Raw genomic sequence first — 57,671 nt, forward strand, 5'->3', positions numbered from 1 at the left:
GCTCGTGGGAATCCTTGCCAGCCTCGTGGCACCCTGGCTGCCGCTCGCGCTGGCAGCCGCCCTGACCATCACGCTGGTTCCCGCGTTTGCTGCCCACCACACGCACGCAACGGTGCCGGCTCGCCGTGCAGTTCCGGCAGCGGAACGCCGTGCGAAAGGCAGGATGCCTGCCGCTGTTGCCCTGCCAGTGGTTGCGATGGTGTGCATGGGCACGTTCTTCGGCTCAACCCAGGCAGCGCTGAGCCCGTTCGCGGCCAGCCATGCCACGTCGGAGATTGCCGGGTTGCTGTATGCAGCGATGGGGCTCAGCTCCGCCGCCTCTGCCCTCTCAGTGGCCTATTGGCCACAGCGGTTCAGCCTCTCTTGGCGATGGGTGGTGTCCGCGGCGTTGATGGCCGGACTCGCCGTGCTCCTGCTGGCGCCGTCGTCGCTGGGTGGAATGGTGGCGGTGCTGCTTATCCTGGGTATCCCGGTGGGCCCGGTCATGGTTACCGTCTTCGCTGTCGGAGGGGTGCTGGCCCCTGGTAGACGCTTGGGAACGGTGATGACCGCGTTGGCCAGCGGTATTGTGGCCGGCACCGCCATTGGCTCATCACTGGGCGGCCGGCTGGCGCAGGACCACGGCTACGGTGCTGCCTTCCTGGTTCCCGCCTGCGCGGCAACGGCGCTCGCACTCCTGGGAGCCGGGGCCGCCGTCGTACTTCACCGCAGGAGCGCGCACCGCTGACCAAGGCATCGCATACCGACGCACTTCTCAGGCCAGCTGCCGTTCGATCCTGGCGGCGCTCTCCACCAGCGCCGCACCCACTACCGAAGGGTCGTGGGCAGAGCGGATGTAGACGACGGCGAGTGCTGCCGGGCGCCCTGCCGGGACGCGGATGGGCGCGGCCAGGGAGGAGACTCCGGCAATGACCTCGTCATGGCTCGCGGAGTATCCGGTCCGCCGGGCATCGGCAGCTTCCGGCCGGTAGGGGACGCCCGTCTCCAGCCGGTCCCATTCAGCTTCCGTAAGCGCCGACTGGATGGCAATCCCGGGCGCCCCGGCATTGATGGGGTGCCGGGTGCCGGGATGCTGGGCGACGGTCGCGCCCGAATGCCGCGGCTCCACGGTGACCAGCGTGATGCAGTCGTGGTGGTCCCACAATGCCACGAACGCCGTCATGTCCAAGGTGTTGGCGAGGTGCGTCAGTTCGGGAAGCGCAGCCCCCTGGAGGTTCCGGGAAACGCTTCGGGCCAGCACGGCAAGTCCTGGCCCGGGCTGGACCCGTCCGCCGTCGTCGCGCACCAGGAGCGAGTGGTCCTCGAGCGTTCGCAGGATGCGGTAGGCCACGGAACGGTGCACTCCCATGGCATCGGCGAGTTCGGCGATGCTCATCGGGCCCGGCGCCGCCGCAAGGATCTCGAGGGCCCGGATGCCGCGCGAAAGCGTCTGGGAAGGCGAAGCCTGCGCTGGCGCTGCTCCGGCAGTGACTGCGGCGGTGGGGGTCATGGTGTCCATCCTAGGTCGCTCTGGTACCGCTGCGGCGGCTCTTACCGGCGGCAGGACCTCTGGCCTCATCCGCATAACGAATTGCCGGTTCAAATATAGAACCAGCGAACAAGGCGGTCCAACTGACCTGTGGCACGAAGCCCCGGACGCAACCAACCTTAATTGTGCTGATGCGTGTCGCACCTCACACTTTCGTAGTACTCTTTCAACTAACTGACCGTTCTGTCGGTAATCCTGAAGGCGTCCCGGCAGCCCGCTGCCAATAAAACAATGGAGTTTCAATGACCACACCTTCCAAGGTGGATACGCTCGCCGGTCCCAGCACCCGGCGGGAGGAGCGTAAAGTCCTTGCCGGCACCCTGGTCGGCACCACCATCGAGTGGTACGACTTCTTCATCTTCGCCCAATTGACCGCAACGCTGCTGTCACCCCTGTTCCTGGCGCCCCTGAACGCGTCGAACCCCGGCCTGGCGCAAATCCTCTCCTTTGCCCTGATCGGCATCAGCTTCCTCTTCCGCCCCCTGGGCGCAGTAGTGGCCGGCCACCTCGGCGACCGCCTGGGCCGCAAGGCCATGCTCGTCTTCACCCTGGTGATGATGGGCGCGGCCACCGCCCTGATCGGCATGCTGCCCACCTACGCACAGATAGGCGCCTGGGCACCCATCCTCCTGATCACCCTGCGCATCATTCAGGGCTTCTCGGCCGGAGGCGAATGGGGCGGCGCGGCGCTGATGGCCGTGGAGCACGCGCCCCTGAACAAACGCGGCCTGTTTGGCGCCTACCCGCAAATCGGTGTGCCCATCGGCATGATCCTGGCTACCGGCCTCCTGTTCTTCCTGAACAGCAACATGTCCCGGGAGGACTTTGCGGCCTGGGGCTGGCGGGTTCCGTTCCTGCTCTCCATCGTCCTTATCGTGGTGGGCTACCTGATCCGCCGCGCGGTCGCTGAAAGCCCGGTCTTCCAGGAAATGGCGGCCCGGAAGCAGGAAAGCAAGGCACCACTGGGGGTCCTGGTCCGCAACCACAAGAGGCCGGTCCTGTACTCCACCCTGATTTTCATCGGTAACAACGCAGCCGGCTACCTGCTGATCGCCTTCTTCATCGCGTACGCCACCAGGACGCTGCAGATGCCCACGCCCCAGGTGCTGCTGGCCACCACCCTGGCATCGTTCGGCTGGCTGATCTTCACGCTGGCCGGCGGTTGGCTCTCGGACCGCATCGGCCGGGTCAAGACCTTCCTCGCCGGTTACGCGATCATCTTCGCCTGGATGATTCCCATGTTCGCCCTCATCGACACCAGGAACATCTGGCTCTACGGCATAGCGCTGTTTGTCCTCACCATCGGCCTCGGCCTGTCGTACGGGCCCATGTCCGCCATGTACGCCGAGATGTTCCCGGCCAACGTCCGGTACTCCGGCATCTCCATCGGCTACGCGTTCGGGGCCATCCTCGGCGGCGCCTTCGCCGCCACCATCGCCGAAACCCTGCTGCAGACCACCAAGTGGGCCGGGTCCATCGGTATCTACATCATGGTCCTCTGCGTCATCTCGGCCATCGGTGTGCTGCTGGCCAAGGAGACCAAGGGCCGTCCGCTGGGCGTCAGCCACCACTGACCCCAACCGTCCCCCTGGCCTCGCTACGCTCGGCGGGGGAACCCTGACGGCGTGGGCCAACCCACTGTTCAAAGCAACGGCGGGCCCGGACCAACCGGTCCGGGCCCGCCGTCGTATCAGCGGCCGGACCAGGAAGCGCTGTTACTGCTTCAGGAAACTGATGGCGTCACTGTCCGTGAGCTGTTCGAAGTGCCGGTAGAAGCTGCCGACGGCCCGGAATTTGCCCGGCAGGTGCAGGCACAGGACGGCGTCGCATACCCGCTCCACAGAGGCCTCGGCTTCGATTGAACCCACAGGGGCGGCGGCCACAACCGTTGCCGCTCCACCCTCGCGGACAGCCTCGACGGCGGCGCGCATGGTGGCCCCGGTCGCCAGGCCGTCGTCGATCAGCAGGACAGTTTTCCCGGAGAGGTCGTGGTCTATCCCCGGATAGAGGTGGACGCGGCGGGCCAGTTCAGCGCGTTCCCGCTGTTCCACCTCGTCCAGCAGTTCCTGGCGCACTCCATGCTCCAGTACCCGGTCCACCAGCGGCTTGTTGAGCAGGCGGACGGTCCGTCCCCGTGCCCACGCCAAAGCCCCGTAGGCAGTCTCCTGGTGTCCCGGGATGCCCAGCTTGCGCACCAGGACAGCTCCCAGCGGGAGGTAGAGGGCCTTGGCGGCCGAAGCCGCTACCGGGATGCCGCCCCGGGCAAGGCCCAGGACCACGGTGCCGGGCTGCTCACGGAACTGTGCGAGTACGGCGGCCAGCTTCTCGCCGGCCTCGGTGCGGTCTTCAAAGCGCGTCAGCATATTTCCCTCCCGGCTCATGCCAGCCCTTCCTTCAGCCTACCGCCGGGGAGGGCAGGAGCCGGCGGCCGCCGGGGCCAGGGCGGATTAGACCGCGAGGAAAGCGATGGCTGCCTGCTTGAAGGCCCGGCTGGTGATGGCGTTGGTGTGATTCCGGCCCGGCAGCAAAACCACTTCCACCATCGCCCCGGCGTGGCGGGCGAGTCCGGCCAACTGCGGCAGGCTGGGGGCGCGTTCGTCCTTGTCGCCGGCCACCAGGAGCATGGGCACGTGCGGCACTGCCTCGGCAGGGTCATAGGGTTCGGCTTTGATGGCTTCCACCAAAGACAGCAGCGCAAAAATGTTGTTGCTGGGCAGCAGCAGCGCCATTTTCAGCAGCCGCGCGGTGGATTCGTCACTGATGGGAGTCCCGTCCGCGAGGTAGTCCTGGGCTGCCACGAGGTCGAAGGCCGCGAGGGGATCCGCAATGTTAGGCCCGCCCAGCACCAGCCGATGCACGAGCTCCGGCTGCGTGGCTCCGAACTCCCAGGCGAGTCGGGAGCCGAGGGAGTAACCCACGATGTCCAGTCCGCTGGAAGGGTCACCGTCCTGCACGGGGCGCGCGCCGGCGTCGAACGCTACCTGGAGCAGGTCCGCCCGGATCCTGCTGGGGGAGTAGGAATCCCGGTCCTCCGGGGCTCCGCTGCGGCCGTGGCCCGGCAGGTCCACGGTGATGACCCGGCGGCCGGCATCGAGCAGGGCAGCCACCCAGCCGGTGTCCTCCCAATTGAGCTTGCTGGAAGACGAGAAGCCGTGCAGCAGCAGGACGGGCCGTAGCCCGGCATCCGCGGCAGGATCATGCACCTTCACGTACAACTGGGGGTCCGTACCCTCCACTGTGTGCGCGTGCTGCTCGCCGGTGTGCCTGCCGCTCATGGTGTCAGTCCTCATCAACTACGGCGCGGGGCGGACCCGGCGCGTCGGAAGCTCGTATTTCGGGACTACTCTACCTGCCTGCCGGACCGGTAAATCTACGCTGGCGGTGCACGCACCCCGGCGCAGTCGAGCAGCGCCAGGTGCCTTTCGGGAAGGTCATTCCGGCACCTGAAGCGAACTAGTTGGGACGGTTTCTGGTGGTGAAGCGGGCGGCTGCAGCACAGGCAACAGCGATTCCCGCAATGAGGCCGATGGTGCTGAAGAGCTGGATGCGGCTGCTCTCGGCGCTGAAGCCTACGGCGAAGATCAGGCCCAGCAGGATGAGCCCCACGATGGTCAGGGCCGGGAAACCCTTCATCCGCAGGGGCAGTGCCGTGCCTTCCCGGTCTGCACGGCGCCGCAGGACCAGCTGCGAGACCAGTGCGCTGCCCCACACCACCAGGCAGGTGGATCCCACCAGCTGGAACAGGGCAGGAAGGATCCGCTCCGGGAACAGCAGTTCCAGGACCGTGGCCACGAAGCCGAACGCCACGGACACCCCGACAGCCAGCATGGGAACGCTGGCGCCGCTCAGGCGGGTGAGGAACCGCGGGGCTTCGGCCCGCTCGGCCAGGGAATAGACCATCCGTGAGGCACCGTAAAGGTTGGCGTTCAGCGCTGAAAGAAGCGCGACGACGGCCACCAGGGTGATGGCCGTTGCGGCACCCGGGATCCGGGCTGCGTCCAGGACGCCGGCGAACGGTGACGCCAGGCTCTCCGAGGTTGCCGGCAGGACAGCGGCGATCACAAAGACTGAGCCGATGTAGAAAACCAGGATGCGCCACACCACGGTCCTGATGGCCTTGCCCACGCTGTGCTCCGGATCTTCGGTCTCTGCCGCCGCCACGGACACGATTTCGGTGCCGCCGAAGGCGAAGATCACCACAAAGAGGGCGGAAGCAATTCCGCCAAGTCCGGCGGGGGCAAAATCTGCCGTCAGGTTGGCCAGCCCGGGGGACGCCACCGCGGGCAGCAGGCCCAGCAGCAGGGCTGCGCCCACCACCAGGAACAATACGATTGCGGCGACCTTGAGGATGGCGAACCAAAACTCGAACTCGCCGAAGTTCCGTACGCCCGTGAGGTTAATGGCCGTGAAGACGACCATAAAGATCAGTGCCAGCGCCCACACCGGAAGCACCGGCCACACCGTAAAGAGAAGCCCGGCGGCTCCCAATGCCTCGGCTGCGATCACCACCACCAGCTGCAGCCACCAGAGCCAGCCGATGGTGGCGCCCGCCGTCTTTCCCAGTGCCCGCTCGGCATACACGGAGAAGGCCCCGCTGTTCGGACTGGCCGCGGCCATTTCACCCAGCGCCCACATGACCAGGATGATCAGCGTGCCCGCCACCAGGTAGGAGATGAGCACTGCGGGGCCGGCCGCCTGCACGCCGGCCCCCGATCCGAGGAACAGGCCGGCGCCGATGGCGCTGCCCAGTCCCATCATGGTGAGCTGGCGCGGTTTCATGGCATGGCCCAGATGGCCTTGCTGATGAACTTCTGCGGACTTCATCGTCATTTTGATGCTGGACCTTCTTGGGGTGTGGATGATGGCTCCTCGTGGGACCTATCGAATTTACCGCCTTCGGCTCCGCAGGGCGTAGTCGGGGCTAGTCCCTGAACAGGTGAACCAAGGGGAGCTCATTGAAACATTCGCATCTGAACCACTCTTGCCCCTAGAATTAGTTTTGGTCAGAGTGACCATAACTAGGCGGGGCTTACGGAAAGCGACCGCAGGCGAAAAGGGCGGTGGCACATGTATTCGAGCTCTGCGAACGTCTCCGAGCGCCGGGCAGCCCCTCCATCACTGGCCATCTCCACCGTCATCTTCGCGCTGCGACCCAGCGAAGCGTCGGGACGGCCCACGTTGTGGCTGCCCCTGGTCCGCCGGATCCGTGAGCCGTTCAAGGGATTGTGGGCGCTGCCGGGCGGGCCCCTGAGCCACTCCGAGTCCCTGCAGGACGCCGCCTCCCGGAACCTGGTGGAGACCACTGGCCTCGCTCCGAGCTATCTCGAGCAGCTGTACGCCTTTGGCGGACTGCACCGCTCACCCACCCAGCGGGTGGTTTCGATCGTCTACTGGGCCCTGGTCCAGCCCACCGAAGCCGCGCTCGCGGACGAGTCGGAAAACGTCCGGTGGTTCCGGGCGGACCGGCTGGGTGAACTCGCCTTCGACCACAACGCAATCGTGGACTACGCGCTCTGGCGGCTGCGCAACAAGCTGGCCTACGGTTCCGTGGCATACCACCTGCTGGGGGAGTACTTCACCCTCGCCCAGGTCCGGCAGGTTTACGAAGCAGTGCTGGACAGGCAGCTGGACCCTGCCAACTTCCGCAGGCAACTGAAATCAACTCCGGACATAGAAGAAACCGGCGAGTACCTCCAGGGCGGCAAGCACCGCCCGCCCCGCCTCTACCGCTTCACCGGCCGTCCCGGCCTTGACCCAGACAACAGGAGCACACCATGAGCAGCGTCAACACAGCAATCCAGCTGATCACGCGCGAACAGGCCGAAAAGGGCACAACCGCGCAGGGCGGCACGTGCAGCCCCGCCCTCGCCAAGGGGCCGTGGGACTACGACCTCGCCGAGGCGCTGACCGGCATTCCCGCCTATGGCCCCGGCGCCTCCAGCGCGGACATTGCCCCTGCTGCCACCCCGCGCCAGGGTCAGTTGCCCGAAGAGTACAAGCTCGCCGGCGACGCCGAACTGGGCGAAAGGATCCTGGCAGCCAAGGCCGCGCTGGGGAACAGGGCCGTCATCCTGGGGCACTTCTACCAGCGTGATGAAGTCATTCAGTACGCCGACTTCGTAGGTGACTCCTTCCAGCTGGCCAACGCGGCCCTCACCCGGCCTGACGCGGAGGCAATTGTGTTCTGCGGCGTCCACTTCATGGCCGAAACCGCCGACATCCTCTCCGCGCCGGAACAGGCCGTCATCCTGCCCAACCTCGCAGCCGGCTGCTCCATGGCGGACATGGCCGACGCAGACTCCGTGGCCGAGTGCTGGGAGCAGCTCGAAGAGATTTACGGCACCGAGCCCGACGCCGAAGGAAGGGTCCCGGTCATACCGGTCACCTACATGAACTCCTCCGCAGCCCTGAAGGCCTTCTGCGGTGAGCGCGGCGGCATCGTCTGCACCTCCTCCAACGCCAGGACGGTCCTCGAATGGGCGTTCCAGCGGGCCCAGCGCGTGCTCTTCTTTCCGGACCAGCACCTGGGCCGCAACACCGCCAAGGCACTGGGCGTGCCCCTGGAGCAGATGCCCATGTGGAGCCCGCGCAAGGACCTGGGCGGCAACGACGAACAGGCCCTGCTCGATGCCAGGGTCATCCTGTGGCACGGGTTCTGCTCTGTCCACAAGCGCTTCAGCGTAGGCCAGATCGAGAAGGCCCGGGCCGACTTTCCCGGAGTCCAGGTGATCGTTCACCCCGAGTGCCCCATGGAGGTAGTGGACGCCGCCGATTCCGCAGGTTCCACCGACTTCATCCAAAAGGCCATTGCCGCGGCCACGGAGCCCACCACCTTCGCGATCGGCACCGAAATCAACATGGTGTACCGGCTTGCAGCCGAGTACCCGCAGCACACCATCTTCTGCCTTGACCCCGTCATCTGCCCCTGCTCCACCATGTACCGGATCCACCCCGGCTATCTTGCGTGGGTCCTTGAAGAACTTGTCGCCGGGCGCGTGATCAACAGGATCACCGTGGCGGACTCGGTGCAGGATCACGCCAGGACGGCACTCGAACGCATGCTCGCGGCCAGGCCCTCATGACCCGGCTTCCCACCCAGGCCCCTCCAGGGGACCGAATGCTGTCCGGACCTGACGGGGTGCCCGGCCGCAGCACGCAGGCGCGTCCGCGGCTGATCGTCGTCGGCAGTGGCATCACCGGGCTGTACGCTGCCCTGCTGGCAGCGGATTCCGGTGCGGAAGCCGTGCTTCTGAGCAAGGGGCAGCTGCGCGCAAGCAACACCTGGTATGCCCAGGGCGGCATTTCCGCCGTGCTGGACGTGCCAGCTACTGGGGACACCGTGGAAGACCACATCGCCGATACCCTCCGTGCCGGGGCCGGGCATTGTAATGAAGAGGCCGTCCGGCTGATGTGTACTGAAGCGCGCCGCGACATCGCCGGACTGCAGCGTTTCGGCGTCCAGTTCGACGCAGAGGCCGACGGCGGCCCGGCCCTGGGGCTCGAAGCAGCCCATTCCGCGCCCCGCATCCTGCACGCCGGCGGCGACGCCACAGGAGCGAAAGTTGCCGCGGCGCTGATCGAGGCAGTGCTGAGCCGACAAGCTGCCGGGATCCTGACGGTTGTACCTTTTGCCCATGCAACACGGCTCCTGCAAGATAACGGCACAGTCACCGGGGTGGAGTTCCTTCAGGACGGCCCCACGGCCGCGGTGTACGGTGACGCGGTCCTGCTGGCAACCGGGGGAGCAGGCCAGCTTTTCGGCAGCACCACAAATCCCGGCGTGGCCACTGCAGACGGCCTGGCGCTCGCCGTCCGGGCCGGCGCTGCAGTGGCCGACCTTGAGTTTTTCCAGTTCCACCCCACCTGCCTCGTTTCCGGCGCCCAGGGTCCCAACACCCAGTCCCCCAATACCCCGGCCACAGCCAGCTTTGACCACGATCCGCTGCTCATTTCCGAAGCAGTCCGTGGCGAAGGGGCCGTACTCGTCGACGGCAACGGGAAGCGCTTCCTGCGTCTGTACCATCCGGACGCCGAACTTGCCCCACGGGATGTGGTGTCCCGCAGCATCGCCCTGCACCTGGCCAAGCTCGGGGACCCCGCCGGCCACGTCTACCTCGATGCCCGCGTCATTGAGTCCGGAAAAGGCAAGGGATTCCTGGCAAAGCGCTTCCCCACCCTCACGCAGCGGACACTCGACGCCGGCATCGACTGGACACGGGAGCTGGTCCCCGTCGCTCCTGCGGCGCATTACTGGATGGGCGGAGTGGCCACCGACCTGCACGCCAGGACCAGTGTCCCTGGTCTTTACGCGGCGGGGGAAGTCGCCTGCACAGGTGTACAAGGGGCTAACAGGCTGGCCAGCAACTCCCTCCTTGAGGGCCTCGTTTTCGGCCGCCGCGCCGTTGATGCCTTCCTCTCCGGTGGCTCCGGCCGGGTGTGGCCTCAGGCTGTCCCTCCGGAGGCCGGCGCGGCGGAAACGTGCGCCACGCCCGAGGCCGCGGGCATCCCGTTTTCGCGGGATGCCCTTCGCCGGCTGATGACTGCCAAAGCCGGGGTACTTCGTCAGGGCGTGTTGCTGCAGGAGGCGGCGGAGGCCCTTAACGGGTGGGCCGCCGTCGTCCGTCCCGAATCCGTTCCTGCCGGCGCGGACGTTGAAGAACATGAGGACCGGAACCTGCTGCTCGCCGCGCAGTTCCTGGTGGCCGCCGCGCAGAAGCGCCTGGACTCACTGGGGGCGCACTACCGCAGCGACAGCCCAACTGATGCTGCCGGCATCCCAGACGATATTGAAGGAACCTCCCCGACACGCCCGAAAGCGAGCCTTGTCCATGACTGAAAACTCCTTGATGACAGCGGCGGCTGCCAACGGCCGGCGCCTGGACCTGACGCTGCCGCCGGCGCCCGTACGGGGAATCCTGGAGCGCGCCTTCGCCGAAGACGCCCCGGCGGGTGACATCACCTCCCAGCTCCTGATCCCCGCCGAAGCCCATGCCACCGCAGTGCTGAGCGCGCGCGTTCCCGGGGTCCTCAGCGGCGCCACGGTGTTCCGCGACGCCATGCTGCTGGTGGATCCCGGCACCGAAGTTCAGCTGCTGGTCGGGGACGGGGAAACGTTCGATGCCGGCAGCAGCCTTGCGCGGGTCAGCGGCCGTGCCAGGTCCGTACTGCTCGCCGAACGCGTGGCCCTCAACCTGGTGCAGCGCATGTCAGCCATCGCCACGAGGACGGCCGAGTTTGTCCAGCTGACCGAAGGTACGTCCGCCCGGATCACCGACACCCGCAAGACCACGCCGGGCCTGCGGATCCTGGAGCGGTACGCTGTGCGGTGCGGGGGCGGCGCCAACCACCGGTACAGCCTCTCGGACGCCGTCCTGGCCAAGGACAACCACCTCGCCGTGATGACCGGGGGCGACCCCGCCCGGCTCACCGGGCTCCTCACGGCCGCCAAAGCGCAGTTGGGGCACACCACGCACTTTGAGGTGGAAGTGGACCGCATGGACCAGATTGAGCCCGTCCTGGCCGCCGGCGTGGACACCATCATGCTGGACAACTTCACTGTGGAGGAGCTGAGGGCCGGTGTGGCTCTGGTAGCGGGGCGTGCGCAGGTGGAGGCCAGCGGGAACGTGAACCTGGGCACCGTGGCAGGGATTGCAGCTGCGGGAGTCGACGTTATTTCCGTTGGTGCCCTGACCCACACCGTGGCGGCCCTTGACCTTGGGCTGGACGTCGAACTGGTCCTCAGGTGACTGCCCATGATCTTCCTTGACGCCGCCGCCACCACCCCGGTCCGCCGCGAGGTGCTGGACGCGATGTGGCCGTACCTGACCGGTGAGTTCGGCAATCCCTCAAGCCATCACACCCTGGGTGAGGCTGCTGCAGGTGCGCTCGCGGGTGCCCGGCGGTCCGTGGCGGCGGTCCTGGGTTGCCGGCCCGGCGAAGTGACCTTCACTTCCGGGGGAACCGAAGCTGACAACCTTGCTGTCAAAGGCATCGCCCTGGCCCGGCAGGCGGCGGACCCGCAGCTGAACCGGGTGGTGGTCAGCGCCGTCGAACATCCCGCAGTGGAGGAGTCGGCCCGGTACCTGGAGCGCTTCCACGGCTTCGTGGTTGATGTGGTTCCCGTTGACGGGCAGGGCCGGGTTACGCCGGCGGCGTTCAGGGCCGCGCTTCGGCCGGAAACTGCCCTCGCCAGCGTCATGTACGCCAACAATGAGATGGGAACGGTACAGCCCGTCGCTGAACTGGGCGCCTTGGCCCGCGCCCTCGGCATACCGTTCCACACAGATGCCGTGCAGGCGGCCGGATGGCTGCCGCTGAACACCAAGGCGCTCGGGGTTGATGCGATGAGTATTTCCGGCCACAAGCTCGGCGCACCCAAAGGCTGCGGCGTGCTGTATGTCCGCGGACGCACCAGGATGGAGCCGCTAATTCACGGCGGCGGGCAGGAACGCGGCCGGAGATCCGGGACCGAAAACGTGGCCGGGGCGGTGGGCCTGGCCACCGCCCTCACCCTGGCACAGGCCAGCCAGGCGGAAGAACGACGCCGGGTGGCGGCCTTGCGGGACAGGTTCATCAGCGCTGTGCTCACCGGTGTTCCGGGGTCCATCCTCACCGGGCATCCCGTCGAGCGGCTGCCCTCTGTGGCGTCCTTCTGCTTTCCCGGAACCAGCGGGGAATCGGTGCTGCTTGAACTCGAACGCCGGGGCGTTGTCTGCTCCAGCGGGTCAGCCTGCGCGGCGGGTTCCGATGCGCCGTCGCCCGTGCTCACGGCATTGGGACTTCCCCCGGAAGTTGCCCAGACGGCCGTCCGGTTCAGTTTCGGTGCAGCGGTGACGGAAGCGGACCTGGAAGCGGCGGCCGGTGCGGTGCTTGACGCCGTCGGCCGGGTCAGGGCACTGGGGGCCTAGCGCCGGAGCTCACAGGGTGCTCCTCTTAGTAGAGTTCGCCTACCGGTATCTCCACGGCCAACCGGTTGGACGGTCCAGCCAGCGGGCAGGCCCAAACCTCGTTGTAGGCGCAGGACGGGTTGTAGGCAAAGTTGAAATCGAGCACGAACGGGGCGTCCCGGCCGGTGCCGTAGACCCCGTGGTACGCACCCTTGATGGTGTCCAGCAAATACCGTCCCGCCCCGTAGCTGCCGCCCGGCTGGCCTGCAGTGGCGTCCCGGAACGGCACAAAGATACCGCCGCCGTATCCTTGCAGCTTCCAGACCGCCAGCTGGCCTACTTCCGGCAGGTCGAAGGTGCCCAGGCGAACGAAGCGGACAGCGCCGTCGGTACCCGTCTCCACGCTAATCTCCCTGCCCGCGCCCTCCGGGGTCAGCGGAACGTGGAACCGGTAAATCGGATCATAGTCCGCCGTCTTCAGCCCGGAGAAGTGCGCCTTATCCGCCGTGGTCAAGGGAGAGGCCGGGTGCGTGGCGAACATCAGGTCGCGCTGGTGGCGCCAGTAGGAATGCGCTTCCGCCGGACTCTCGATGGCAAGCTTGCGGACGTTGTGGTACATGGCAAACGTCCTCAGCCGCCAGTCAGCGGTCTCGACGGCGGAAATATCAGTCCGGTTTTCCTCGGCTTCGCCCTGGTGCTCTTCCATATGCCCAGCCTAGCCCCCGGCCGCAGCATACCGTCCGAGGGCGGCAGCCGGACGGGCGCGCAGGCAGTGATTTCGGCAGAAACGCCGCCGGAATCACCGCCGGGCCGGCAGGCGCCGTTACGCTGGCTGCATGAAAGGCAAGGCATCCATGGCCGTCCTGCTGGCATCGGCCATCCTCCTGGCAGGGTGTTCAACTCCGCCAGGCAGCGGTCCGGGCTGGACAGCGCAGCCGGGCCCTTCAGAAGCCGGAAGCACTGCTCCTGCATCAGCAGATGCCTCCGCAGCAGCAACGCCGGGCGCCGGCGCGACCCCCACCGCAGGCCCAGAGGCTGTTGCCACTGCGGCAGCCTGGAAGACCTTCTCGGATGCCGGCAAGACCGTCAGCTTCGATCTCCCGCAGGACTGGATCGCACAGTCCGTCCAGCCGGACGAGGGAACCCTGCCCGGAGCGCTCAAAGTCGAGGTGAAAAAGCCGGACGGAACTTTCCTGGCAGCGCTGCGGACAGGACTGCCGCCGTCGTCCGCCGAATGCGCTGACGCCTCGAAGCGGCCCTATTCGGTGATCAGCAGCCTCCCGCTGGAGTTGCCCGCCGCCGGCGGGGAAGGAACCATACCGCCGAGGGTGGTTTTCCGGGTGATCCAGGGGTACCGATACTTCGGTTCCTATGGCATCACCAACGTTATGGGCGGCGGTGGCGGGCAGGCGTGCGAGCTCCGCAACGTCGTCCGTGGTCCGGCCGGGAAGGGTGACTTGTCCTTTGGTGATGTGGTCTCCGTGAAGGCCTTCACCCCGGATGAGAAGGTTGCCCCCGCCAAGGCCTTCGACACCCTGGACCAGGCTGCGCGGTACGCCTCGGAGGGAACTGAATTCGCGAACGTCCAACGGATGCTAATGTCGCTGAAGATCAAAAACTAGTCCCGTTCCCGGCCCCACGATGCGCCAGGCAGAGCGGAGACTTTTCTTCCGCCGCCGACACCCCCGGAGAGCAATGGAACGCAGTGTTTCCGCACGACTGGTCTTCAAGACCGTAGCCAACACCAAGGTGGCCATGGCCATCGCCGCAGCGCGGAACAGCGGCTATTCCTCCTTCGAGGAGTCCCTGTCCGTGACGGCCGGGGGACAGCAGGTTCCCCTGACCGAAGTATTGGACCACCACGGGGGCAGGTTCCACTACATGGAGTTTGCCGAGCCGGCCGAGGTAACGGTGGAATATGCTGCCACCGTGGGCGGAAAGGCGGAGCCTGAGGAATCGGAACTCGCCGACAGGATCCGGTACGTCCGGCCCAGCCGCTACGCTGAATCGGACCGGCTCCTGCCTACGGCCTACGCGGAGTTCGAAGGGGTCCACGGCGGCGGATTGCTGCACGCTGTCAGGAACTGGGTCAACGGTGAGCTGCGCTACCTCAGCGGATCCTCCCGGGGCACTGACGGTGCAGTTGAAACACTTCTCAGCCGGCGTGGAGTGTGCCGGGATTTTGCCCACCTGGCCATCGCGCTGCTCAGGTCCAGGGACATTCCGGCGAGGCTCGCCGCGGTCTACGCCCCGGGACTGAGCCCGATGGATTTCCATGCAGTGGCTGAGGCCTATGTGGAAGGGGCCTGGCACGTCATTGATCCCACCGGTCTGGCGCCGCGGGAATCGATGCTGCGCATCACGGCCGGCCGCGATTCTGCCGACACAGCTTTCCTGTCCACCGTCGGAGGAAGCCTTATCCTCAACCAGCTCCAGGTCACCGCTGTTGTCAACGGTGACCTGCCCGTGGAGGACCCAGCCCGGCTGGTGGAACTGGCCTAGCCGGGCCCTGCCCGGCCAGGCTCCTGACCGGTGCAGGACTTGCGCCGGCTGTTTCCGGCGACGGCGGCCGGATGGCTAGCGGAGCGGCCGGGGACCGAGTGAGCTGCGGAGCTTTTCCGTGAGCCGCCGCAGTTCCTTCTGTTCAGCCGGCGTCAGGGCCGGGCCCATCAGGGTGGAAATGTCCCGGACGTGCTCGCGCCCAATTTCCTTTTGCAGTTCCCGGCCCGCGTCCGTCAGCTGCAGGAGCACGCCCCGGCCGTCCTCGGGGGCCGGCATCCGGGCTACAAGCCCGCGTTTTTCCAGCCGCTCCACCAACCTGCTGAGGCTCGATTGGCTCAGCAGCACGTTGTCGTTGAGCTCGTTGAGCCGCAGCCACCCCGTCGGGCAGCGCGAGAGCGTGAAGAGTACGTCGTACTCGTTCACGGCGAGCCTCCGGAAGGCCGGCCCTGACTGCAGCTTACGCATCACCGCCACCTGGGCCCGGAACAGCGACTCCCACGTTTCCGCGGCGAGGCGGACCGGGGACTCGGTATCCTTGCCGGCCATCACGCGTCCGCGGCGGACTTTTCAGCGGACTGGGCTGCGAGCAGCGCAGCGACCCGGCCGGCGTGGGTGGGCGGTTCGGGAACGTGGGCCGGCTTGCGGGCCGCGTATTCCTTGCGCAGGACGGGCAGGACTTCTTCGCCGAACAAGTCCAGCTGCTCGAGTACGGTTTTCAGCGGCAGGCCCGCGTGGTCGATCAGGAACAGCTGCCGCTGGTAGTCGCCGAAGTACTCCCGGAAGGTCAGCGTTTTCTCGATGACTTCCTGCGGGCTGCCGACGGTCAGCGGCGTCTGCGAGGTGAAGTCCTCCAAAGAAGGCCCGTGCCCGTACACGGGAGCGTTGTCGAAGTAGGGGCGGAACTCTTTGACGGCGTCCTGGGAATTCCTGCGCATGAAGAACTGGCCGCCCAGGCCCACAATCGCCTGGTCTGCCGTGCCGTGGCCGTAGTGCTCGTAGCGCTCACGGTAGAGGCCGATCAGCTGCTGGTAGTGCTCCTTGGGCCAAAAGATGTTGTTGGCGAAGAAGCCGTCGCCGAAGTAGGCGGCCACTTCGGCGATCTGCGGCGTGCGGATGGAGCCGTGCCACACGAAGGGGGCGACGCCGTCGAGAGGGCGGGGGGTGGACGTGAAGTTCTGCAGCGGGGTGCGGAACTTGCCTGACCAGTTCACGGTGTCCTCGTCCCACAGCTTGCGCAACAGGCTGTAGTTCTCGATGGCAAGCTCGACGCCGTCCTGGATGTTCTTGCCAAACCATGGGTAGACGGGAGCCGTGTTGCCGCGGCCGAGGACCAGATCGACCCGGCCGTCGGCGAGGTGCTGGAGCATCGCAAAGTCCTCGGCGATCTTCACCGGATCATTGGTGGTGATCAACGTGGTGGCCGTGGAAAGGGTGATGCGCTCAGTTTGCGCCGCGATGTAGGCGAGGGTGGTGGTGGGGGAGGAGGAGAAGAAGGGCCGGTTGTGGTGCTCGCCGAGGGCGTAGACATCCATCCCGATTTCCTCAACCTTTTTGGCGATGGCGACGGAGGCCTTGATGCGCTCGTTCTCGGTGGGGATCCGGCCCGTGGTGGGGTCCGGAGTGATGTCGCTGACGCTGAAAACACCGATCTGCATGATGTGCCTTTCCGTTGCTGAGGCTTGCTGGCTTGCTTCCAGTATAGGCCAATGTAGATGCATTTGCATCTATCGCCGGATACAACGCTCCCGGCCGGAGAATATTCCGCTGCTGCCTTACCGGGGCTGCTTGGGGCTACTCGGGGCTTTCGGGGGCAGCGCGGCGTCCGCTGACCTTGGGGACGATGCCGGTGGTCCAGTCACGGAACTCTTCGTCCACGTCAGCAGCGGGGCCAAACTCCGGGCGTTCCTGCAGTTCCCGGAGCAGTGCCTTCCTTTCCCGGCGGCCCTCCACGAGGCGGTACAGCACAGGTACCAGGACCAGGGTCAGGGCGGTCGAGGACGTAAGGCCGCCTATGACCACCACTGCCAGGGGCTGCGAGATGAAGCCCCCGCCGCCGGTGAGGCCCAGCGCCATGGGGGTGAGGGCAAAAACGGTGGCCAGAGCGGTCATCAGGATAGGGCGAAGCCGCTGGCGGGCGCCGTGCGTGATGGCGTCTGCCACGTTCATGCCCGGGCGCCCGTCGCGGGGCTGCCGGTACTGGTTGATGAGGTCGATCAGCACAATGGCGTTGGTGACCACGATCCCCACCAGCATCAGCATGCCGATCAGGGAGGGCAGCCCCAGCGGAACCCCCGTTACCAGGAGCAGGGCCACGGCGCCCGTGGCCGCGAACGGCACCGAGACCAGCAGGATCAACGGCTGGATCAGTGACTTGAAGGTGGCCACCATGATCACATAGACGATAGCGATCGCGGCCAGCAGGGCGAGCCCCAGTTGCTGGAAGGATTCCTGCTGCTGGGTGGTGGCACCGCCGAGTTCGGCAGTGACTCCGGCCGGCAGCTGCACTCCGTCAAGTCGTTTCTGGACTTCCGCGTTGACCGCCCCGAGATTGGATTCCGACGGCGTCACCGAGACGCGCGCGGTGCGCTGGCCGTTGCTCGCGGTGATGGATACCGGCACGTCCAGCTGCTCCACCGAGGCAATGCTGCCCAGCGGGACCGGCCCGCCGGTGGCCGGCAGGGGGATTTGGCGGACGGCCTCAATGCTTGTGAACCTGGTGCCCTGGCCGATCTGCACCGGGAAGTCGTCGGTGTCGATCCTCACCGTTCCGGCGGGGATGGGGCTGATGGCCGAAGCGAGGACCCCGGCCACCTGTTCTTCGTTGAGCCCAGCGGCCACGGCTTTCGCCCTGTCCACTTTCACCTGTACCACCGGCTGGCTGGCGGCAAGGTTGGTGGCCACTTCACTGGTGCCCGGTACGCCGGTCATGGCCTCGACCATGGTGTCGCTTGCCGTCCGGAGGTCCTCCGTGCTGGCGGCCTTGATAGTGATGTCCACAGTGGACGAGGTTCCGAAGCCGCCCTGCTGGGTGCCCACGGAAACCTTTCCCGAATCGGGAACCTTTGCCAGTTCGTTCCGCACCGTCTCCTGCAGTTGCTCCTGGTCTGCCTTTTCATCCGTCACCACTGTGAAGGTGGAGTTGGAGGAGCCGGTTGAGGTGAGCGCGGCAAAGCCAGCCTGGGCATTGCCGGACGTCAGCTGGATGTCGCGGACGCCGTCGATCCCGCGAAGGACCTCCTCAAGGCGGATGGCTGCAGCACTTGTGTCCGCCAGGCTGGTGCCGGCAGGAAGCACCTGCCGGACGGTCAGGCTGTTCTGGCCCGAATTGCCCAGCAGGTTCGTGGCCAGCAGCGGCGTCATGGCAGCGGTTGCACCCAGGACCAGGGCGGCGGCAACGAGGGTGGTCACCGGATGCTTCTGGGTTTTGGAAAGGATGGGCAGGTATCCGCGCTGCAGCCTGCTGCGCTGTTCTGCTTCAAGCGCCTTGGCCCGGGCGGCGGCTGCATCCTGCCCGGCGGCCCTGTCCCGGCTGGGAACCGGATTGCGCAGGAACCAGTAAGCAAGCACCGGAACTATGGTCAGGGAGACCAGCAGGGAGGCCAGCAGGGCCATGGTGACCGTGAGGGCGAAGGGCCTGAACAGCTCACCGGCCAGTTCGCCCACAAAAGCGATGGGGAGGAAAACGGCCACCGTGGTGAGGGTGGATGCCGTGATGGCGCCGGCTACTTCCCTGATGGCGGTCAGGATGGCGGTGATCTTGTCTTCGCCGTAGCTGAGGTGCCGCTTGATGTTTTCGATGACCACGATGGAGTCGTCAACCACCCGGCCGATGGCAATGGTCAGCGCGCCAAGGGTGAGGATGTTCAGCGAGTACCGGGTGGCGGACAGGCCGATGAACGTGATCAGGAGCGAGAGCGGGATGGATACGGCCGTTACCAGCGTGGAGCGCGCTGACATCAGGAAGACCAGGATGACCGCGACGGCGAACCCCAGTCCCAGCAGGCCCTCAGTGGTGAGGTCCTTGATGGATTTTTCGATGAAGGGTGCCTGGTCAAATACCGGCGTGAACTTCGCGTTCGATCCCAGCTCGGCCTCAAGTTCGTCCAGGGTGTCCCGGACGGCATGCGAGATGCCTACAGTGTCGCCTTCGGGCTTTTTGGTGACCGAGACGGCGAGGGTTTCTTCACCGTTGGTCCGCGTGATGGATGTTCGTTCGTCGTCCTGGAGGGAAACGTCGGCCACGGTGCCGATGGTGGCCGCGTTTTTCGCCCCGGCGAGGGGGAGCGCCTTGATGGCGTCCAGGGAGTCGACCGGGCTGCCGATCTGAAGGGACAGGGTTTTCCCCTGCTCCTCGAGGGTGCCCGCCGGAACCAGGGAGCCGTTGTTGCCCAGTGCATCGCGAATGGAGGTGATGGTGGCGCCGGCGGAAGCCATGGCGTCGGGGCGGGGAAGGATCGCGATGTGCTGCGTGGCGCCGCCGGTCACGTCGGCACCCCGGACGCCGTCGATCTTCTGCAGCCGCGGCACGCTCAGCCGCTGGAGGTCCGCGTTCAGTTCGCTGAGCGATTTATCCGAGGACACCGCCAGGAACACGATGGGGAAGTCGTTGATGCTGCCGGCAAAGGCCTGCGGCTGTACGTCCTCGGGCAGTGAACGCTTGGCGTTGGAGATGGCCCGGTCGATCTGGTTGCGGGCGCGATCCAGGTTGGAGCCGTAGGTAAAGACCATGGTGATCTGCGAAACGCCGTTGCGCGACGTGGAGGAGGTGGATTCCAGCCCCTCCACGCCGTTCAGCGCTGTCTCCAATGGCCCGCTGACCTGCTTGTCCACTACCTCCGGGGAAGCCCCGGGCATGGCGGTCAGCACCGTGATCTGGGGGAACTCAATCGACGGGATGAGCTCCTGCTTCAGTGACGACATGGTGATCACGCCGAACACGGAAGCGAAAACGGTGACCAGTGCGATCAATGCCCGGTTTGCAAGGGACAGTTGTGCCAGCCGGAACATCGAATTGGTCTCCTGTGGGGTTCTAACAAAACTGTTGCGTGCCGGAGGCCGGCCACTCACCCCGGCAGGGGTCAGTGGGTGGCGGAAACGCTCTCCAGCTGAAGGGACCTGGCCGTCGCCCTTTCGAGTTCCACGGCAAGTTCCGGGTTGTCATCGAGTTTGACCCCGTAGCCGGGCATCATGTCCTTCAGCTTGGACTGCCAGCCCTTGAAGTTCTTCGGGAAGGCCTTCCGGAGCAGTTCGATCATGATGGGCACCGCGGTGGAAGCTCCCGGGGAAGCACCGAGGAGTGCGCCGATGGTGCCGTCACGGCCGGCAATCACTTCGGTGCCGAACTGGAGGATGCCGCCCTTCTGCGGGTCTTTCTTGATGATCTGTACACGCTGGCCAGCGGTAATCAGTTCCCAGTCGCCTGCTTTTGCCTCGGGGTAGTACTCCCGGAGGGCTTCCACCTTGTCCGCGTGCTTCTTGGCCACTTCCTTGACCAGGTAGGCGGTGAGGTCCATGTTGTCCTTGGCAACGGCAAGCATGGGGATGATGTTGCCGGGCCGGATGGACAGCGGCAGGTCCAGGTAGGAGCCGTTCTTCAGGAAGTTGGTGGAGAAGCCGGCGTAGGGGCCAAAGAGCAGGGAGCGCTTGCCGTTGACGTAACGGGTGTCCAGGTGTGGCACGGACATGGGGGGAGCTCCCACGGATGCCTGGCCGTAGACTTTGGCACTGTGCTGCGCGGCGATGGTCTCGTCGGTGCAGCGGAAGAACTGGCCGGAGACCGGGAACCCGCCGTAACCCTTGCTTTCCGGGATCCCGGAGGCCTGGAGCAGGTGGAGTGCGCCTCCGCCGGCGCCCACGAAGACGAACTTGGCGTGGATTTTGCCGTGTTCCCCGGACTTGGGGTACTTCAGCGAAAGGGTCCAGCCGCCGTCGGACGCCTTGGAGATCCCCGTGACATCGTGGCCGTAGTTGATTTCGACGCCGTTGTTCCCCAGGTAGGTAGTCAGCTCCCGGGTCAGTGCCCCGAAGTCCACATCGGTGCCTTCGGTGGCGCGGGTAGCTGCGATCCGGGCTTTGGGGTCGCGCCCCTTGACGATCAGCGGAGCCCACTTGCCGATCTGGCCGTGGTCTTCGGAGTATTCCATGCTGCGGAACAGGGCGTGGGGCTTGAGCGCCTCGTAACGGGTCTTCAGGAACCTGGTGTTCGCCTCGCCAATGACAAAGCTCATGTGCGGCACGGTGTTGATAAAGCCCTTGGGCGACCCGATCAGGGACTGGTCCACGAGGTGTGACCAGAATTGGCGGGACAGCTGGAACTGTTCGTTGATGAGCAGCGCCTTGGTGGGGTCCACCGAGCCGTCTTTGGCTGCGGGGGAGTAGTTGAGTTCACAGAGGGCAGCGTGCCCGGTTCCGGCGTTGTTCCAGGGGTCCGAGCTTTCCAGCCCAGGCTGGTCCAGCCGTTCGAACATGGAGATGGTCCAGTTCGGCTCCAGCTGCTTGATGAATGCCCCCAGCGTGGCGCTCATGATGCCACCGCCAATCAGGACGACGTCGGCATGTGGGGTCTTGGAAATGAAGGTCACGATCAGTCTCCGATTGCAGCGGCTCTGGCTGTCACAGAATATCCCCGGGCAGCCCTACTACTGAAATTGGGCTGGCCCGTCAAGGCTTCAATTGCACTTTGGTGAAAACTTCATTTAAGACAGGGGAAGCCGGATAACTCAGTACCCGGTCCGAAAGGGCCAGCGCGGAGATGGGGAAGGCAATGGGCACGGCGGGAACTGACGCTGCGATCTGGGCATTGATGGTGTGATACTGCTCATCGCGTTCCTCTCCCTCGGGCAAACCGCGTGCCCGGTTGATCTTCGAGAAAACCTGCGGGTCCTGGTAGCCGAACTCGCCGTTCTTTTCCCCGAAGAGGGGTCCCACAAAGTTGTCGGCGTCGGAGTAGGACCCGTTCCAGCCCAAAAGATGCAGGGCGTGGTCACCGGGGGACTGGACTTTCTGGAGATAGCCGTCGGACCAATCAACGGGCACGGGCTGGATGTTGAAGCCCGCCGCTGTCAGCTGCCGGCTGATCTCGGCGTACACCTTTTCGGGGGTGGGAAGGTACGGCCGGGTGACATTCAACGGATAGTAGAACCTCAGCGCTTCGCCGGCGTACCCGGCCTCCTTGAGGTACTCCTTGGCCTTTGCCGGATCGTGGCCCAGCGCAGGGGCGTCGTTGTTGAAGCCGCTGATCTTGGGCGGGACAAACTGCGTGGCGGCTGCGGTGTTGTCGATGAAGAACTTCCGGATCAACGTCTCTTTGTCGATCGCCAGTTCGATGGCCTGCCGGACTTTCTGGTTCTGCAGGACCGGAATCTCCTGGTTGATACCCAGGTACATCACCGAGAACGGATCGCGCTGCACAATTTGCTTGCCGCGCTTCACAAGCTGGTCGAAGTTTCCCACCGTCACGGCGTCGTATCCGTCGATCTTGCCCTCCAAAAGCGCCTGGAGACGTGCCTGTGGGTGGTTGTAGGCCACGAAGTTGATGGTGGCGATCTGGCCGCGGTCCCCCCAGTAGGACGGGTTGCTGACCAGGGTGACGCTGCCTTCGTCCCAGGACTTCAGGCTGAACGGACCTGTGCCCACCGGGTTGGCGCCGAAGGCCGAGGTGGCCTGGCCGCCGCGGGTCTGGTCCAGGACATCTGCGGTGCCGGCGGCCAGTGCTGAGGGGGAGGCGATGGCGAAGGCAGGCAAGGTCAGGGCCTGCAGGAATGCGGTGAAGCGCTGCGTCAGGTCGATCTGCACAGTGTCGGCGGACAATGCGGTGCAACTCTTGAAAATGGACAGCTCCGGCTCGTCGGCATGCGCCTTGAACACGTCTTGGAACGAACTGCCGGGGGCCTTCCGGCGGAGGTCTTCAGAGAACGCAAACCACCTGTTGAAGTTGGTACACACGGCGTCGGCGTTGAAAGGAGTACCGTCCTGGAAGGTGACCCCGCTGCGCAACTTGAACGTGTAGCTGCGGCCCTCGTTTGATTCTCTCCACTCAATGGCCAGCAGCGGGGTTGGTTTTCCGGTGGTCTGGTCCACGCCCACCAGCCCCTCGAGGATCTGCCGGGTGATGCGCTGGGATTCAACGTCGCTGGACAGCGCAGGGTCGAGGCCCAACGGCTGCACTGCGGTGCCGAAGTTGAAGGTGGCGATGGGTTCTGCGGAGGTGCTGGGAGTCGGCGTGGATGACGAGGGCGAGGGTGCGGGAATGCCCGTACAGGATGCGACGCTCAATGCCAGGAGGGCGGCCCCGGCCGTGATGACCGTCCGCCGCGATGGACTGCTGGGCACTCGCTTATCACCTCTGGATCTTGCCGGCGCCGCCGACTGCGGGCCGGGACCCAGTCTAGTTGACCGGTACTCCCGTTTCAGGAAGGACCACGGCCAGAGGACCTCAGGCAAAAGCCCGGTGCCCGGTCCTTGCGGAGCGGGCACCGGGCCATCGTTGCGGAATTACTTGGGCATCAGTACCGAATCGATCAGGTAGACCGTGGCGTTCTTGGTCTGGACGCCGCCGCAGATCACGTTGGCGTCATCGACCTTGAGGGTGTCCCCGCTGCCGGAAACGGTGACCGAACCGCCCTGGACAGTGGCGTGGGTGCCGGCGATCTTGTCAGGAGTAATCTGGCCCGGCACTACGTGGTAGGTGAGGATTTTGCTCAGGAGGGCGTCGTCCGTCTTCAGTGTTTCGATGGTGGCGGCGTCGATCTTGGCGAAGGCGTCATCAACCGGGGCGAAGACAGTGAATTCACCGCCGTTGAGGGTGTCCACCAGGTCCACCTTCGGGTTCAGCTTGCCGGATACGGCGGACGTCAGGGTGGTGAGGATCGGGTTGTTGGACGCGGCGACCGCTACCGGATCCAGAGCCATGCCTTCAACGGAGCCGGCACCGGTGGGAACCTGCTCGGCGTACCCTGCGCAACCGGGGCCAACCAGGTTGGCGGCCGGATCCATGGCGGCGGCAGAGGAGCTGGCTGATGGGGAAGGAGCCATGGTGGAGGCCGATGGTGCGGCGGACGGGGCGGATGAACTTGTGCTGCCGGCCGAGCCGCCACACGCCGTCAGGCTCAGCAGAGCGGCAGCTGCAACGCCTGCGACCGTGAAAGTTGTGCGCTTGATTGTCTGCATTTCGGTTCTCCTTGGATTAGCGTTTCACCGGCCGCGGACCGGTTGTCCGGGGCCTTGTTCGCCTTTGGCTTGTGGGCACCTGCCCTTGGCTGGTGTCTCAATGGGTATTCGGGAGTTCCACTAATGCGGATGGGTCAAAAAGCAGGAAGTTTTTCGGAGGGCTGCGAATTGCTGCATATTCAGCACCGCGGGCGGGTTTAAAACGAAGAAGATCCCCCGGCCGGAGCCGGAGGATCTCTTTCCAATTGTGCGCAAGGGGGGACTTGAACCCCCACGCCCGAAGGCACAGGAACCTAAATCCTGCGTGTCTGCCAATTTCACCACTCGCGCCTTGCCCGGCTGGGTGTCCGCACCATTACCCGGGCCGGGATACGTACGACGCCGGATCCCAGTTTTTATTGTAGCCTCGCCCGGGAAGGACCTGCGTCAGCGCCCCCAGGTCCTTCGCCGGGCTCGGGGTCAGGCATCCAGCTTAAGGTCACGGCGGAGTTTCGCCACGTGCCCGGTGGCGCGGACGTTGTACTGGGCAAGCGCCACCTTGCCGTCCGGCGCAACCACAATGGTGGAGCGGATCAGGCCCTGGTAGGTCTTGCCATAGTTTTTCTTTTCGCCCCAGGCCCCGTAGGCCTCCGCTACGGCATGGTCCTCATCGGAGAGCAAGGGGAAGCTGAGGGATTCCTGGGCCGCAAATTTTGCAAGTTTCTCCACCGGGTCGGGGGAGATGCCCAGGACGTCATAGCCCGCTGACTGCAGGGAGGCCAGGTTGTCCCGGAAGTCGCAGGCTTCCTTGGTGCATCCGGGGGTAGCCGCTGCCGGGTAGAAATAGACAATGGTGTGACGGCCCGCGCGCGGTGCCAGGCCGGCGTCGTTACCGGCTGAATCCTTGAGCGTGAAGAGGGGCGCTTGGTCACCGGTTACGAGTCTGTCAGCCAATGTTTTTCTCCTTGTTGCAGGCGGGACATAACAGCCTAGTAAGCGGTCGGGACCAGTGCCAATCGACACTTGGCTATACTTGCTGCTATGCCTGATATGGATCACTGGCCCACAGGCCGCCTCCTGTCCACTGCTGCGCGCCTCGTGGAACACTCCTGGAACGAAAAGCTTGGGGCCATAGGCCTCACTCATGCGGGGGTTATTGCCATCGAGGTTCTCAACGCGCAAGGACCCATGACGCAGGCACAGCTTGCCCAATATGTGCGTGTCCAGGCCCAGACCATGGGGAAAACCCTCAGCCGGCTGGAGTCGCACGGCCACATTGCCCGCGTCCGCAGCACCTCGGACCGCAGGAGCCATGTGGTGTCACTCACGGAACGGGGCAAGGAAGCCGTTGCCGCTGCCGTGGAGATGGAGCGAACTGTGCTCGCCGCTGCCACCATTGATCCTGATGCCCTCCGGCAGGAACTTAAGGCCGTTGTCCGCGAGCTGGCAAGCCAGTTCGGAACGCAGGCAACCGGAGAACTGCTCAACAATTCATCCATGACTCCCTAGGCGTCCCTGGAAGTATTGCGGGCGCAGCCCGCTTCCAGGCGTGATCGCAGCTTCTTCCGAAGCTGAGGTCACGCCTTTTGTATACAGGCCCCCGACGATGAAGGTGGGGCGGCAGCAGCAGAACGATATTTGCTGCGGGCGGGCCGCAGGCACCGGATAAAACAAAACAGCCCCTGGCTCACGTTTCCGCAAGCCAGGGGCTGTTTTCCCAGTGGTGCACCCCCCGGGACTTGAACCCGGAACCCATTGATTAAGAGTCAATTGCTCTGCCAATTGAGCTAGAGGTGCATCTTTTGTTTCGACCGTTTGGGGCTTTTTGTTTCCTCGTTGATCTCCGCAACGACATGAAACTCTACACGAACTTTTGGTGCATGTGAAATCGACGCCTCCTTGCATTTCCTGCCTGGCCTCCAGGGGGCCGAAACAGCGAAAAGCCGGGGTTTTCGTTGCTGGCGGGCAGCCAAGAACTGCCGCGAAGCGCCCCCGATGCGCCGAGGATCCGGCCGCGCTTCCTTGTGAAATGGGCCACAGCGGTGGGGCTCCTCTCTTGCCCGGCCGGGGCGGGTTCCGCTAGAGCCGCCTCCGCCGTGGCGCCCTGAAGCCTGCAGCCTCGGCGTGGGCGGCCGACTCAAACCACACTTCAGCCCTGGCCAGCTCATACTCGGGGTGTCCCTCCTCGTAATAGACCATGGCACCGGCGTCGCCCTTGACGGTGTAGTCCGCCGGGCCGCTGCCGTCAGCCGCGGCCGACGCCGATCCCTGGCCATAGGGTTCCTCTGCCGCGAGATGCCCGGCCGGCTCAGCCTGGGCAGTGCCGCCTGACGGGGCCTGGGTACGGTCCGCTCCAGTTTCGACCAATGCCGAGGACTGTGCCCTGTCCCGGGTCTCAGCGGCGGCGGCATCATGGGGGACGCGGACACCGGCAATGGGGTGCCGATCGCTCTCGTTGGGGCCCGCCGCGTTGTGGGCCGCGGCCGGGAGGGCAGTCCCTGGGCCGGCGTCCTCTGCATCCTCCAAGGCCGCAGTTTCGGCGCCGGGCAGGGTGGGCGCGTGTGGTTCGGTGTATTCCGGATGATGGACGGGCGCCTGTCCGACTGGTTCCGGTTGCGCGGGGGATGGGGTGGCTGACGCCGGGGCGGCACTTTGCCGGTGAGCTGCATGCTCATCGACGTGGGCAGGTCCCGCCTCCGACCACTGGGTTTCCCATTCAGCTTCGTCCTTGACCCGGCGTTCGTCCTTTGCTGCTCCTGCTGCGCTGCCCGTCGCCGCGGTCATCGCAGTTGCTCCTGTCCTGCTGGTGCCCCGGGATGCGTTCGGAGTCTCTGCCGGCGTGGCCCTTTTTTCAACCGGTTCATCGGCAGTGGTGGGTGCAGCGGGCACGGCCGGGGCGCCGGATCCGGCAACGCCGGCCATGCCGGCGGTGGCCGCAGCTTCGGCGGAGGGGGCGGCGCTGCCGCCGGCAAGGGCACCGCCGGTCCGGGCATTGTCCTCGGCCTGGGCACTGTCCTCGGCCTTGGCACTGTCCTCGGTCCTGGCAGCGCCGTCAGGGCGGCTGCCGGCGCCCGCCCGGGCGCCTTCGGCCTGGCTGGTGCTCTCTTTGGGAGCGGAGGAATTTTTGCGCTTGAGCCACCACCATCCAACAGCGGCAATCACAACGAGCAGTATGATCCAGAAGACAAAGTCCATGGCGGGTCCTTCAGTCGGATGGCAGGGTGCACTTTCCCCGACGCTACGTCGGCTCAACAGCGGTGTCCAGCACCTTGACATGCTTGTACTTCCGAAACCCAGGAGTGGGCCGGGGGCGTATCCGGCCATGAAGATCTATTGGGCAACAGCCATGAATCTAATCTGAGGCCGCAGAGGCCGCAAGAAGCCCCCGCAGAACCATCCGGGCAGCGCGCGTATCTCATTATGTGAGACGAACGTCCATCATCTGAGCAAAATTTTCCCCGTTTTCGGCCCTACCCGGGAGATCCTGTCCCCGGGCACCGCCGGGGAGCCCTAGAATTTTCCCTATGAGTGAGGACACCCAGATCGCGACCGACAAAAAGCCTGACATCAAGCCCCGCAGCCGGGTAGTAACTGACGGCATCCACGCCGCCCCGGCGCGCGGCATGTTCCGCGCGGTAGGCATGGGCGATGACGACTTCGCCAAGCCCCAGGTCGGCGTCGCGAGTTCCTGGAACGAAATTACCCCCTGCAACCTCTCCCTCAACCGCCTCGCACAGGGCGCCAAGGAAGGCGTGCACGCCGGCGGGGGCTTCCCCATGCAGTTCGGCACCATCTCGGTTTCGGACGGCATCTCCATGGGCCACGAAGGCATGCATTTTTCACTGGTGTCCCGCGAAGTCATTGCCGACTCCGTGGAAACCGTGATGCAGGCCGAACGGATCGACGGCTCCGTCCTGCTGGCCGGCTGCGACAAGTCCCTCCCGGGCATGCTGATGGCGGCCGCCCGCCTCGATCTGTCCAGCGTCTTCCTCTATGCCGGCTCCATCATGCCGGGGTGGGTAAAGCTCGAGGACGGGTCCGAGAAGGAAGTGACCCTCATCGACGCCTTCGAGGCTGTTGGCGCCTGTGCCGCCGGCAAGATGAGCCTTGAGGACCTCACCCGCATCGAAAAGGCCATCTGCCCCGGCGAAGGCGCCTGCGGTGGCATGTACACGGCCAACACCATGGCCTGCATCGGCGAGGCCCTGGGAATGTCACTGCCCGGTTCGGCCGCCCCGCCCTCGGCAGACCGCCGTCGTGATGAATTTGCCCGCAAGTCCGGTGAAGCGGTGGTCAACCTGCTCCGCAAGGGCATCACCGCGCGCGACATCATGACCCGGAAGGCCTTCGAAAACGCCATCGCCGTCACCATGGCCTTCGGTGGCTCCACCAACGCTGTGCTCCACCTGCTGGCCATCGCCCGCGAAGCCGAAGTCGAGCTGACCCTCGATGACTTCAACCGCATCGGCGACAAGATTCCGCACCTGGGCGACCTCAAGCCCTTCGGCCGCTACGTCATGACCGACGTCGACAAGATCGGCGGCGTGCCGGTGATCATGAAGGCACTGCTCGACGCCGGCCTGCTGCACGGCGACTGCCTCACCGTCACCGGCAAGACCGTGGCGGAAAACCTCGAGGCGATCAACCCGCCGGACGTTGATGGAAAGATCCTGCGTGCGCTGGACAACCCCATCCACAAGACCGGCGGCATCACCATTCTGCACGGCTCCATGGCCCCTGAGGGTGCAGTGGTGAAGAGCGCGGGATTCGACGCTGACGTCTTCGAGGGTACGGCCCGCGTCTTCGAGCGTGAACAGGGCGCCCTGGATGCGCTGGACAACGGCCAGATCCACGCGGGCGACGTTGTGGTGATCCGCTATGAAGGTCCCAAGGGCGGCCCGGGCATGCGCGAAATGCTTGCCATCACCGGCGCCATCAAGGGTGCGGGCCTCGGCAAGGACGTCCTGCTCCTGACGGATGGCCGCTTCTCCGGCGGCACCACGGGCCTCTGCATCGGCCACGTCGCCCCCGAGGCAGTCGACGGCGGACCCATCGCCTTCGTCAAGGACGGCGACCGGATCCGGGTGGACATTGCAGCCCGCAGCTTTGACCTGCTGGTGGACGAGGCAGAGCTCGAAGCCCGCAAGGTGGGCTGGGAGCCCCTGCCCGCCCGTTACACCAAGGGCGTCCTGGCGAAGTACGCCAAGCTGGTGCACAGCGCCAGCACCGGTGCCTACACCGGCTAGCAGGAACCCAAGCCTCCGGCGGTGAACCAGCCGCTGGAGGCAGGGGCGTAACAGGGGGTGATCCAGGGCCCCGGCGGACGGCGCCTTCGCCGGAAGTTCGGGGTAGGATCGCACCGTGGACAGCGTAGTCCACATGGTGAGATAGGGAACTGCCTCGTTGACACTTATCTCGCCCAGAGGGAAAACTGAACGCATGACTTTCGTTACCAGCCGCGCTGCCGCAGTTGCAGTCGTCGTCCTTATCCAGCGCGTGGCATATTAGCCCACGGTAACGAACCGTCACGCGCAACCCCTCGAAGAGCCGCCAGGCTGAGGGGTTTTTTTATTTCCCCGCAGTCTCCATGAACCACACAGATGATCCACAAGGAAGAGTCCGATGAGCAAAGGATCGCCCATCAGCCCCTCGCTGATGGCTACCAAGTCCGCTGGAGCCCCCAAGGCTCCGGAACGCGCCGACCGTACGGCAGAGCACGCCGTCGCCGTCGCTGACCTTGCTGCCGTCTCTCCTGTCCTTGGGCCGAACAACGTTGTACCCCCAACGGTGATGACCGGCTCGCAAGCTATTGTCCGCTCGCTCGAAGAACTCGGCGTCGACGATATTTTCGGTTTGCCCGGTGGCGCGATCCTGCCCACCTACGACCCCTTGATGGCCTCCAGCATGAACCACGTCCTGGTCCGTCACGAGCAGGGAGCCGGCCACGCCGCGCAAGGCTACGCCATGGTCACCGGGCGGGTAGGCGTGTGCATCGCCACCTCGGGCCCGGGCGCCACCAACCTCGTCACCGCCATCATGGATGCCCACATGGACTCCGTGCCGCTGGTGGCCATTACCGGCCAGGTATCCAGCGGTGTGATCGGCACCGATGCGTTCCAGGAAGCTGACATCGTGGGCATCACCATGCCCATCACGAAGCACTCCTTCCTGGTGACCGACCCCAACGACATCCCGCACGTCATGGCGGAGGCGTTCCACCTCGCCTCCACCGGCCGCCCGGGTCCTGTCCTGGTGGACGTGGCCAAGGACGCCCAGGTTGGCCAGATGACCTTCTCCTGGCCGCCCCGGGTCGACCTGCCCGGCTACCGTCCCGTGACCCGCGGCCACAACAAGCAGGTCAGGGAAGCTGCCAAGCTGATCGCCGCGGCCCGCAAGCCCGTGCTGTACGTGGGCGGCGGCGTGGTCAAGGCACATGCCTCCGCCGAGCTGCTGGCCCTGGCGGAAGCAACCGGCGCTCCCGTCGTCACCACGCTGATGGCCAAGGGTGTCTTCCCGGACTCCCACCCGCAGCACATGGGAATGCCCGGCATGCACGGAACCGTCTCGGCCGTGACCGCCCTGCAGCAGGCCGACCTCCTGATCACCCTCGGCGCGCGCTTTGACGACCGCGTTACCGGCGTCCTGAAGACATTCGCGCCGATGGCGAAGGTCATCCACGCCGACATCGACCCCGCGGAGATCTCGAAGAACCGCACTGCCGACGTGCCCATCGTTGGTTCCGTGAAGGAAATCATTCCGGAGCTCACTGACGCCGTACGGGCCCAGTTCGAGGCGTCGGGCACTCCGGACCTCACCACCTGGTGGGCCTTCCTGAACAACCTCAAGGAAACCTATCCACTGGGCTGGACTGAGCCGGACGATGGACTGACTGCTCCGCAGAAAGTCATCGAGCGCATCGGTGCGCTGACCGGTCCCGAAGGCGTCTATGTGGCAGGCGTCGGCCAGCACCAGATGTGGGCGGCGCAGTTCATCAAGTACGAACGGCCGCACGCCTGGCTGAACTCGGGCGGTGCCGGCACCATGGGCTATGCCGTTCCGGCTGCCATGGGCGCAAAGGTGGGCGAGCCGGACCGGGTGGTCTGGGCCATCGACGGCGACGGCTGCTTCCAGATGACCAACCAGGAACTGGCCACCTGCGCGATCAACAACATCCCTATCAAGGTCGCCGTGATCAACAACTCCTCCCTGGGCATGGTGCGCCAGTGGCAGACGCTCTTCTACGAAGGCCGCTACTCCAACACGGACCTCAACACCGGCCATGACACCGTCCGGATCCCGGACTTCGTCAAGCTGGGGGAGGCCTACGGCTGCGCGTCGTTCCGCTGCGAACGCGACGAGGACATCGACGCCACCATCCAGAAGGCCCTGGCCATCAACGACCGCCCCGTGGTCATCGACTTCGTGGTAAGCCCAAACTCCATGGTGTGGCCGATGGTGCCCGCCGGCGTGAGCAACGACCAGATCCAGGTTGCCCGCAACATGACCCCGGAATGGGAAGAAGAGGACTGACCATGAGCCGCCACACACTTTCCGTCCTGGTTGAAGACAAACCCGGCGTGCTGACCCGCGTCGCAAGCCTCTTCGCCCGCCGCGCCTTCAACATCAACTCCCTGGCCGTTGGCCCCACCGAGGTTCCGGGCATCTCCCGGATGACCGTGGTGGTCGACGCCGACGGCGACCTCATCGAACAGGTCACCAAGCAGCTCAACAAACTGATCAACGTCATCAAAATCGTTGAGCTGACCCCCGAATCTTCCGTACAGCGTGACCACATCCTGGTCAAGGTACGTGCGGATGCCGCAACACGTCTGCAGGTGACCCAGGCTGCAGACCTGTTCCGCGCCTCAGTAGTCGACGTTTCCACCGATTCGGTCGTCATTGAAGCAACAGGCCACCCCGAAAAGCTCACCGCACTGCTCTCAGTGCTTGAGCCCTTCGGCATCCGCGAAATTGTGCAGTCCGGCACCCTGGCCGTTGGACGGGGATCCCGCTCCATGAGTGACAGGGCGCTGCGTTCCGCGTAGGACTCCGCCAGGATCCCTCCGCAGGGCGCACCGCCCGTAACCGCACCACCACACACCTATCTGGAAATCCACTCAAGAGGAGTTACGCAAGTGACTGAAATGTTTTACGACGACGACGCCGACCTGTCGATCATCCAGGGCCGCAAGGTTGCCATCGTTGGCTACGGCTCCCAGGGCCACGCCCACGCGCTGAACCTGCGTGATTCCGGCGTCGAGGTTGTCATCGCGCTGAAGGACGGCTCCACGTCCGCCGCCAAGGCCGAGGACGCAGGCTTCACCGTCAAGAACGTCGCCGACGCCGCCGAATGGGCCGACGTCATCATGATCCTTGCGCCGGACCAGCACCAGCGCTCAATCTACAACGACTCCATCAAGGACAAGCTGAAGCCCGGCAAGGCCCTCGCCTTCGCCCACGGCTTCAACATCCGTTTCGGCTACATCCAGGCACCGGAGGGCGTTGACGTCATCCTGGTTGCCCCGAAGGCCCCCGGCCACACCGTCCGCCGCGAGTTCGAGGCAGGCCGCGGCATCCCCGACATCATCGCCGTTGAACAGGATGCTTCCGGCTCTGCCTGGGACCTGGCCAAGTCCTACGCCAAGGCAATCGGCGGCACCCGCGCCGGCGTCATCAAGACCACCTTCACGGAAGAGACCGAAACGGACCTCTTCGGCGAGCAGGCCGTCCTTTGCGGCGGCGTGTCCCAGCTGGTCCAGTACGGCTTCGAAACCCTGACCGAAGCCGGCTACCAGCCCCAGATCGCCTACTTCGAGGTGCTCCATGAGCTCAAGCTCATCGTTGACCTCATGTGGGAAGGCGGCATCGCCAAGCAGCGCTGGAGCGTTTCCGACACCGCCGAGTACGGCGACTACGTTTCCGGCCCCCGCGTCATCACCCCCGCGGTCAAGGAAAACATGCAGGCCGTCCTCGCCGATATCCAGTCCGGTGCCTTCGCCAAGCGCTTCATCGAAGACCAGGACAACGGCGGCGTGGAGTTCAAGGAACTGCGTGCCAAGGCCGAGCAGCACCCCATCGAGGCTGTCGGCCGCGAGCTGCGTTCCCTGTTCTCCTGGCAGCAGCAGGACGTTGACTACGTTGAAGGTTCCGCCGCCCGCTAAGGCCGCAACCGAGGCGCCCCTATAGAGGCAGCTGTGAGGCCGGGTTCACACTTAACAATGTGAGCCCGGCCTTTCCGTCGGCCTAGACTTGTTCCCATCCCCAGGACTGCAACGCAGAGGACCAGACGTGTCAAAACCCGTAGTACTGCTCGCCGAAGAACTTTCCCCCGCCACTGTCGAGGCCCTCGGCCCGGACTTCGAGATCCGCCAGACCGACGGCGCGGACCGCTCCCAGCTGCTCTCTGCCATCAGCGACGTTGACGCGATCCTGGTCCGCTCGGCCACGCAGGTCGACGCCGAAGCCATCGCGGCCGCAAAGAACCTCAAGGTCATCGCCCGCGCAGGCGTGGGCCTGGACAACGTGGACATCAAGGCCGCCACCCAGGCCGGCGTGATGGTGGTCAACGCCCCTACGTCCAACATCGTTTCCGCTGCAGAACTCACCGTGGGGCACATCCTCAGCCTGGCCCGCCACATCCCGCAGGCCAGTGCAGCGCTGAAGGACGGCGAGTGGAAGCGCTCCAAGTACACGGGCACAGAGCTGTTCGAAAAGAAGATCGGCATCATCGGCCTGGGCCGGATCGGTGCCCTCGTCGCGGCCCGCCTGAAGGGGTTCGACACCAAGATCCTGGCCTACGACCCCTACATCACCTCCGCCCGCGCAGCCCAGCTGGGTGTGCAGCTGGTGAGCCTCGACGAGCTCCTGGCCCAGTCCGACTTCATCACCATCCACATGCCCAAGACCCCCGAAACCGTGGGCATGCTCGGCGCGGACGCGTTCAGGAAGATGAAGAAAACCGCCTACGTGGTCAACGTCGCCCGCGGCGGACTCGTGGATGAAGAGGCACTGTTTACGGCCCTGCAGGACGGCGAAATCGGCGGCGCCGGTGTGGATGTCTTCGCCAAGGAGCCCAGCACCGACCTGCCGTTCTTCAAGCTGGACAACGTGGTGGTCACCCCGCACCTGGGCGCGTCCACCGATGAAGCCCAGGAAAAGGCGGGCGTTTCGGTGGCCAAGTCCGTCCGCCTCGCCCTGGCCGGGGAACTGGTGCCGGACGCGGTCAACGTTGCCGGCGGCGTCATCGCCCCCGACGTCCGCCCCGGCATCCCGCTGATTGAGAAGCTGGGCCGAATCTTCACCGCCCTGACTCACGATTCGCTGACCCAGCTGGACGTGGAGGTTGCCGGCGAGATCTCTTCCCTGGACGTCAAGGTCCTGGAGCTGGCGGCCCTCAAGGGCGTCTTCGCCGATGTGGTGACAGAGCAGGTCTCCTACGTCAACGCCCCGGTCATCGCTGAGCAGCGCGGTATCAACGTCCGCCTGATGACCTCACCGGAGACGGAGTCCTACCGCAATGTCCTGACCCTGCGCGGCGCGCTCAGCGACGGCAGCCAGATCTCCGTGGCCGGCACCCTGACCGGACCCAAGCAGATCGAGAAGCTGGTAGGCATTAACGGCTTCGAGGTGGAAATTCCGATCAGCGAGCACCTTGTGGTGGTCGCTTACACCGACCGTCCCGGCGTGATCGGCACCATCGGCCACATCCTGGGCATGAACAACATCAACATCGCCGGCATGCAGGTGGCCCGCCACGACCAGGGCGGGCAGGTGCTCGCGCTGCTGACCATCGACAGCTCCGTACCGCAGCAGGTTCTGGACGCCATCAAGGCCGGCATCGGCGCTGAAATGGTCCGGGAAGTGGACCTGGAGGACTAAGCCCGCGCCCGGCGAAACGCCGCACTGCCACCCTCCGCTCGGCGCGTCCCGGCGGGGCCACGTATGATTGGCCGGTCTGCTTACAATGGCTGGGTCCTGGTTCAGGACCATGCCGGCAGGCCGGCCAATACCTTTTGCACATCCGTCCGTAAATTTCCCCGTCCGCCCGGCGCGGTCTCGAATGTGCGCACGCAATCCAGGTCTCAGGGAGTTCCATGAACGCCGTCCAGAGGTTCATCAGAAGCAGAGTGCTGCTGTTGACCGCGGCCATCTTGATCGCAGCCATGTGCTTGTCGGTCCTCGTCCAAAGCCAGTCACAAGCCGCGCTCAGCCGGACGGTGGATGAAAATTCGCGGGGGCTCTACGACATCCTGGTCCAGGCAAAGGCGCCGACGGGTGCGCTGCTGCAGCCGGAAATCGCCAACGGCACCGGCGGCATCAGCTTCGAACAACTCGAAGCCATCCGGAAGCTGTCCGGGACCTCGGTGGCAGCGCCTATCAGCCTCGTGTCGCGGGTGACGCAGAACCTCGAGGCGCCGCGGCTGGAAGCCATGGACTACCTGGGCTACAACGCCGGGCTTGCCGGCACCGCGACGGCCGACCAGGCTGCCGGCGCCACCGCGCCGGCCGATTGGCCTGCGGCCGAGTCTGTCCTCAGCGATAAGGCGAAGAAGTACCGCCTGACTGCCAGTGCCGTCAGTTCCGACGGTGTTTCGGAACAGACGCTGTTCAAGTCCACTGCCGAAGGGACGCTGGGCAAAGCGAAACTCGTCGAGGAACGGGCCGCCGGGGGGAGCAGCATCCGCATTGCCGCTCCCGAAGGCGAAACGGGCGTCAAGTTCCCTGCCCCGGCCGGCGGATCCGAACACAACCTGTTCAACGTATCCGTGTCGCTGCCCCTGGCCCCGGAGGTCACCGAATCCGTCGTTGCCGTCGATCCCGCTGCCGAGCGGGCCCTCCTTGGTTCCGCCGGCGACTTCCTCGCCCCGCTGGAAAAGGCCCCGCCCGCCGACGCGCGTGATGCTGGAGCCATCGGCCGCTACTTCGAAGGACTCTTCACCAACGGCATTGGCCTGGACGAGTTGGAAGAAGGCCCGGACTTCCTGGGTGTGAAGCTCAAGTACTGGGCGCCCCTGATGACGCAGTACCAGCAGGCCAAGCGCACCGGCCAGCTGACCGCCGATTCCCAGGCCATTCCCCTCATTGTGCGTTCGGGCACGTCCCTGGACCTGAAGTACAACGTCAAGATTGAGGAAATCGACGACGCGGGCAAGGTGGTCCAGGACGTCGGAACCGTCTCGCAGTCACTGGACCAGGACTACCTGCCGTTTGTTTCGAAAGACCCCTTCGTTCTCGCCTGGCCCGGCTCCACAGACCACTCCTCCGTTCTTGGCGCCACCGGCAACTTCAACCAGGGGCTCTACACTCCCGCGAAGTGGAGCACCGACTTCGCGGCCGCCCCTAAGTACACTGACGGCGGCACCGCAGCAAATGGCGCCGTCGACAAGAACGCAGTCCCGGGCGAGTGGGTCACTGTCAACCGGCTGCCCGAAAAGAGCGCCAACGGCACCCCGGTGGACCAGACCCAGCGCGAGCCGGTGGACGAACGCTCCTACCGGGAGAACCTGGAGACGGGGGAGCAGAAGGCGGCAGCCCCGCTCGCCATGGTTTACGGAACCTTCGATCCTTCCGCAGTGGCAGCGGCCGCCGGTGACGTCAACAAGCTTCCGTTGGGTGGCTACGACCCCGCTCCCTTCACCCTGGTCAAGGACGCCGAGGGCAAGGACGTCGCCGCTGCCGGGCTCAAGCCGTCCCTGAGCGCCACCGGGCTGGCCAGCCAGTCCGCCGGTGCCATCACCGACTACTACGGGCTCGCCGCTGCGCGCGGCTACAAGGAAAACGCAGCAGTCATCGACGCCGTCCGCGTCCGCGCCGATGCACCCGGCAGCTGGAAGGAAGCCCAGCCGGACGTTGAAAAGCTGGCCACCGAGATCCGCGGGATGGGACTGGAGGCCACCATCGTTGCCGGGTCCGCCCGCGAGGAAACCGGCATCTTCGTTCCCGGCTACTCAAAGGACGACGCCGGCAAGGAATCCGACCTGGGCACCGTGCAGCAGTCATGGGTCAGGCAGAACGCGGCAGACGCCGTGACAGGTTCGCTTTCCGGAACAAACATCACGCTGCTCTTCCTGACGCTGTGCGGGGCTGCCCTCCTCACCGGTGCCTCCACCGTGAGCTACATCCGCAAGCGCCGGAACGAAGCGGGAACACTGCGCGCCATGGGCTGGACCCAGCGCCGCATCCGCAGCTGGGTGCTGGAGGAGTTCGGTGTGGGTGCGGTGCTGCTTGCCGTGGCAGGCCTCGTCTTGAGCCTGGTCAGCTGGAGCCTCACAACAGCCCTCGTGTGCGTTGCCGTCCTGGTCCTGTACGCCGGTGCTGCATTCTTCGCAGCCCGGCAGCTGCGCCACCGCGACGTCATCGACCAGGAACCGCAGCACGACGAGCGCCTTATTCCGGTGGACTCACCGCTGACCTTCGCGAACCGCCAGCTGGGCACCAACAAGTTCAACACCCTTGCCCTGGCCGTTGCCGTCGGAGTCTTCGGTGCCGCCGTGGGCGGACTGATCGCCCTGCTGATCGACATCCCCCGCGCTGCCGGCGCCAGTGCACTGAGCGGGCTCGCTGCTGCCAGCGTGGCGCTGCCGAGCATCCTCCTTGCCCTCGCAGGCGTGGTGGTGGGACTCGTCCTGACCCTGGTGACCGGGCGCTTTGAGCTTCACGCCAAGCGGCAGTACCTGGGCATCCTCGAAGCCATGGGGTGGAACCCGGACATGCTCCGCCAGGTCCGGCTTTTCGAGAACGCGCTGGTGGGAAGCGTGGCATTGCCCCTGGGCGTGCTGGGCGCCCTCGGCATTGGCCTGCTGCTGGCCCCCTATGCCGCGCTGTGGGCAGGCGTAGCCGGCCTCGTGGCTGTACTTTGCTGGATACCGATTGCAACGAAAGTGGTCCAATGACAAACCAGACCAATGTCCAGCGGAGCCGCAGGAGCGGCTCCGGCGACGTCCCCCTGCAGACGCGCGCCAACACCATCGTCAAAGAAGCTGACCACGAAACGCCGCTGGAACTGAGCGACATCACCATCCGCTACGGCGGCGGCAAGGGCGGGGCCGAGGCAGTCAGCGTAGTGGAAGGCTTCGACCTCACGCTGCACGCGGGTGAGATGCACTGCGTCGCCGGCCGAAGCGGCTCCGGAAAGACCAGCATCCTGACGGTCGGCGCGGGCCTGACCCTGCCGACGTCGGGCCGTGTCTTCTGGGAAGGTGATTCCCTTGAGAGCATGGGAGACGACGAAATTGCCGACCGCCGTCGAGCACTCATCGGGTACGTGGACCAGGGCGGTGCGCTCATCGACGGAATGAGCGCACTGGAGAACGTGCTCCTGCCGGCTGTACCGGACGGGGAAGTGGAACAGCGCCGCGACATGGCAAAGGACCTATTGGACCTCGTGGGCCTGGGCCGCCGCATGCGGCACCGCCCCGCCCAGCTGTCCGGCGGCGAACGCCAGCGCGTCGCGATCGCCCGTGCCCTGATCCTGGGCACCCGGGTCCTGGTGGTGGACGAACCTACGGCGAGCCTGGACCGTGCCTCGGCAAACCGCATCATCAGCATCCTGAAGGACACCACCTCGGACGGCATAGCAGTCCTGGTGGCTTCGCACGACCACGAACTCGTCCGGCTCAGCGACTCCCTGACCGAACTGATCTAGCCTGTCCCTCCGCACCGAAGGTAACGTCCACCCGTGACTGCTTCACAGAAAACGCCGTTCTACATCACCACGGCCATCACCTACCCCAACGGGGTGCCCCATATCGGCCACGCCTATGAGTACATCGCCACGGACGCCATGGCGCGCTTCAAGCGGCTTGACGGGTATGACGTGATGTTCCTGACCGGCACCGACGAGCACGGGATGAAGATCGCCCAAACCGCCGAAAAGGAAGGCATCACGCCCAAGCAGCTGGTGGACCGGAACGTCGAGGTCTTCAAGGCGGCACATGCGGCCCTGGACATCTCGTACGACCGTTTCATCCGCACCACGGACGAGGACCACTACGCTGCCTCGCAGGCCATCTGGAAAAAGATGGAAGCCAACGGGGACATCTACCTCTCCAAATACGAGGGCTGGTACTCCGTACGCGACGAGGCCTTCTACGTCGAGGACGACACCGTGGTCAAGGACGACGGCGTGCGCTACTCGAAGGAGACGGACACCGAGGTGACCTGGACGGCCGAGGAGAGCTACTTCTTCCGGCTTTCCGCCTACCAGGACAAGCTGCTGGCCCTCTACGAGGCCCAGCCCGGGTTCGGTGCCCCGCAGTACCGGTTCAATGAGGTCATCAGCTTCGTCAAGCGCGGCCTGGAGGACCTTTCCATCAGCCGCACCACCTTCGACTGGGGCGTACCGGTCCCGGGCAACGACAAACACGTCATGTACGTATGGGTGGACGCCCTGACCAACTACCTCACCGGCGTGGGCTACCCCGACGTCGATTCAGAAAAGTTCCGTAGGTACTGGCCGGCGGATGTCCACGTTATTGGCAAGGACATTTCCCGGTTCCACGCCATCTACTGGCCCGCCTTCCTGATGAGCGCAGGCCTCGCCCTGCCCAAGCGGGTCATGATCCACGGATTCCTCCACAACAACGGCGTCAAAATGTCCAAGTCGCTGGGGAACGTGGTGGCCCCGGCAGACTTCGTGGAGCAGTACGGCCTTGACCAGGTACGTTTCTTCTTCCTGCGGGAAGTGCCCTTCGGCGCGGACGGCAGCTACAACCACGACGCAATCGTCGGCCGCATGAACGCTGACCTCGCAAACAACTTTGGCAACCTTGCACAGCGCTCACTGTCCATGGTGGCCAAGAACTGCGGGGGCAAGGTGCCTGTCCCGGGCGCGTTCACCGCTGAGGACGACGCCATCCTGGCGCAGGCCGGTGGCCTCCTTGACGTTTCGCGGGCAGCGTTCGAGAAGCAGGAATTTAGCCGTGCCCTCGAAGCGGTCTGGGCCGTCCTGGGCGACACCAACGCCTACTTCGCCGAGCAGGCGCCGTGGGTGCTGCGGAAAACCGACGTCGAACGCATGAACACCGTGCTGTACGTGACGCTGGAAGTCCTGCGGATCGTGGCCATTCTTGCGCAGCCGGTCATGCCCGCCGCCACAGCGGCGCTCCTTGCCAGCCTCGGCCAGCCGGAAGGGGAGGCCCGCCAGTTCTCCGACATCGGCACGCCGATCAAAGCGGGGACGGACCTGCCGGCACCTTCGCCGGTGTTCCCCAAGTACGAGGAGCCCGCGGGCGCGTAGGCCGCTGGGACGCGCTCTCACTCAATCCGGGTTTTCCGCGGACGCCCTGTCACCCCTGAATCGCCGGTGAGAGAGCGTCCGCTGTTTTCCTGCAGTAAGTGAGAGAGCGTCGCCTCAGCGTTTCGAATAATGAGACAGCTTGACCAGCATATGGATGTCTTGGCTACGCTGAAAGCATGAGCGCATCCTCCATCGATCTTGCAATTATTCCCGGCGACGGCATTGGCCCGGAGGTCATTGCAGAAGCACTTAAGGTGTTGGAGAAGGCTGCCGCGTCGGAGGGCGTCGAGCTCAAGCAGACCCACTACAAGCTCGGCGCAGAGCACTGGCTGGCAACCGGCGAAACCCTGCCGGACCATGTCCTGGCCGATCTGCGCACCAGGGATGCGATCCTGTTCGGTGCCGTTGGAGCTGCCCCCGGCGATACCCGGATCCCCTCCGGCATCATCGAGCGCGAGATGCTGCTCAAGCTCCGCTTCAGCCTGGACCACTACGTCAACCTGCGGCCGTCCCGGCTTTACGGCACTGTCGGCAGCCCACTGGCCAACCCCGGCGTCATTGACTTCATCGTGGTCCGCGAAGGCACCGAAGGCCCCTACGTCGGCAACGGCGGCACGCTCCGTGCAGGAACCCCCCATGAGGTGGCCACGGAAGTCTCGCTGAACACCGCCCACGGTGTTGAACGCGTTGTCCGCGACGCCTTCCGCCGCGCCAGTGCCAGGGAGCGGAAGCACGTCACCCTGGTCCACAAGCACAACGTCCTGGTCTACGCAGGCCACCTCTGGAAGCGCACGGTGGAGGCCGTGGCACAGGAGTTCCCGGAGGTTACGCACGACTACCTGCACGTGGATGCCGCGACGATCTTTATGGTCACCGACCCTTCCCGCTTTGACGTGATCGTCACCGACAACCTCTTCGGCGACATCCTGACGGACCTCGCCGCAGCCGTCACCGGCGGCATCGGCCTGGCAGCTTCCGGGAACATCAACATGGACCGCACCGCACCGTCCATGTTTGAACCCGTCCACGGGTCAGCTCCGGACATCGCCGGCCAGGGCAAGGCCGACCCCACCGCGGCCATCCTGTCTGCGGCGCTCCTGCTGGACCACCTTGGCTACACCCGCGCGGCCCGCAGGATCGAGGCTGCGGTGGTTGCCGACGTCGAGAAGCGCGACGGCGGTGCCCGCACCACCAGTGCCGTCGGCGACGCCATCGCCGCCGGTCTCTGACCGCGCCAGGGCTTCCGGCATCGGGCGTAAGCTTGTCTCGAATCACCAAATGCTGCCTTGCCTTTCAACGCTGAAATGCCAGGCGGCCGATCGTGGAGGAACCATGACTCAGACCGCCCATGGCGTCGAATTCAGCCAGCAGCCCTCGGCCAACCCGAAGTCTGCTGAAGAGCGTGCAGCAATCCTGGCCAACCCGGGATTCGGCAACCACTTCACCGACCACACCGCCATCGTTGACTACGTCGTGGACGAGAACGGCAACGGCGGCTGGCACAATGCCCGCGTGGAGGCGTACGGCCCCATTTCCCTTGACCCGTCAGCTGCGGTGCTGCACTACGGCCAGGAAATCTTCGAAGGGCTGAAGGCCTACCGCCACGCCGACGGCTCCATCTGGTCCTTCCGTCCCGAGGCCAACGCTGCCCGCCTTAATAAGTCCGCCCGCCGGCTTGCGCTGCCCGAACTGCCGGCAGAGTACTTCCTTGGCGCCATCCGCGAACTCGTCTCAGCCGATAAGGAATGGGTGCCCAGCGGCGACGGCGAAGCCCTCTACCTGCGGCCGTTCATGATCGCCACCGAAGCCTTCCTGGGCGTACGGGCTGCGCGGGAGGTTTCCTTCCGGGTCATCGCCTCGCCGGCCGGCAACTACTTCGGCGGCGAACTGAAGCCCGTTTCCATCTGGATTTCCCGGGAGTACGCCCGCGCGGGCCGCGGCGGAACCGGTGATGCAAAATGCGGGGGCAACTACGCCGCTTCGCTCATCGCCCAGCAGGAAGCCGAAGCCAACGGCTGCAAGCAGGTCCTCTTTCTGGACCAGTTCAACGACAACGCGGTCGAAGAACTTGGCGGCATGAACGTCTTCTTCGTCATGAAGGACGGCTCACTGGTGACGCCTGCGCTGACCGGGACCATCCTCGAAGGCATCACCCGGATGTCGGTTATTCAGGTGGCCAAGGACATGGGCCGTGACGTCGCCGAGCGCAAGATCACGCTGGACGAGTGGCGGGCGGGTGTTGCCTCAGGCGATATCGCGGAGGTCTTTGCCTGTGGCACCGCCGCCGTCATCACCCCGATCGGGGTCCTCAAGGACGCCACCGAGTTCATCGGCTCCGACGATGCAAAAGCGGGCGAGACCACCATGGCCATCCGCGAAAAACTGCTGGGCATCCAGACCGGAACGGTTCCCGACACGCACGGCTGGCTCACGCGCCTCGCGTAGGCCACCCTTTCAAGAACGTACGACGGCGCCTGCCGGGCTTCTGCCCGGCAGGCGCCTTTGCACTGTGCTGCTCTGGTCCCGCGGAAGAAATCAGCGGCGCGCGGCCTTCCAGGCGGCGTTTTTCAAGGCCTTCCGGGACACAGGCTTGAGGGCCTTCCGCTCTGCTTCTTCGGCCAGTGCTCGGTTGCGGCGGGCGTCGATGATGTCATTCCACAAAGCGGTGGCGAAAGCTCCGCCGTCCTGGGCGTAGACGTCATAGGGGTAATCGGCGAATATGGACGGCGCAGTGCTTCCCGTGGGCAGGGCCTTGCCCGTTACTTCCGCGACGGCGTCGGAGACAGCCCAGGTCCGGGTCAGGTGCCTGGTCAGGTTGTCCTGGACAAAGGTATTCGCGTCACTCGCTGCCGCGGCGCGTTTCAGGAGAGCATCCAATTCCCCGGCGACGGAACGGGCGGCCGCTTCTTCCACCGCCTCTGAACCTGACGCAAGGTCCTTGGCGTAAGCGTCGACTACCTCGCGCCAATCGCTGGTCTCGCGGAACTTCTTCCACGTGGGAAACCACACAATGCTGCCCGTAGCGTGGTTGTGGATGTGCTGGAGTCCGCTGTTCTTCTCGGTTGCCGCGTGGTCGTGGCCGGCGGCGTCAGCTTCGGCGAGGAGATCTGCAAGCGTGGTGGTGCTCATGGTGTCTAGTTCCGGCTTCCTTGTGGACATCAGGTGGTCTTCACTGGTGCTCAACCCGGTTCGCCGTCAGTTCTATTCCACCGCGCAGAAGGGCAACCGGCGCGTGCCGGTGGAAGGATGGGGTGGTGACTTCAGCTTCCGGCCCCGTCCTCCAGCGCAGCTCGGCCCTGACGCAGTTCATCCTGGCACCCAACCCGGGCCCCATGAGCCTGGAGGGCACCAACTCCTACGTGCTGCGTGCGGCCGGCAGTCCCGGCACCGTAGTAGTGGACCCCGGCCCGCTGGATGAGGAGCACCTCCGGGCGCTTGCCGGTACCGGCCCTGTTGAACTGATCCTCATCACCCACCGGCACACCGACCACACTGCAGGTTCCGCGCGCCTGCATCAGCTGACCGGCGCTCCTGTCCGTGCCGCAGATCCCGACCATTGCCTCGGCGCCGGAAACCCCCTGCAGGACGGTGAGGCGATCCGGATGGCAGGCATGGACGTCATGGTAACGGCGACACCCGGACACACATCCGATTCGGTGTGCTTCCACCTTCCCGCCGACGGCCCAAACGGTTCAGTACTGACGGGGGACACCATCCTCGGCCGCGGCACCACCATGATCGACTACCCGGACGGGACCATCGGTGATTACTTGGCCGCCCTGGACAGGCTGGAATTGCTGGGGCCGGCCACCGTCCTGCCGGCCCACGGTCCGGTGCTGCCGTCCCTGGCCACCGTCGTGCGGGACTACCGCATCCATCGCCTCGAACGGCTGGCGCAGGTCCGGACGGCACTGGACCAACTGGGCCCGGACGCACCGGCCGGTGACGTCACGGATGTTGTCTACGCCGGCGTCGACCCTTCCGTGCGGCGCGCTGCCGCTGCGTCGGTTGCGGCACAGCTTCACTACCTGCGGGCGGAGCGGGCCGGCGGTAGCCAGGACCCAGGCAGCCTTGGCGGGACGGTAGGGTAGGAGCCATGCGTATTGCCAGGTTTGTTGTCGATTCTGATCCCCTGTACGGCGTGGTGGAAGGTGAAACGGGCAGCGAGGAGATCACTGTCATTCACGGAGACCCTTTCTTCAACGGGGTGGAGCGCACCTCTGTGCGCCACAAGCTCGAAGACGTCCGGCTGCTTGCCCCGATCATTCCCCGCAGCAAGGTGGTTGGCGTCGGCCGCAACTTCGTGGAGCACGCACACGAACTTGGCAACGAGGTTCCTGCCCAGCCGCTCCTGTTCCTGAAGCCCAACACCGCCGTCATTGGCCCCAACGATCCCGTCGTGCTGCCGGAGTTCTCTGAAGAAGTGTCCTTCGAAGCTGAACTGTGCGTGGTGATCGGCCGGATTTGCAAGGACGTGCCGGAGGAACGCGTGGACGATGTCATCTTTGGCTACACCTGCGGCAACGACCTCACAGCGCGGGACGTCCAGAAGAGCGACCTGCAGTGGACCCGTGCCAAGGGCTTCGACACCTCGGCGCCCCTTGGCCCATGGATTGAGACCGAACTTGATCCGGACGATGTACAGATCCAGTCCCGGCTGAACGGAGAGCTGCGGCAGGACGGCAGCACCAGCCAGATGATCAGGGGCGTACGGGAACTTGTGTCTGTGGTCTCCCAGGCGTTCACCCTGCTGCCGGGCGACGTCATCATGACCGGGACGCCGGCCGGCGTGGGCCTGGTGAGCGCGGGTGACCGCATCGAGGTGGAGATCGAGGGCATCGGCCGCTTGTCCAACCCCATAGTCCGCCGCTGACTTTTCTCCGCCGTGACCCCTGGCGGCAGACGGTAAAGTTGAAGCCACTATGACTACTGCTGCTGCACCGAATGCTGCCTCCATCCCGCCCGTCACCGCGGACACTCCCGTCCGGGTCCGTTTTTGCCCCTCGCCCACGGGCACGCCCCACGTCGGACTGATCCGCACGGCCCTGTTCAACTGGGCCTATGCCCGGCACACCAAGGGCACCATGGTGTTCAGGATCGAGGACACGGATTCCGCGCGCGACAGCGAGGAAAGCTACCACCAGCTGCTGGACGCGCTGAAGTGGCTGGGCATCGACTGGGACGAGGGCGTGGAAGTCGGGGGGCCGCATGAGCCCTACCGGCAGTCGCAGCGGAGCGATATCTACCAGGACGTCATTGGCCGGCTCCGGGAGGGCGGCTTCGTCTACGAGTCCTACTCCACCCCGGATGAGATCGAGGCGCGGCACCGTGCGGCGGGCCGCGACCCGAAGCTCGGCTACGACGGCTTTGACCGCCACCTGACGGAGGAGCAGCTCGCCCAGTTCAAGGCCGAAGGCCGCGAAGCCGTCCTTCGCCTGCGGATGCCGGACGAGGACATCACGTTCAACGACCTGGTCCGCGGTGAGATCACCTTCCGTGCGGGATCCGTCCCGGACTTCGCGGTGGTCCGCGCCAACGGAGCGCCCCTTTACACGCTGGTAAACCCGGTTGACGACGCCCTGATGGGCATCACCCATATCCTCCGCGGCGAGGACCTGCTCAGTTCGACTCCGCGCCAGATTGCCCTCTACCGGGCTTTGCACGCGGTCGGCGTGGCAAAGTACATGCCGGAGTTTGGCCACCTGCCGTATGTCATGGGACAGGGCAACAAAAAGCTCTCCAAGCGCGACCCCGAATCCAGCCTGTTCCTGCACCGGGAGCGGGGCTTCATCCCCGAGGGCCTGCTGAACTACCTGTCACTGCTGGGCTGGTCGCTCAGCGCGGACGAGGACATTTTCACGGTGCAACAGCTGGTGGAGCACTTCGACATCCATGACGTGCTGGGCAACCCCGCCCGCTTCGACCTGAAAAAGGCCGAGGCGATCAATGGGACGCATGTCCGCATGCTTTCCCCGGAAGTTTTCCGGGAGCGCCTGGTTCCCTACCTCCGCGCAGCCGGCCTGGTGGGGGAAATCCTGACCGACCGGGAAGAGGAGATCCTCACCGAAGCCGCACCGCTGGTCCAGGAACGCATCACCCTGCTGGGGGAGGCGCCGGAGATGCTGGCGTTCCTCTTCAAGGCCGACGACGCCATCGACGTCGCCGCCGACGCCCGCAACGGACTTCCGGAAAACTTGCCCGAAGTACTCGACGCAGCCATCGCGGCGCTCGAACCGGTGGAGGAGTGGACCCTGGACAACATCCAGACCGCGCTGAAGCAGGCACTTGTTGAGGACCTCGGCATCAAACCCCGCCTGGCGTTCGGACCTGTGCGCACCGCAGTCTCCGGACGGCGGATCTCGCCACCGCTGTTCGAGTCCATGGTGATCCTGGGCAAGGAGTCCTCCCTCCGCCGGCTGCAGGCGTTCCGCGGCTGATGGAAGCTCCCAGCCGGGCAGGCGGCGCAGTGCTGGCCACGCCCTTCGGTACCGTCCGGGGAGTGCTCTTCGATATCGATGACACCCTGGTCGACCTCGAATACTCCATGACCACGGCTCTGCGGGAGGTCAGCGAACACCTCCTGCCGGGGCTTGACCAGGCCGGCTGGGAGCGGTTCGGGCGCATCTTCACGCACGAGACCACGCACTACTACGACCGCTACCTCGCCGGCGAACTGACGTTTAACGAACAGCGGCTGTTGCGCGGCCGGGCGGCATTGGGCCACTTCGGCCTTGAGCTCGGCGAGGGCGAGCAATCGCACCAGTGGCTCAGCGCCTACATCGAAAAACAGCCGGCCTACGTAAAGCCTTTCCCGGACGTGATTCCGCTCCTGGACCTCCTGGACACGGCCGGCATCCCTTACGGGGCCGTCAGCAACAACGTCCATGACTACCAGCGGGCCAAACTAGACGGCGCAGGACTCGGGCGGGTCCGGCGCCTGGTGGGAACGGACACCCTCGGCGTGGCTAAGCCCGATCCAGCCATTTACCTTGAGGGCGTCCGGCTCCTGGGCACCAACGCCGCCGACACCCTGTACGTAGGAGACAACCGCCTCCTCGACGCCGAGGGCTCGACGGCGGCAGGCCTCCTCGGTGTCTGGCTCAACCGGGCGGGGGAGCCCGCGGCGGGGTTCGAGGGCAACTCGGTCTCTTCCCTTGAAGGGTTAGTCGCGTAGCGGCGCCTTGTGCGGGCCGCCGCCACTCCGGCGGCCCGCACACCTTTCGGCGGCAGGGGCCGGAATGCCCGATTTGTGCGAGCCGGAAGTCTCGGGTAAAGTAATTTCTCGTGCTGAGGCGCACGGAGCAGGGTAAACGCCCTGAAAACCGGCCCGAAAGTATTATTGGGATATGGTGTAATTGGCAACACTACGGTTTCTGGTACCGTCATTCTAGGTTCGAGTCCTGGTATCCCAGCTCTGTTTGGAGCCCTGCACATGGGCCGAAAACAGAAGGTTTCGGACGGTCCGCCGATTTGAAACCACAGCGAAGTGTGTGAAACAATCACTGAGCTTGACCAGCGGAAACGTTGGTTGGAAGTACCGACAGTACACGGCCCCATCGTATAGCGGCCTAGTACGCCGCCCTCTCACGGCGGTAACGCGGGTTCGAATCCCGCTGGGGTCACCAGCAAGAATGGTCCCGGGCAAACGCCCGGGGCCATTTTTCTTTGCCCGGATGCTCACCTCCCCGCCCTGGCCCCCTTTTCCGGACAGCACATCGTGGGTTTCCCCGAGGTGTGCTGTTTGGGGGGCTTTGCGAAGGAACCCCACCAGCGCCGACCTGAACTGGCATGATGTTGCTGTGACCTACCGGAACGAGCAAGACCACCCGAACGATGCGCAGGCGGCCCCGCCGGCTTTGGCAGCAGTAACGCTGCTGGAAGAGGTCCGGGATGACCTTGCAGGCACGGCACTTCCGCTTGCGTTGCCGGACGCGGAGCAGGCGCGGCGTGATGCGGGCGGGGCGGTGGCGCAGCTCGACGACTACATCCTTCCCCGGTACCGCAGCCTTGATGCCCCGCTCCTGGCAGTGGTGGGCGGTTCCACAGGTGCGGGCAAGTCGACCCTCGTCAACGCCCTGGTTGGCCACCCCGTCACCCGGTCCGGCGCTATCCGGCCCACCACCCGCCAGCCCATCCTCCTGCACCACCCGTCCGAGGCCGCCTGGTTTGAAGGACAACGCGTCCTGCCAAGCCTCAGCCGGATCCGGGGCTACGCTGCCAGCAGCCCGGTGCCGGCAAGCAGGGCGGGAGCCGTGCCGGACGCCGGTGCAATGTCTTCCCTCGTCCTGGTGGCCGACCCCGCAGTTCCGGCCGGTATTGCCGTCCTGGACGCCCCGGACGTCGATTCAATTTCTGATGACAACCGCAAGCTGGCAGCGCAGCTCCTCGCCGCCGCCGATCTGTGGATCTTCGTCACCACCGCCAACCGCTACGCCGACGCCGTCCCCTGGAAACTGCTCCTAAACGCAGCTTCCAGGGACATCATGGTCGCGGTTGTCCTTGACCGGGTACCGCCAGGGGCGGAAACGGAAGTCAGCGAGGACCTGCGCGCCCTGCTGGACCGTGAGGGCCTGGGCGGGGCACAACTGTTCATTATCCCGGAAGCCCCCCTGGATCCGCTGGGCATGCTGCCGGCCGCCGCCGTCCTCCCGCTGCGGACATGGCTTGGCGCGCTGGCGGCGGATGCCGCCGGCCGTTCCGACATCGCCCGGCGCACGCTGAACGGGACTGTCCGGGCGCTGGCCGGCCGTGTGGCTGCCGTGGCCCAGGCCGCCCGGGAGCAGCAGGCCGCCGGGGACAGCCTCGAAGCCGCAGCGGTGGCGGCCTACCGTGATGCTGCCAACCGGATCCTCGAGGCCACCAGGGACGGAGCCCTGCTGCGGGGAGAAGTGCTTGCCCGCTGGCAGGACTTTGTGGGAACCGGCGAATTCTTCCGAACTCTGGAACAGAACGTCGGCCGGCTCCGGGACCGGTTGGGCGCCTTTTTCCGTGGTGAACCTGCCCCGGCCGTAACGGTTGAGGCAGCGATCGAGACGGGGCTGCAGGCTGTCATCGTCGACGAAGCCGCAAATGCCGCCGAGGACACAGACCAGCGCTGGCGGACTGACCCCGCCGGGCGCCAACTGCTGGGAACGGACGATCTTTCCGGCACTACGCCGGGCTTCGAGGACAGGACCGCGGCCGAGATCAGGGCCTGGCAGGAAGCGCTAATGGAACTGATCCGCACCGAAGGACAGGGAAAACGGACACAGGCGCGCTGGCTGTCCTTCGGTATCAATGGCCTGGGTGCTGCCCTGATGATCGTTGTGTTCTCGATGACTGCCGGACTGACAGGACTCGAAATCGGAGTGGCGGGCGGAACCGCCGTCGTTGGCCAGCGGCTGCTCGAAGCGGTTTTCGGCGAGGACGCCGTCCGTCGCATGGCCGAAAAAGCACGCGAGGACCTTCACGACCGCTGCCAGCGCCTGTTGCAGGATGAGCGGCAGAAGTTTCTTTCCCGGCTGCCCGAGCGCGATGAAAGCGCCCCGCAGACCCTTGCCGCGCACGCGGACGCACTGGTCCGTCTGGCGGACAACGCATGAGCCGCCACAGCGACACCCGCGAAGCGTCTCGGCTCGACCGCAGGCTTTCGGCCCTCAACGATGCCCGCGGGCTGGGCGAGGGCGTCCTTCCCGATGAGTCCCTCCAGGAAGTCTTCACCGTCCTCGAACGCGCCAGTTCACGGCGGTCGCTTTCGGCGGACCACACCGTGGTGGGGTTCTTCGGCGCCACCGGAAGCGGCAAGTCGTCCCTGTTCAATGCGGTCAGCGGAGCTGAGATTGCGACGGCGGCGGCGCGCCGGCCCACGACGTCCGAACCCCTGGCGGGGGTGTGGGGAGCTGAGGGCAGCGACCCCCTCCTCGATTGGCTGGAGGTCCGCAACCGGCACCACGCCGCAGCTGTGGAAGGGTTCGCTGATGAGGAGACGGGCCTGATCCTGCTGGATTTGCCCGACTTCGATTCCACCCGGGCAGCAAACCGCGAGGTGGTTCGGCGGATGGTGGGCCTGGTGGATGTCCTCGTCTGGGTGCTTGACCCCCAAAAGTACGCAGACGCCGCGGTGCACAATGACTTCCTGTCGCGTCTGGCCTCGCACGGCGCCGTCACGCTGGTGGTCCTCAATCAGGTGGACAGGCTTCCGGAGCGTGACGTGCAGCCCGTCCTGGAATCGCTGCGGGCCATCCTTGCCCGGGACGGACTGGCGAAGGTCCAGGTATTGGCGGCCTCGGCCCTGACCGGTGCAGGTGTGGACAAAGTCCGCACGGCCATCCGGAGCGTAGCTGTGAAGCGCAAGGCCCAGTCCGAACGGCTTGCTGCCGACATCACCAGGGCGTCAGCTGACCTGGCTGCGGTGTCCGGCGGGGGAGAAGCGGCAGGGGTCCGTTCGGCCGCAAAGGAACGCCTGGCCGATGAGCTCGCCGTAGCTGCCAACGTTCCCACGGTGGTCCGGGCGGTAAGCCAGTCTTACCGGCTTGAGTCAGTAAAGCGCACCGGTTGGCCGGTGACCAGGTGGCTGTCCCGGTTCCGGCCCGATCCGCTGCGGCGGCTCAACCTGCGAAGCGGGGCTCCGTCTGAGCTGAACCGGACCTCGCTGCCGCCGGCAGGAGCGCCGGAGCGCGCACGCACGGACGCAGCCGTCCGGGAGTTCGCCGACACCGCCAGTGCCGGCGCGCCGGGGCCGTGGCGTGCCGCCATCCGCGGAGCAGCCCGGGAGGGCAGGGAACGCCTTCCTGACGCGCTCGACCAGGCCATCGCCGGAACCGATCTTGCCGCGAACCGCAAGTCATGGTGGTGGGGCGTGTTCAACGTGGTGCAGTGGCTGGCGCTGCTGACGGCGCTGGGAGGCCTTGGCTGGCTCGCCGTTTTGGCCGTCCTCGGCTATTTCCAGATGCCCGTTCCGGAGGTGCCAAGGCTTGAAGGCTGGCCGCTGCCCACGCTGATGATCGCAGCCGGGGTGGTCCTGGGAGTCCTCCTGGCCATAACCGGCCGTTTTATTGCCGCTGCAGCTGCGGGTGCGCGTGCGGCGAAGGCGAGGAAACGGCTCAATGCTGCAGTGGCAGCGGTGGCACACGAACTTGTAGTGGAACCCGTGGAAGTGGAAGTCACCAGGCTTTCCGCCTTCAACGCCGCGCTGAAGACGGCCCGGGCCGGATAAGCGGGATATCCGCTGCGGCAAGGCCGGGTTGGAAGGCGGGAACCTCTTACTTGCCGGCGGCTGCCAGCTCCGCAGCCGCGTCCCGGACCCTGATGAGGGTACGCAGGTTCCGGGTTGTGGTGGAGGCTTTGAACCTGGGTTTGGCCGTGATGCTGCTGAAGGGGCTGGCCAGCGTTCCCCCCGCCGGCGCCAGCCAGGCCAGTGCCTCGGAACCCAACCTCGTCTGTTCCGCCCCCTCCAGGGCAGCCCCAGCGGAATCGAGTTCATCCAGCATCGCCTGGTCCGAGGAAAGCGTGATGTAGGTGTGGGTGCTTTTGTCATCGTCCGGGTACGGGCAAGCTGCCACGAGTTCGGCCAGCCGGGCTGCATCGAGCACCACCACCCAGGCGTCATAACCAAACGCATCGCGAAGGCACTTCTCGCACTCCCGCTTAACGGCAGCCGCATCCAGGCTGCTGGCCAGGACAACGTTCCCGCTGGCAAGCAGGGTACGGGCATCGGAAAACCCGGCACCCTTCAGCGCCTCCCGGACGTCCGCCATTTTGATATTGATGCCGCCAACGTTGATGCCGCGAAGAAACACTGCATAGCTGCCCATGGCGGAAATACTAGCCGCCGCCCATCAAAGCTCAGGCGGTCACTTGTCCTTGTTCCGGTTCAGTCGTTGTTCTTGCGCAGGGCCTCGGTGAGGATCCGGCCCGCGTTGCAGACCACTTCGGCATGCAGCCTGCCGGGCTGCCGCGTGAGGCGCTCGATTGGTCCGGAGATCGAAACAGCGGCGATGACCCTGCCTGACGGACCGCGCACCGGTGCGGAAACTGAGGCGACCCCCGGCTCGCGTTCGCCGAGGCTTTGTCCCCAGCCCCGCCGTCGTACGCCGGCCAGGACGGTGGGTGTGAAGCGGGCCGACTGCAGCCCTTCGAGCAGGCGGTCGTGGTCCTCCCACGCGAGGAGTACCTGGGCCGCGGATCCTGCCTTCATGGACAGCTGCGTTCCCACCGGGATGGTGTCGCGCAATCCGATGGGGCGCTCGGCGGAGGCGACGCAGACGCGCCAGTCGCCCTGCCGGCGGAAGATCTGCGCACTTTCGCCCGTGGCATCGCGCAGCTGCATCAACACCGGCCCGGCGGAAGCAATCAAACGGTCCTCGCCTGCAGCCGAGGCAAGTTCAACCAGCCGGCTTCCCAGGACGAATCGGCCCTGGATGTCCCGGCTCACCAGCCGGTGGTGCACGAGGGCAAGGGCAAGGCGGTGGACAGTGGGCCGTGCGAGCCCGGTGGCTGCCACCAGCTGCGCCAAAGTAGTGGGGCCGGCCTCGAGTGCATCAAGTACATGGGCCGCTTTATCAATGACACCGACTCCACTAGAATTGTCCATGTAATGATATTGCCGTCTCATTATCTGAGATGCAAATCTTTCGGCTGGCGCAGTGCGAAGGCGTACTGGTTCAGTGGACCTCAACAGCCAAACAGCAGTGAAGGGAGATGGCCATGGCAAACACATTGGCCGAGAAAGTCTGGGACGCCCACGTGGTGCGCAAGGGTGACGGCGACGGTGCCAATGCCCAGCCCGACCTTCTCTTCATCGACCTCCACCTTGTCCACGAGGTCACATCCCCGCAGGCTTTTGAGGGCCTCCGGCTGGCAGGCAGGAAACTGCGCCGGCCGGACCTGACCATCGCCACGGAGGACCACAACACTCCCACTCTGGACATTGACAAGCCTATCGCCGATCTCACCAGCCGCACCCAGATCCAGACGCTCCGCAACAACTGCGCCGAGTTCGGTGTCCGGCTCCACTCCCTGGGTGACGCCGAGCAGGGCATCGTGCACGTGGTGGGCCCGCAGTTGGGCCTCACCCAGCCGGGCATGACTGTTGTCTGCGGTGACTCCCACACCTCCACGCACGGCGCCTTCGGAGCGCTGGCCATGGGCATCGGAACCTCGGAGGTGGAGCACGTTATGGCCACCCAGACACTGTCGCTGAAGCCGTTCAAAACGATGGCCATCAACGTTGAGGGCACGCTGCGCTCCGGCGTCACGGCCAAGGACATCATCCTCGCCGTCATCGCCAAAATCGGCACCGGTGGCGGCCAGGGCTACGTCCTGGAGTACCGGGGCTCCGCAATCCGCGCGCTGTCCATGGACGCCCGCATGACCATCTGCAACATGTCCATCGAAGCCGGCGCGCGCGCCGGCATGGTGGCGCCGGACCAGACCACGTACGACTACATGAAGGGCCGCCCGCACGCCCCGGAAGGCGCTGACTGGGACGCCGCCGTCGAATACTGGAACACGCTCCGCTCCGACGACGACGCTGTCTTCGACGCGCAGGTGGACCTGGACGCCGACACGCTGGAACCGTTCGTCACCTGGGGCACCAATCCCGGGCAGGGCGTTTCGCTGTCTGAATCGGTGCCGTCCCCCGAGGACTTCGGCGATGAAAACGCGAAGGCCGCAGCCGAACGCGCCCTGCACTACATGGGACTCGAGGCCGGCACGCCCATGAAGGACATCCGGGTTGATACCGTCTTCCTTGGATCCTGCACCAACTCCCGCATGGAGGACCTGCGCGCCGCTGCAGACATCATCCGCGGGCGCCAAAAAGACCCGAACATCCGGATGCTGGTGGTGCCCGGATCGGCGCGGGTCCGGCTGGAGGCCGAGGCTGAGGGCCTGGACAGGGTCTTCAAGGACTTCGGGGCGGAGTGGCGCTTCGCAGGCTGCTCCATGTGCCTGGGCATGAACCCTGACCAGCTGGAAGTGGGGGAGCGCTGCGCCTCCACCTCCAACCGCAACTTCGAAGGGCGCCAGGGCAAGGGCGGCCGCACCCACTTGGTGTCGCCGGTGGTCGCCGCTGCCACAGCCATCCGTGGCACGCTCAGCTCGCCGTCGGACCTTGATCCGGCCCCTGAATCAGCCGCCACCCGCACGAACGCAGCCTAGGACACGCCATGGAAAAGTTCACCACCCACACCGGAATCGGCGTCCCGCTGCGCCAGAGCAACGTTGACACGGACCAGATCATCCCCGCTGTGTACCTCAAGCGCATCACCCGCACGGGCTTCGAGGACGCCCTGTTCTCAGCGTGGCGCAAGGACCCGGCGTTTATCCTGAACCAGGCGCCCTTCAGCGCCGGTTCGGTCCTGGTGGCCGGGCCGGATTTCGGTACAGGATCCTCCCGTGAGCACGCCGTTTGGGCCTTGAAGGACTATGGCTTCAAGACTGTGCTCTCCTCCCGGTTTGCCGACATCTTCCGGGGCAACTCCGGCAAGCAGGGACTGCTCGCCGCCGAAGTGGCCCAGGACGACATCGAATTGATCTGGAAAGAACTGGAGAACGCTCCCGGGACCGAAGTCACGGTGGACCTTGTGTCCAAAACGGTGGTCTGCGGTAACATCGTGGCACCCTTCGAAATCGACGACTACACGCGGTGGCGCCTGCTCGAAGGCCTGGACGACATCGGCCTGACACTCCAGCATGAGGCAGACATCACTGCCTACGAGGCGACCCGCCCTGCCTTCAAGCCGAAAACACTGCCGGCCCGCCTTTCCTGAGCCCGCCCAAGCAGCCGTGACGGGGGCGGCGGCGGCGCGCCACGCCCTGCCGCCGTCGCCCGCGTATTTCGGTTCGGTAACGCAACCTCCTATGCTTGGTTGGAGCCTTTGCAGGGATCTTGGGGCTAGTCATCGTTAGGAAACCGGTATATGAGTAGTGTTCTGACCATCCGCGGCGGAGTCCCGCTTACTGGCCGCGTCACCGTCCGGGGAGCGAAAAATCTCGTTCCCAAGGCCATGGTGGCGGCGTTGCTGGGCAACGAGCCGTCGGTGTTGCGGAATGTGCCGGAAATTAAGGACGTGGAGGTAGTCACCTCCCTCCTGCAGCTGCACGGAGTCACCGTGGTCAAGGACCCGGTGAACGGGGACCTGACCCTGGACCCTAAAGCGGCCAAAACGGCCCCCAGCACGGCCATCGACGCTCACGCCGGCGACTCCCGGATTCCCATCCTGCTCTGCGGCCCGCTGATCCACGCCATTGGCGAAGCGTTCATCCCCGACCTTGGCGGCTGCAAGATCGGCGACCGCCCCATCGACTACCACCTGGACGTGCTCCGCCAGTTCGGTGCAGTAGTGGAAAAGCGGCCCGGCGGCATCCACATTTCCGCTCCCAAGGGCCTGCACGGGGCCAAGATTTCCCTGCCGTACCCCTCTGTCGGCGCCACCGAGCAGGTGCTGCTGAGCGCCACGCGCGCGGAGGGCATCACGGAACTTTCCGGTGCCGCAACCGAACCGGAAATTATCGACCTCATCGCCGTCCTGCAGAAGATGGGCGCGATCATCAGCGTCCAGACCGACCGCACCATCCGCATCGAAGGTGTCCGGGATCTTGGCGGCTACAACCATCGGGCGCTTTCGGACCGCAACGAGTCGGCGTCGTGGGCGTCGGCTGCACTGGTGACCAAAGGCGACATCTATGTCGAAGGCGCCTCCCAGCGCGACATGATGACCTTCCTCAACACCTACCGCAAGGTGGGCGGCGGCATGGACATCGGCGAGGAAGGCATCCGCTTTTACCACCGCGGCGGAAAGCTCACCCCGCTGGTCCTGGAAACGGACGTGCACCCCGGCTTCATGACCGACTGGCAGCAGCCGCTGGTGGTGGCGCTGACCCAGGCCGAGGGCGTTTCGATTGTCCACGAGACCGTATATGAAAACCGGTTTGGCTTCACTGATGCCCTCATCCGGATGGGCGCCAGCATCCAGGTGCACCGGGAATGCCTGGGCAGCGTCCCCTGCAGGTTCGGCCAGCGCAATTTCCTCCACTCCGCGGTGATTTCGGGGCCCACCCAGCTCAAGGGAACCGACATCGACGTGCCGGACCTCCGCGGCGGCTTCAGCCACCTGATCGCGGCACTGGCCGCAACCGGAACCTCCCGCGTGACAGGGATCGACATCATCAACCGGGGCTACGAGCGCTTCACCGAAAAGCTCGCCGGACTCGGCGCCGATTTCGACATCACCACGGCGAAGTAGCGGTACCGAAGTGAAGGAATCGGCCAAGAGCCGCGCCACCCTCGCCGTGGTCGCGGCCATAGTGCGCCCCGTGTTCAACCTCATGATGGACAAAAAGTGGGAAGGCACCGAAAAGCTGCCTGCCGGTGGTTTTATCGCAGCGCCCAACCACTGTACCGAGATTGATCCGCTGATCATCGGCCACATCCTTTACAACCACAAGCGCGCCCCCCATTTCCTGGCGAAGTCCGGACTGTTCAAGGTTCCGGTCCTGGGCTGGGTCCTGCGGGCCACCAAGCAGGTGCCGGTGGAACGCTCGACGGCGGGTGCGAACCGTTCGCTGCAGGTGGCCCAGGAAATTGTTGCCGAAGGCGGCGCCATCATTATTTATCCCGAGGGGACCCTCACGCGCGATCCGGACCTGTGGCCCATGAAGGGGCACACCGGCGCGGCGCGCCTGGCCCTCGAGGGGAATATTCCGGTGGTTCCGATTGCACACTGGGGCGCGCACGAAGTGTTCCCGCGCTACGGTAAGCGGTTTCACCTGTTCCCCCGCAAGAAGTCGAGGGTGGTGGTGGGCGAGCCCGTCGACCTGAGCGCCTTCACCGGCCGTCCCCTGGACAAGGCAACGCTGGCCGGGGCCACCGACGCCATAATGGATGCCATCACCGCCCTGCTCGCAGACATCAGGGGCGAGCAGCCTCCCGCGGAGCGCTGGGATCCGGCCAGGCAGCAGCAGGCGAAGCACGGCCGCTTCGTGGAGCGCGGGCAGCAGCAAAATGGCGAACGGACGGCCGGTGACTCCTGAGGGGAACCACCCCGGTTCAGCCCGGTCCGTCGCGATCCTGGGTGCAGGGTCGTGGGGGACGACGTTCGCCAAGATCCTGGCCGATGCTGCCACTGCAGCAGGCGAGCAGCGCGCCATCCGGATCTGGGGCCGGCGGAGCGAAGTGGTGGAGGAAATCAACACGGTCCACCGCAACGCGCAGTACTTGAAGGAAATCGCCCTCCCCAAGAGCATTACTGCTTCCACCGACGTCCGTGACGTGTTCGAGGGGGCAGATCTGGTGGTCCTGGCCGTGCCGGCCCAGTCGCTGCGGCCGCAGCTGCGCGCATGGAAAGACATGATCGCGCCCGGCGCCATGGTGGTTTCCCTCATGAAGGGC

Annotated in this window: 47 protein-coding genes and 4 tRNA genes (2 of these 51 only partly in view); 33 read left to right on the forward strand and 18 right to left on the reverse strand. The window is 65.5% G+C overall.

All coding sequences use genetic code 11. The annotated features are described in order from the left end of the window. Positions 1–727 carry the 3' portion of an MFS transporter gene (locus tag AC5RVN_RS02995; RefSeq protein WP_494137044.1) on the forward strand. The gene continues 605 nt to the left of window position 1, outside the view, so only the last 727 of its 1,332 coding nucleotides appear in the window; the start codon falls outside the window, past its left edge; its stop codon occupies positions 725–727. Positions 728–754: 27 nt separating this feature from the next. Here the strand turns inward: AC5RVN_RS02995 and AC5RVN_RS03000 are convergent, their stop codons facing one another. Next, entirely contained in the window at positions 755–1,489 is a 735-nt protein-coding gene (locus AC5RVN_RS03000) for an IclR family transcriptional regulator (protein WP_494106606.1), read from the reverse strand. A gap of 281 nt (positions 1,490–1,770) precedes the next feature. On the opposite strand from AC5RVN_RS03000, the gene AC5RVN_RS03005 reads away from it, so the two are divergent. Continuing rightward, the gene (locus AC5RVN_RS03005; protein WP_494106607.1) at positions 1,771–3,102 is read left to right on the forward strand and encodes an MFS transporter; all 1,332 of its coding nucleotides are present in this window, start codon (positions 1,771–1,773) and stop codon (positions 3,100–3,102) included. Positions 3,103–3,243: 141 nt separating this feature from the next. Here the strand turns inward: AC5RVN_RS03005 and AC5RVN_RS03010 are convergent, their stop codons facing one another. The 3 genes from AC5RVN_RS03010 to AC5RVN_RS03020 all read right to left on the reverse strand — a co-directional run bounded on the left by AC5RVN_RS03010 (position 3,244) and on the right by AC5RVN_RS03020 (position 6,358). Next, entirely contained in the window at positions 3,244–3,891 is a 648-nt protein-coding gene (locus tag AC5RVN_RS03010; protein ID WP_494040151.1) for a phosphoribosyltransferase, read from the reverse strand. Between the two features lie 84 nt (positions 3,892–3,975). Further along, a complete protein-coding gene (locus AC5RVN_RS03015; RefSeq protein ID WP_494137045.1) occupies positions 3,976–4,803 on the reverse strand; it encodes an alpha/beta fold hydrolase in 828 nt (275 codons plus the stop codon). Positions 4,804–4,981: 178 nt separating this feature from the next. Beyond that, complete coding sequence (locus AC5RVN_RS03020) at positions 4,982–6,358, reverse strand: amino acid permease (RefSeq protein ID WP_494137046.1); 1,377 nt, start codon at positions 6,356–6,358, stop codon at positions 4,982–4,984. 237 nt (positions 6,359–6,595) lie between these two features. Between AC5RVN_RS03020 and AC5RVN_RS03025 the strand changes: the two genes are divergently transcribed. Genes AC5RVN_RS03025 through AC5RVN_RS03045 form a run of 5 tightly spaced genes read left to right on the forward strand, consistent with a single transcriptional unit; the run spans position 6,596 to position 12,435 of the window. After that, the gene (locus AC5RVN_RS03025; protein WP_494137047.1) at positions 6,596–7,306 is read left to right on the forward strand and encodes an NUDIX hydrolase; all 711 of its coding nucleotides are present in this window, start codon (positions 6,596–6,598) and stop codon (positions 7,304–7,306) included. Beyond that, positions 7,303–8,610: a quinolinate synthase NadA gene (nadA, locus tag AC5RVN_RS03030; RefSeq protein WP_494137048.1), complete on the forward strand. Its 1,308-nt coding sequence runs from the start codon at positions 7,303–7,305 to the stop codon at positions 8,608–8,610. The genes AC5RVN_RS03025 and nadA overlap by 4 nt, the downstream gene beginning before the upstream one ends. 35 nt (positions 8,611–8,645) lie before the next feature. After that, positions 8,646–10,364, forward strand: coding sequence for an L-aspartate oxidase (gene nadB / locus AC5RVN_RS03035; RefSeq protein ID WP_494137049.1), 1,719 nt, complete (start codon positions 8,646–8,648; stop codon positions 10,362–10,364). Next, entirely contained in the window at positions 10,357–11,274 is a 918-nt protein-coding gene (gene nadC / locus AC5RVN_RS03040; protein WP_494137050.1) for a carboxylating nicotinate-nucleotide diphosphorylase, read from the forward strand. The genes nadB and nadC overlap by 8 nt, the downstream gene beginning before the upstream one ends. A gap of 6 nt (positions 11,275–11,280) precedes the next feature. Then, entirely contained in the window at positions 11,281–12,435 is a 1,155-nt protein-coding gene (locus tag AC5RVN_RS03045; protein ID WP_494137051.1) for a cysteine desulfurase family protein, read from the forward strand. A 25-nt stretch (positions 12,436–12,460) separates the two neighbouring features. On the opposite strand, the gene AC5RVN_RS03050 is transcribed toward AC5RVN_RS03045, so the two are convergent. Then, positions 12,461–13,120 carry a DUF1684 domain-containing protein gene (locus tag AC5RVN_RS03050; RefSeq protein ID WP_494106461.1) on the reverse strand — a complete coding sequence of 220 codons (660 nt, stop codon included), beginning with the start codon at positions 13,118–13,120 and terminating at the stop codon, positions 12,461–12,463. A gap of 130 nt (positions 13,121–13,250) precedes the next feature. On the opposite strand from AC5RVN_RS03050, the gene AC5RVN_RS03055 reads away from it, so the two are divergent. Further along, positions 13,251–14,036, forward strand: a complete 786-nt coding sequence (locus AC5RVN_RS03055) for a hypothetical protein (RefSeq protein ID WP_494040004.1) — start codon at positions 13,251–13,253, stop codon at positions 14,034–14,036. A 73-nt stretch (positions 14,037–14,109) separates the two neighbouring features. Beyond that, positions 14,110–14,916, forward strand: a complete 807-nt coding sequence (locus AC5RVN_RS03060; RefSeq protein WP_494040003.1) for a transglutaminase-like domain-containing protein — start codon at positions 14,110–14,112, stop codon at positions 14,914–14,916. Positions 14,917–14,991: 75 nt separating this feature from the next. Here AC5RVN_RS03060 and AC5RVN_RS03065 read toward each other — a convergent pair whose 3' ends face one another. The 8 genes from AC5RVN_RS03065 to bcp form a co-directional block, all read right to left on the reverse strand. Then, on the reverse strand, positions 14,992–15,462 hold the full coding sequence (locus AC5RVN_RS03065) for a MarR family winged helix-turn-helix transcriptional regulator (protein WP_494040002.1): 471 nt from the start codon (positions 15,460–15,462) through the stop codon (positions 14,992–14,994). Further along, complete coding sequence (locus AC5RVN_RS03070; RefSeq protein WP_494106459.1) at positions 15,462–16,571, reverse strand: LLM class flavin-dependent oxidoreductase; 1,110 nt, start codon at positions 16,569–16,571, stop codon at positions 15,462–15,464. The genes AC5RVN_RS03065 and AC5RVN_RS03070 overlap by 1 nt, the downstream gene beginning before the upstream one ends. Positions 16,572–16,707: 136 nt before the next feature. Then, positions 16,708–19,923, reverse strand: a complete 3,216-nt coding sequence (locus AC5RVN_RS03075) for an efflux RND transporter permease subunit (protein ID WP_494040000.1) — start codon at positions 19,921–19,923, stop codon at positions 16,708–16,710. A 71-nt stretch (positions 19,924–19,994) separates the two neighbouring features. Continuing rightward, positions 19,995–21,497, reverse strand: a complete 1,503-nt coding sequence (locus AC5RVN_RS03080) for a malate:quinone oxidoreductase (RefSeq protein ID WP_494137052.1) — start codon at positions 21,495–21,497, stop codon at positions 19,995–19,997. Between the two features lie 79 nt (positions 21,498–21,576). Continuing rightward, positions 21,577–23,247, reverse strand: a complete 1,671-nt coding sequence (locus AC5RVN_RS03085; RefSeq protein WP_494137053.1) for an ABC transporter substrate-binding protein — start codon at positions 23,245–23,247, stop codon at positions 21,577–21,579. A gap of 162 nt (positions 23,248–23,409) precedes the next feature. Next, on the reverse strand, positions 23,410–24,084 hold the full coding sequence (locus AC5RVN_RS03090) for a fasciclin domain-containing protein (RefSeq protein WP_494137054.1): 675 nt from the start codon (positions 24,082–24,084) through the stop codon (positions 23,410–23,412). A gap of 248 nt (positions 24,085–24,332) precedes the next feature. Beyond that, a tRNA-Leu gene (locus tag AC5RVN_RS03095) sits at positions 24,333–24,414 on the reverse strand. Between the two features lie 129 nt (positions 24,415–24,543). Beyond that, positions 24,544–25,017, reverse strand: a complete 474-nt coding sequence (gene bcp, locus AC5RVN_RS03100) for a thioredoxin-dependent thiol peroxidase (RefSeq protein WP_494137055.1) — start codon at positions 25,015–25,017, stop codon at positions 24,544–24,546. A 96-nt stretch (positions 25,018–25,113) separates the two neighbouring features. On the opposite strand from bcp, the gene AC5RVN_RS03105 reads away from it, so the two are divergent. Then, a complete protein-coding gene (locus AC5RVN_RS03105) occupies positions 25,114–25,572 on the forward strand; it encodes a MarR family winged helix-turn-helix transcriptional regulator (protein WP_494040150.1) in 459 nt (152 codons plus the stop codon). Positions 25,573–25,784: 212 nt separating this feature from the next. Here AC5RVN_RS03105 and AC5RVN_RS03110 read toward each other — a convergent pair. After that, positions 25,785–25,860: transfer RNA gene (locus tag AC5RVN_RS03110), tRNA-Lys, on the reverse strand. Positions 25,861–26,142: 282 nt separating this feature from the next. Beyond that, positions 26,143–27,258: a sunset domain-containing protein gene (locus tag AC5RVN_RS03115; RefSeq protein WP_494137056.1), complete on the reverse strand. Its 1,116-nt coding sequence runs from the start codon at positions 27,256–27,258 to the stop codon at positions 26,143–26,145. Positions 27,259–27,587: 329 nt separating this feature from the next. Here AC5RVN_RS03115 and ilvD point away from each other — a divergent pair, with 329 nt between their 5' ends. The 10 genes from ilvD (at position 27,588) to AC5RVN_RS03165 (ending at position 42,745) form a co-directional block, all read left to right on the forward strand. Beyond that, complete coding sequence (ilvD, locus tag AC5RVN_RS03120) at positions 27,588–29,309, forward strand: dihydroxy-acid dehydratase (protein ID WP_494137057.1); 1,722 nt, start codon at positions 27,588–27,590, stop codon at positions 29,307–29,309. Between the two features lie 376 nt (positions 29,310–29,685). Then, on the forward strand, positions 29,686–31,593 hold the full coding sequence (locus AC5RVN_RS03125; protein ID WP_494039993.1) for an acetolactate synthase large subunit: 1,908 nt from the start codon (positions 29,686–29,688) through the stop codon (positions 31,591–31,593). 2 nt (positions 31,594–31,595) lie between these two features. Then, positions 31,596–32,108 (forward strand): acetolactate synthase small subunit, encoded by a 513-nt coding sequence (gene ilvN, locus AC5RVN_RS03130; protein WP_079597732.1) that lies wholly within the window; start codon positions 31,596–31,598, stop codon positions 32,106–32,108. A gap of 90 nt (positions 32,109–32,198) precedes the next feature. Continuing rightward, a complete protein-coding gene (gene ilvC / locus AC5RVN_RS03135; RefSeq protein WP_494039992.1) occupies positions 32,199–33,224 on the forward strand; it encodes a ketol-acid reductoisomerase in 1,026 nt (341 codons plus the stop codon). A gap of 127 nt (positions 33,225–33,351) precedes the next feature. Beyond that, positions 33,352–34,941 carry a phosphoglycerate dehydrogenase gene (gene serA / locus AC5RVN_RS03140; protein WP_494039991.1) on the forward strand — a complete coding sequence of 530 codons (1,590 nt, stop codon included), beginning with the start codon at positions 33,352–33,354 and terminating at the stop codon, positions 34,939–34,941. 215 nt (positions 34,942–35,156) lie between these two features. Beyond that, a complete protein-coding gene (locus tag AC5RVN_RS03145) occupies positions 35,157–37,955 on the forward strand; it encodes an FtsX-like permease family protein (protein WP_494039990.1) in 2,799 nt (932 codons plus the stop codon). After that, positions 37,952–38,707, forward strand: coding sequence for an ABC transporter ATP-binding protein (locus AC5RVN_RS03150; RefSeq protein ID WP_494039989.1), 756 nt, complete (start codon positions 37,952–37,954; stop codon positions 38,705–38,707). The genes AC5RVN_RS03145 and AC5RVN_RS03150 overlap by 4 nt, the downstream gene beginning before the upstream one ends. Positions 38,708–38,740: 33 nt before the next feature. Further along, entirely contained in the window at positions 38,741–40,300 is a 1,560-nt protein-coding gene (gene metG, locus AC5RVN_RS03155; protein WP_494137058.1) for a methionine--tRNA ligase, read from the forward strand. A 176-nt stretch (positions 40,301–40,476) separates the two neighbouring features. Then, on the forward strand, positions 40,477–41,529 hold the full coding sequence (locus AC5RVN_RS03160; protein WP_494039987.1) for a 3-isopropylmalate dehydrogenase: 1,053 nt from the start codon (positions 40,477–40,479) through the stop codon (positions 41,527–41,529). 103 nt (positions 41,530–41,632) lie between these two features. Continuing rightward, positions 41,633–42,745, forward strand: coding sequence for a branched-chain amino acid aminotransferase (locus tag AC5RVN_RS03165; RefSeq protein WP_494137059.1), 1,113 nt, complete (start codon positions 41,633–41,635; stop codon positions 42,743–42,745). 90 nt (positions 42,746–42,835) lie between these two features. On the opposite strand, the gene AC5RVN_RS03170 is transcribed toward AC5RVN_RS03165, so the two are convergent. Further along, entirely contained in the window at positions 42,836–43,429 is a 594-nt protein-coding gene (locus AC5RVN_RS03170) for a hypothetical protein (RefSeq protein WP_494137060.1), read from the reverse strand. Between the two features lie 125 nt (positions 43,430–43,554). Here AC5RVN_RS03170 and AC5RVN_RS03175 point away from each other — a divergent pair, with 125 nt between their 5' ends. The 8 genes from AC5RVN_RS03175 to AC5RVN_RS03210 all read left to right on the forward strand — a co-directional run bounded on the left by AC5RVN_RS03175 (position 43,555) and on the right by AC5RVN_RS03210 (position 51,494). Further along, entirely contained in the window at positions 43,555–44,391 is an 837-nt protein-coding gene (locus AC5RVN_RS03175) for an MBL fold metallo-hydrolase (protein WP_494137061.1), read from the forward strand. Positions 44,392–44,396: 5 nt separating this feature from the next. Continuing rightward, positions 44,397–45,173 (forward strand): fumarylacetoacetate hydrolase family protein, encoded by a 777-nt coding sequence (locus AC5RVN_RS03180; RefSeq protein WP_494137062.1) that lies wholly within the window; start codon positions 44,397–44,399, stop codon positions 45,171–45,173. 49 nt (positions 45,174–45,222) lie between these two features. Next, positions 45,223–46,737, forward strand: a complete 1,515-nt coding sequence (gene gltX / locus AC5RVN_RS03185; protein ID WP_494137063.1) for a glutamate--tRNA ligase — start codon at positions 45,223–45,225, stop codon at positions 46,735–46,737. Next, positions 46,737–47,474, forward strand: a complete 738-nt coding sequence (locus AC5RVN_RS03190; RefSeq protein WP_494137064.1) for an HAD family hydrolase — start codon at positions 46,737–46,739, stop codon at positions 47,472–47,474. The genes gltX and AC5RVN_RS03190 overlap by 1 nt, the downstream gene beginning before the upstream one ends. A 166-nt stretch (positions 47,475–47,640) precedes the next feature. Continuing rightward, positions 47,641–47,712: transfer RNA gene (locus AC5RVN_RS03195), tRNA-Gln, on the forward strand. Positions 47,713–47,849: 137 nt separating this feature from the next. Next, positions 47,850–47,925 (forward strand) — tRNA-Glu (locus tag AC5RVN_RS03200). Positions 47,926–48,099: 174 nt separating this feature from the next. Further along, positions 48,100–49,881 carry a dynamin family protein gene (locus tag AC5RVN_RS03205; protein ID WP_494106449.1) on the forward strand — a complete coding sequence of 594 codons (1,782 nt, stop codon included), beginning with the start codon at positions 48,100–48,102 and terminating at the stop codon, positions 49,879–49,881. Further along, on the forward strand, positions 49,878–51,494 hold the full coding sequence (locus AC5RVN_RS03210) for a GTPase (RefSeq protein WP_494137065.1): 1,617 nt from the start codon (positions 49,878–49,880) through the stop codon (positions 51,492–51,494). Before AC5RVN_RS03205 ends, AC5RVN_RS03210 begins: the two co-directional genes overlap by 4 nt. A gap of 46 nt (positions 51,495–51,540) precedes the next feature. On the opposite strand, the gene AC5RVN_RS03215 is transcribed toward AC5RVN_RS03210, so the two are convergent. Together AC5RVN_RS03215 and AC5RVN_RS03220 are read right to left on the reverse strand one after the other, a co-directional pair. Further along, the gene (locus AC5RVN_RS03215) at positions 51,541–52,092 is read right to left on the reverse strand and encodes a DUF1697 domain-containing protein (RefSeq protein WP_494137066.1); all 552 of its coding nucleotides are present in this window, start codon (positions 52,090–52,092) and stop codon (positions 51,541–51,543) included. 59 nt (positions 52,093–52,151) lie between these two features. Then, complete coding sequence (locus AC5RVN_RS03220; RefSeq protein WP_066292257.1) at positions 52,152–52,871, reverse strand: IclR family transcriptional regulator; 720 nt, start codon at positions 52,869–52,871, stop codon at positions 52,152–52,154. A 113-nt stretch (positions 52,872–52,984) separates the two neighbouring features. On the opposite strand from AC5RVN_RS03220, the gene leuC reads away from it, so the two are divergent. From leuC to AC5RVN_RS03245, 5 genes are all read left to right on the forward strand, one after another. Beyond that, the gene (gene leuC / locus AC5RVN_RS03225) at positions 52,985–54,439 is read left to right on the forward strand and encodes a 3-isopropylmalate dehydratase large subunit (protein ID WP_494137067.1); all 1,455 of its coding nucleotides are present in this window, start codon (positions 52,985–52,987) and stop codon (positions 54,437–54,439) included. 8 nt (positions 54,440–54,447) lie between these two features. Then, the gene (gene leuD / locus AC5RVN_RS03230; RefSeq protein WP_494039976.1) at positions 54,448–55,050 is read left to right on the forward strand and encodes a 3-isopropylmalate dehydratase small subunit; all 603 of its coding nucleotides are present in this window, start codon (positions 54,448–54,450) and stop codon (positions 55,048–55,050) included. 150 nt (positions 55,051–55,200) lie between these two features. Continuing rightward, on the forward strand, positions 55,201–56,526 hold the full coding sequence (murA, locus tag AC5RVN_RS03235) for a UDP-N-acetylglucosamine 1-carboxyvinyltransferase (RefSeq protein ID WP_387546289.1): 1,326 nt from the start codon (positions 55,201–55,203) through the stop codon (positions 56,524–56,526). Positions 56,527–56,536: 10 nt separating this feature from the next. Beyond that, positions 56,537–57,313 (forward strand): lysophospholipid acyltransferase family protein, encoded by a 777-nt coding sequence (locus tag AC5RVN_RS03240; RefSeq protein WP_494106446.1) that lies wholly within the window; start codon positions 56,537–56,539, stop codon positions 57,311–57,313. Next, on the forward strand, positions 57,285–57,671 hold the beginning of the coding sequence (locus tag AC5RVN_RS03245) for an NAD(P)H-dependent glycerol-3-phosphate dehydrogenase (protein ID WP_494039974.1). It continues 684 nt past the right edge of the window; 387 of the gene's 1,071 nt are visible here — the first part of the coding sequence; it begins with the start codon at positions 57,285–57,287; the stop codon falls past the right edge of the window. Before AC5RVN_RS03240 ends, AC5RVN_RS03245 begins: the two co-directional genes overlap by 29 nt.

The sequence above is a fragment of the Arthrobacter sp. sptzw32 genome (assembly GCF_059089735.1).

Excerpts from the sequence above, each read along its gene's own strand:
- ilvD (WP_494137057.1), top strand. The coding sequence starts at position 27,588 with ATGAGTGAGGACACCCAGATCGCGACCGACAAAAAGCCTGACATCAAG.
- AC5RVN_RS03000 (WP_494106606.1), bottom strand. The coding sequence starts at position 1,489 with ATGACCCCCACCGCCGCAGTCACTGCCGGAGCAGCGCCAGCGCAGGCT.
- AC5RVN_RS03090 (WP_494137054.1), bottom strand. The coding sequence starts at position 24,084 with ATGCAGACAATCAAGCGCACAACTTTCACGGTCGCAGGCGTTGCAGCT.
- AC5RVN_RS03105 (WP_494040150.1), top strand. The coding sequence starts at position 25,114 with ATGGATCACTGGCCCACAGGCCGCCTCCTGTCCACTGCTGCGCGCCTC.
- leuD (WP_494039976.1), top strand. The coding sequence starts at position 54,448 with ATGGAAAAGTTCACCACCCACACCGGAATCGGCGTCCCGCTGCGCCAG.
- AC5RVN_RS03180 (WP_494137062.1), top strand. The coding sequence starts at position 44,397 with ATGCGTATTGCCAGGTTTGTTGTCGATTCTGATCCCCTGTACGGCGTG.
- AC5RVN_RS03015 (WP_494137045.1), bottom strand. The coding sequence starts at position 4,803 with ATGAGCGGCAGGCACACCGGCGAGCAGCACGCGCACACAGTGGAGGGT.
- AC5RVN_RS03050 (WP_494106461.1), bottom strand. The coding sequence starts at position 13,120 with ATGGAAGAGCACCAGGGCGAAGCCGAGGAAAACCGGACTGATATTTCC.
- ilvN (WP_079597732.1), top strand. The coding sequence starts at position 31,596 with ATGAGCCGCCACACACTTTCCGTCCTGGTTGAAGACAAACCCGGCGTG.
- AC5RVN_RS03045 (WP_494137051.1), top strand. The coding sequence starts at position 11,281 with ATGATCTTCCTTGACGCCGCCGCCACCACCCCGGTCCGCCGCGAGGTG.
- AC5RVN_RS03165 (WP_494137059.1), top strand. The coding sequence starts at position 41,633 with ATGACTCAGACCGCCCATGGCGTCGAATTCAGCCAGCAGCCCTCGGCC.
- AC5RVN_RS03025 (WP_494137047.1), top strand. The coding sequence starts at position 6,596 with ATGTATTCGAGCTCTGCGAACGTCTCCGAGCGCCGGGCAGCCCCTCCA.
- murA (WP_387546289.1), top strand. The coding sequence starts at position 55,201 with ATGAGTAGTGTTCTGACCATCCGCGGCGGAGTCCCGCTTACTGGCCGC.
- AC5RVN_RS03215 (WP_494137066.1), bottom strand. The coding sequence starts at position 52,092 with ATGGGCAGCTATGCAGTGTTTCTTCGCGGCATCAACGTTGGCGGCATC.
- AC5RVN_RS03190 (WP_494137064.1), top strand. The coding sequence starts at position 46,737 with ATGGAAGCTCCCAGCCGGGCAGGCGGCGCAGTGCTGGCCACGCCCTTC.
- AC5RVN_RS03210 (WP_494137065.1), top strand. The coding sequence starts at position 49,878 with ATGAGCCGCCACAGCGACACCCGCGAAGCGTCTCGGCTCGACCGCAGG.
- AC5RVN_RS03075 (WP_494040000.1), bottom strand. The coding sequence starts at position 19,923 with ATGTTCCGGCTGGCACAACTGTCCCTTGCAAACCGGGCATTGATCGCA.
- AC5RVN_RS03005 (WP_494106607.1), top strand. The coding sequence starts at position 1,771 with ATGACCACACCTTCCAAGGTGGATACGCTCGCCGGTCCCAGCACCCGG.
- AC5RVN_RS03170 (WP_494137060.1), bottom strand. The coding sequence starts at position 43,429 with ATGAGCACCACCACGCTTGCAGATCTCCTCGCCGAAGCTGACGCCGCC.
- AC5RVN_RS03020 (WP_494137046.1), bottom strand. The coding sequence starts at position 6,358 with ATGACGATGAAGTCCGCAGAAGTTCATCAGCAAGGCCATCTGGGCCAT.
- AC5RVN_RS03060 (WP_494040003.1), top strand. The coding sequence starts at position 14,110 with ATGGAACGCAGTGTTTCCGCACGACTGGTCTTCAAGACCGTAGCCAAC.
- AC5RVN_RS03160 (WP_494039987.1), top strand. The coding sequence starts at position 40,477 with ATGAGCGCATCCTCCATCGATCTTGCAATTATTCCCGGCGACGGCATT.
- nadB (WP_494137049.1), top strand. The coding sequence starts at position 8,646 with ATGCTGTCCGGACCTGACGGGGTGCCCGGCCGCAGCACGCAGGCGCGT.
- nadC (WP_494137050.1), top strand. The coding sequence starts at position 10,357 with ATGACTGAAAACTCCTTGATGACAGCGGCGGCTGCCAACGGCCGGCGC.
- AC5RVN_RS03055 (WP_494040004.1), top strand. The coding sequence starts at position 13,251 with ATGAAAGGCAAGGCATCCATGGCCGTCCTGCTGGCATCGGCCATCCTC.
- AC5RVN_RS03125 (WP_494039993.1), top strand. The coding sequence starts at position 29,686 with ATGAGCAAAGGATCGCCCATCAGCCCCTCGCTGATGGCTACCAAGTCC.
- AC5RVN_RS03070 (WP_494106459.1), bottom strand. The coding sequence starts at position 16,571 with ATGCAGATCGGTGTTTTCAGCGTCAGCGACATCACTCCGGACCCCACC.
- AC5RVN_RS03220 (WP_066292257.1), bottom strand. The coding sequence starts at position 52,871 with ATGGACAATTCTAGTGGAGTCGGTGTCATTGATAAAGCGGCCCATGTA.
- nadA (WP_494137048.1), top strand. The coding sequence starts at position 7,303 with ATGAGCAGCGTCAACACAGCAATCCAGCTGATCACGCGCGAACAGGCC.
- AC5RVN_RS03115 (WP_494137056.1), bottom strand. The coding sequence starts at position 27,258 with ATGGACTTTGTCTTCTGGATCATACTGCTCGTTGTGATTGCCGCTGTT.
- AC5RVN_RS03010 (WP_494040151.1), bottom strand. The coding sequence starts at position 3,891 with ATGCTGACGCGCTTTGAAGACCGCACCGAGGCCGGCGAGAAGCTGGCC.
- gltX (WP_494137063.1), top strand. The coding sequence starts at position 45,223 with ATGACTACTGCTGCTGCACCGAATGCTGCCTCCATCCCGCCCGTCACC.
- leuC (WP_494137067.1), top strand. The coding sequence starts at position 52,985 with ATGGCAAACACATTGGCCGAGAAAGTCTGGGACGCCCACGTGGTGCGC.
- AC5RVN_RS03145 (WP_494039990.1), top strand. The coding sequence starts at position 35,157 with ATGAACGCCGTCCAGAGGTTCATCAGAAGCAGAGTGCTGCTGTTGACC.
- AC5RVN_RS03065 (WP_494040002.1), bottom strand. The coding sequence starts at position 15,462 with ATGGCCGGCAAGGATACCGAGTCCCCGGTCCGCCTCGCCGCGGAAACG.
- AC5RVN_RS03150 (WP_494039989.1), top strand. The coding sequence starts at position 37,952 with ATGACAAACCAGACCAATGTCCAGCGGAGCCGCAGGAGCGGCTCCGGC.